The organism is Longimicrobium sp. (genome assembly GCF_036388275.1).
In the GTDB taxonomy this organism is placed as follows: domain Bacteria; phylum Gemmatimonadota; class Gemmatimonadetes; order Longimicrobiales; family Longimicrobiaceae; genus Longimicrobium.
Genome location: NZ_DASVSF010000089.1, coordinates 115,344 through 173,014, shown reverse-complemented (window position 1 = coordinate 173,014; position 57,671 = coordinate 115,344). Strand labels below are relative to the sequence as shown.

Below are 57,671 nucleotides of genomic sequence, written 5' to 3'. Positions count from 1 at the left end.
CGCGGCGGCATCCGGCGCCTGCTTCGCCCGCGCCGCGATCAACTGGTGGACGCAATCGTCCGGAACCCGCGCCGCCGTCTGGTTCCAGGCTTCCAGCACCTGCCGCCGCTCCGTCGCGTCGGACAGCTCCAGCCGCGAAACCGGTGTTACGGGCCCGGTGGCGGCCTGCTCCAGCACCCGCCGCAGCTGGTCGGCCATGCGCAGGATGGTGCCGCGCTCGAACAGGTCGGTGCTGTATTCCAGGTTGGCCTGAAAGCGGCTGCCGTCCACGCCGAAGCCCACCGACAGGTCGAACTTGGTGGTTCCGCCGTGCGTTCCCAGGCGTGCCATCCGCAGCCCGGGAAGCCCGGCGGGCGCGCCGTCGGCCTCGTCGAGCGCGAACATCACCTGGAACAGCGCGGAATGGCTCAGCGACCGCTCCGGCTTGAGCTCCTCCACCAGCCGCTCGAAGGGCACCTCCTGGTGCTCGTAGGCGCCCAGCGTGGTTTCGCGCACGCGCCGCAGCACCTCGCGAAAGGAGGGATCGCCCGTGAGGCCGGTGCGCAGCACCAGGGTGTTGACGAAGAAGCCGATCAGCCCCTCGGTTTCGCGGCGGGTGCGCCCCGCGATGGGAACGCCCACCACCACGTCGCTGGTCCCCGCGTAGCGCGAAAGCACCACCTTGCAGGCGGCCAGGAGCACCATGAAGAGCGTGGCCCCCTCGCCCTGGCCCAGCGCGCGCAGCCGCTCCAGCAACCCGTCGGGAAGGGTGACGAGCTCCAGCGCGCCGCGGTACGTCTGCACCGCGGGACGGGGGCGGTCCGTCGGCAGCTCCAGCAGGGCGGGCGCCCCGGCCATCCGCTCGCGCCAGTACGCCAGCTGGCGCTCCAGCGCATCGCCCCGAAGGTGCATCCGCTGCCACGCCGCGTAGTCGGCGTACTGCACCGGAAGCTCCGGAAGCGCCGGCTCCCCGCCCCCGGCGCACGCGCCGTACAGCGCCGCCAGCTCGCGCAGCAGCACACCGATGCTCCAGCCGTCGCTGATGACGTGGTGAATGCCCATCAGCAGCACGTGCTCACCCGCCTCCAGCCGAAGCAGCCGGGCGCGGAAGAGCGGCCCCGTGCCCAGGTCGAAGGGACGCGCCATCTCGTCCGCGGACCGGCGGCGGACCTCCGCTTCGCGGCCGGCCGCCTCCAGGCCGGCAAGGTCATCCACGGGAAGCGCGAAGCCGTCGTACGGGGCGATCACCTGTACGGGCGCGCCGTCCACCTGGGGAAGCGCCGTCCGCAGGACCTCGTGGCGGCGCACGATCTCTCCCAGCGCCCGCCGTAGGGCAGGCACGTGCAGTTCCCCCGACAGCCGCCGCGCGACGAGCACGTTGTACAGGGAGCTGCCGGGATCCATGCGGTCCAGGAACCAGAGCCGCTCCTGGGCGAAGGAGAGCGGCAGGGCTCGTCCTCGCTCCACCGGCACGATGGGCGGCAGCGGCGGCTGCCCCGCGCGCCGCATCTCCTCCACCCGTTCGCCCAGCTCCGCGACCGTGGGCCCCTCGAAGAGCGCCCGGAGCGGCACCTCGACGCCAAACACGTCGCGCACCCGCGACACCACGCGCGTGGCCAGCAGCGAGTGCCCGCCCAGCTCGAAGAAGTTCTCGTCCGCGCCGACGCGCTCCACCCGCAGCACCTCGGCCCAGACCCCCGCCAGCACTTCCTCGACGGGTGTGCGCGGCGCCAGGTACGCGGTTCCCTCCTCGATCGCGGCTCCCCCGGGCGCGGGGAGCGCGCCGCGGTCCAGCTTGCCGTTGGCGGTCAGGGGAATGCGTTCGATGGACACGAACGACGCGGGCACCATGTACTCGGGAAGCGCCTTCTTCAGGGCGTCGCGAAGCGCGGACGCCGCCGGCGGCCCGCCCGCGGGAACGACGTACGCCACCAGCGCCGCCTCGTCGCCTTCGCCGCGCACCACCACCAAGCACTCGCGGACGGCACCGCCTGCGCGGATGGCCGCCTCGACCTCGCCCGGCTCGATACGGAAACCGCGGAGCTTGACCTGCCGGTCGGTGCGCCCCAGGTACTCCAGCGTGCCATCCGCGCGCCACCGCACCCGGTCCCCCGTCCGGTAGAGCCGCGCCCCCGGCTCGCCGCCGAGGGGGTCGGGGACGAAGCGCTCCGCCGTCTGCGCCGCGCGTCCCTGGTAGCCACGCGCCACCCCCGCCCCGCCGATCAGCACCTCACCGGGAATGCCCACCGGCTGCGGCGTCCCGCGCACGTCGCATACGTACAGGCGCACGTTCCCCAGCGGGCGGCCGAGTGGGTGCCCATCGATGCCGCCACCCGCCGGAACGGGATGCGCGGACGCGAGGATCGTCCCCTCCGTCGGCCCGTAGAGGACGTGCGTCTCCGCGCCAGGGAACGCCGCCGCCATCTCCGCCAGCAGGTCAGCCGGAACCCGGTCTCCACCCACGAAGGCGCGGCGCAGGCGGGCGAGGCGGGGCGTCTCCCGCTCGACGCGGACGATCTCGCGCATCAGCGCGGGGACGGCGTGCAGGAGCGTGGCGTCCGCCGTCTCCTCCAGCAGCGCTTTGACATCCAGCACCCGCTCGCGTGGAACCAGCCGGACCGCGGCCCCGGAGGTGAGGGGAAGGAGCGCCTCGAAGAGCCAGATGTCGAAGGCGTGGCTCGCCAGCGCGGGCATCACGTCCCCCGCGCCGACTCCGAATGCCTCCCGCGTGGCCGCAAGCAGGTTCGCCAGCGAGCCGTGCTGCACCAGCACCCCCTTGGGACGCCCGGTGGAGCCGGAGGTGTGGATGACGTAGGCGAGGCTCTGAGCGGAGATCTCCCCCCCGGACGAATCCGCGTGCTCACCGGAGCTCTCGTCCGGGGAGACGTCTTCCATCCGGACGACGGCCGCCGCGTGCTCCGGGAGCGCGTCCGCCGCGCCGTCCGTCGCCACGATGACGGAGAGCGCCGTGTCGGCCACGATCCACGCCAGCCGCTCGGCCGGGTACGCGGGATCGAGCGGGACGTAGGCGCCGCCCGCCTTCCAAATCCCGAGGACGCCCGCCAGCAGCTCCGGCGTCCGTTCGACACAGAGCCCGACCGGCGTCTCGGGGCCCACCCCCAGCGTCCGCAGGCGGCGGGCGAGGGCGGACGCGCGCCGGTCCAGCGCGCCATAGCTCACGGCGTCGGCCGCGTGAAGGAGCGCGGCGGCGGCGGGCGTCCTCCGGGCGTGCTCGGCGAAAAGGAGGTGGACGGGGGGCGAAGGATAGTCGCGCGCCGTGTCGTTCCACCCCGCGAGCACCTGCGCGCGCTCCGCCTCGTCCGCCAGCTCCAGCTCCGAAATGCGGACGTCCGCGTTTTCCGCGACCTCCTCCAGCACGCGCCGGAAGTGCGCGAGCATCCGCGCGGCCGACGCAGGGTCGAAGAGGTCGGTCGCGTAGGAGAGGACGCCGCCCAGGGCCCCATCGGCGCCGTTCGCCAGCGCCAGCCCCAGGTCGAACTTGGCCGTGTCCCGCCCGGCGTCCATCGGCTCGGCCCGCACCCCCGGCAATGCGGGGGCGCGCTCCGCCTGTTCCGCCAGCGTGAACATCACCTGGAAGAGGGGAGAGTGGCTGGTGCTTCGGTCCGGCTGGAGCGCCTCCACCAGCCGTTCGAACGGCACGTCCTGGTGCTCGTACGCGCCAAGCGTCTCGTTGCGCACACGCCGAAGCACCTCGCGGAAGGACGGATCGCCCGAGAGGTCCGTCCGCAGCACCAGCGTGTTGACGAAGAAGCCGACCAGCTCCTCCACCTCGCGCCGCGTGCGCCCGACCACCGGGCTGCCCACCACCACGTCCTCGCTCCCGGCGTACCGGCCCAGGAGCACCTGGAACGCCGCAAGCAGCACCATGAACGGCGTCGCCCCCTCGCTCCGCCCCAACGTCCGCAGCCGCTCCGCCAGGATCGGGGAAAGTTCGAGCCGCTCGTGTGCCCCCCGGAACGACTGCACGCCGGGACGCGGCCGGTCGGTGGGGAGCGCCAGGAGCGGGGGCGCGCCCGCCAGCCGCTCGCGCCAGTAGGCGAGCTGCCCCGTGAGCACGTCGCCGCCCAGCTGCTTCCCCTCCCACACCGCGTAGTCCGCGTACTGCACCGCCAGCTCGGCCAGGGGCGATTCGCGCCCATCCCGGTACGCGGTGTAGAGCGCCGACAGCTCGCGGAAGAGCACGCCCGTGCTCCACCCATCGGTGACCACGTGGTGAAGGCAGAGGAGGAAGACGTGCTCCTCCGCCGACAGCCGGAGAAGCATCGCGCGGAAGAGCGGGCCCGCGGCGAGGTCGAACGGGCGCGCGGCTTCCTCCACCACGCGCCGGCGCGTCTCCGCCTGGCGCGCCTGCTCATTCAGCGCCGACAGGTCCTCCACCGGGAGCGCGAAGCCGCCGAACCGGGCGATCACCTGCACCGGGGCCCCGTCCCGCTCCGGGAAGACCGTCCGGAGCGACTCGTGGCGGCGAACGACCTCCCCCAGCGCCCGCTCCAGCGCCGGGACGTCCAGCGGGCCGGAGAGGCGGAACGCCGTGGGGTGGTTGTAGACCCCGCTCTCCGGCTGGAGCCGGTCCAGGAACCAGAGCCGTTTCTGGGCGAAGGAGAGCGGGAGCGCCCCGGCGCGCTCCACCGGCACCACAGGGGGGAGCGGCGGGCGCCCCTCGCGCCTGATCTCCTCCACCCGGCCGGCAAGCTCCGCGATGGTGGGCCCCTCGAAGAGCGCGCGAAGCGGCATCTCGACGCCGAACACCTCGCGCACCCGCGACACCACGCGCGTGGCCAGCAGCGAGTGCCCGCCCAGCTCGAAGAAGTTCTCGTCCGCGCCCACGCGCTCCGCCCGCAGCACCTCGGCCCAGATCCCCGCCAGCACCTCTTCGACGGGGGTGCGCGGCGCCAGGTACGCGGCACCCTCTTCTCCCCCTGCTCCACCGGGCGCGGGGAGCGCGCCGCGGTCCAGCTTGCCGTTGGCGGTCAGGGGAATGCGTTCGATGGACACGAACGCGGCCGGGACCATGTACTCGGGAAGCGCCTTCTTCAGCGCGTCGCGGAGGACGGATGCCGACGGCGGCTCGCCCGCGGGAACGACGTACGCCACCAGCGCCGCCTCGTCGCCCTCGCCCCGCACCACCACCGCCGCCGCCTCCACGCCCGGCTGGGCCAGCAGCACCGACTGGATCTCGCCCAGCTCGATGCGGTGCCCCCGGATCTTCACCTGCTGATCGATGCGCCCCAGGTACTCCAGGGTGCCGTCGGCCCGCCACCGCGCCAGGTCGCCCGAGCGGTACAGCCGCGACCCCGCCCCGCCCGCGAACGGGTCGGGGACGAAGCGCTGCGCCGTCAGCCCCGGCCGGCCCAGGTAGCCCCGCGCCAGCCCCGCCCCGCCCACGTGCAGCTCGCCCGGCACCCCCGTGGGCGCCGGGTTGCCCCTCGCGTCCAGCACGTACGCCCGCAGGTCGGGAATGGGCACGCCCACGCCGCTGCCCACCGCGTCGCGTCGCAGCTCCGCGCCGGTGACCGTGTGCCAGGTCACGTGCACGGTGGTTTCGGTGATCCCGTACATGTTCACCAGCCGGGGGCGCCGGGGACCATAGCGGTCCAGCCACCCGCGCAGCGACTCGTACGAGAGCGCCTCGCCGCCGAACACCACCGTGCGCAGCCGCTCCAGCGGCTGGGCCGACTCCTCGTCCGCGCGCGCCAGGGCGCGGAAGGCGGAGGGTGTCTGGCTGAGCACCGTCACCCGCTCCGTCGCCAGCAGCGCGCGGAACGCCACCGGGTCGCGGCTGACGTCGAACGGCACCACCACCAGCCGCCCGCCGTGCAGCAGCGCGCCCCAGATCTCCCAGACGGAAAAGTCGAAGGCGTACGAGTGGAAGAGCGTCCACGCGTCCCCGTCCCCGAACCCGAAGGACTCGGCCGTCGCATCGAACAGGCGCAGCACGTTTCCGTGCGTTACGCCCACGCCCTTGGGGCGGCCGGTGCTGCCGGAGGTGTAGATGACGTAGGCGAGGTTTTCGGGAGCAACGGTGACGCCCGGGTCGTCCGGGATCTCGTCCGCGGGGACGTCTTCGAGCGAGAGGACGTCGATTCCCTCCGCCAGGACGCGGTCGCGCAACGCGGCTTGGGCGAGGAGGACGCGGATCCCCGCGTCTTCCGCCATGAAGGCCAGCCGCTCGGCCGGGTACGCCGGGTCCAGCGGCACGTACGCGCCGCCCGCCTTGAGTATCGCCAGCACGCCGGCGACCAGGTCCAGCGAGCGCCCGGCGCACAGCCCCACCCGCGACTCCGGGCCCACCCCCAGCGCGCGAAGCCGGCGGGCGAGACGGTTGGCCCGCGCGTTCAGCTGCCCGTAGCTCAGCGAGTCGCCCCCGCAGGTGAGCGCCACCGCATTCGGAGCCGCCTGGGCCCGGCGCTCGAAGCGCTCGTGGAGGCTCCCCGAAACCGGCAACGACGCGCCTGACCCGCTCCACCTCGAGACCAGTTCTTCCCGCTCCGCGGCCCCGAGCATCGGCAGGGCGGACACGGGCGTCGCGGGATCGGACGCCGCGGCTTCGAGCAGCGCCGCCAGGTGCCCCGCCATCCGGACGATCGTCGCCCCGTGGAACAGGTCGCTCGCGTACTCCAGCATCCCCTCCATCCCCCCGTCGCGCCGGGTGAAGAAGAGGGAGAGATCGAACTTGGAGGTGGCCACTTCCACCGGCACCACCTCGGCCGCGAGCCCCGGCAACCGGGGGGCGTCTCCGGGAAGGACGGCGAAGAAGGCCTGGAAGACGGGGTTGTGGCCCAGGCTGCGCTCCGGCCGCAGCTCGTCGAGGAGCTTTTCGAAGGGCACCTCCTGGTGCTCGTACGCGCCCAGCGCCGCCTCGCGCACGCGCCGCAGCACCTCGCGAAAGCATGGCTCGCCTGAAAGATCGGTGCGCACCACCAGCGTGTTGGTGAAGAAGCCGATCAGCTCCTCCACCTCGCGGCCTCGCCGGCCGGCGCTGGAGCTTCCGACGACGATGTCGCCGGTGCCCGCGTAGCGGGACAGCAGAACCTGGAAGCCGGCCAGGAGCACCATGTAGGGCGTGGCGCCCTCGCTTCTCCCCAGCGCGTCCAGCCGCTCCGCGAGCCCGTCCGGGAGGGCGAACCGCTCGCGCGCGCCCCGGTACGTCTGCACCGCGGGACGCAGGCGGTCGGTGGGCAGCTCCAGCAGGGCGGGCGCCCCCGCCATCCGCTCGCGCCAGTACGCCAGCTGCCGCTCCAGCGCCTCGCCCCTCAGCTGCTCGCGCTGCCACACCGCGAAGTCACCGTACTGCACCGCGAGCGGGGGAAGCCCCGGATCCCGGCCCCGGGCGTACGCAGAGTACAGGGTGGACAGTTCGCGGAAGAGCACGTCCCGGCTCCACCCGTCGGTGACGATGTGGTGCATGCACAGCAGGAGCAGGTGCTCCCCAGCACGCAGCCGCAGCAGCGTGGCCCGGAAGAGCGGCCCGGACGACAGGTCGAACGGGCGGGCGGCGTCCGCGGCGGCGCGCCGCATCGCCTCCGCCTCGCCCGTCCCGGAAAGGTCGTCCACGGGCAGGGCGAAGCCGCCGAATGGCGCCACAACCTGGACCGGTTCCCCGTCCACCTCGACGAAGGTCGTCCTCAACGCATGGTGGCGCATTACAATCGCACCCAGCGCCCGCTCCAGCGCGGGAACGTCGAGTTCGCCTCGCAGCCGCACCCCCGTGGGAAGGTTGTAGGCAACGCTCCCCGGCTGCAGCCGGTCCAGGAACCAGAGCCGTTCCTGGGCAAAGGAGAGCGGCAGGTGTCGGCCATCGCCGGCCGGTACGACGGGCGGCGGCACCGGGCGCCCGTCGCGCCTCGCCTCCTCCACCCGCTCGGCCAGTTCGAGCACCGTGGGAGTTTCGAAGAGCGCACGGAGCGGCATCTCGACGCCGAACGCCTGCCGCATCCGCGACACCACCTGCATGGCCGCCAGCGAATGCCCCCCCAGGGCCGGGAAGGAGTCGTCGGCCCCCACGCGATCCACCTGCAGCACCTCGGCCCAGATCCCCGCCAGCACCTCCTGGACGGGTGTCCGCGGCGCCGCGCGGCCCTCGCCGGCGCGGGCGGGCGCAGGCAGGGCGCGGCGGTCCACCTTTCCGGTGGGGGACAGCGGCAGCCGCGCCAGGAGCACGAAGGCGTCGGGAACCATGTAGAACGGAAGCGCCTGGCGCAGGTGGGTCCGGAGCGCCGCCACCTCCGCGTCGGCCACCGCGTACGCCACGAGCCGCTTTCCGCCCGCGCCGTCGTCCAGTGCCACGACCGCGCATTCCCGCACGGCGGCGTGGCGCCCCAGCTCCGCCTCGATCTCGCCGGGCTCCACGCGGAACCCGCGGATCTTTACCTGGTCGTCCAGGCGGCCCAGGAGGTCCAGTCCGCCCCCGTCCAGCCGCCGCACCCGGTCGCCCGTGCGGTACACGCGCGCGCCGGGCTCCGCGCCGGAGAGGTCCGGCACGAAGCGCTCGGCCGTGAGCGCGGGCCGCCCCAGGTACCCGCGGGCCAGCGCCACGCCGCCCAGGCACAGCTCGCCGGGAACACCCTCGGGCACCGGGCGCAGCCGCGCGTCGAGCACCAGCACCCGCCGCCCGGCCAGCGCCGCCCCCACGGGAACGCGCGGCAAGGCCGCGTCCCCGGCGGCGGTCCGGTGCAGCGTCGCGGTGACCACGCCTTCGGTGGGCCCGTAGCCGTTCAGGAGCGGCGCGTGGCCCGGGGCGGCGTGCCACGCCGCCACCGAGGCCGGCCGCAGGGCCTCGCCCCCCACCAGCGCGAGCCGCACCCCTGCCCGTACGCGCGCCAGCGCCGCCTCGTCGGCCGCGAGGGTGTGCCAGTACGCCGTCGGGGGGTTCACTACCGTCACGCCCAGCCGCTCGACCGCCCCGGCGAACTCGGACGCCGTCCACACCTCCGCGCCGCGGAACCCGACGGAGGCCCCCACCATCAGAGGGGCGAGCATCTGCTCGATGGAGGGGTCGAAGGAGATGGCCGCGAAGGCCAGCACCCGGTCGCCCGGCACCAGGCCATACGCGGCGGCCGCGGCCGACAGGTGGGCGGCCGCGGCGCGGTGGCTGACCACCACGCCCTTGGGGCCGCCGGTGGAACCCGAGGTGTAGAGGATGTAGGCAGCCGCCTCGGGGTGCGTGGCGTCCGCCGGGGGGGCGTCGGGCTCGGCGGCCAGGCTGGGGTCGTCCACGCGCAGCACCGGCGGACCCCCGCCAGGGAGCCCTCCGGCCAGCGCGCCGTCCGCCAGCACCGCCGACACCGCCGCGTCGCGCAGCACGAAGGCGATCCGTTCCGCCGGAAGGCCGGGGTCCAGCGGCACGTAGGCACCGCCGGCCTTGAGCACGGCCAGGATGGACACGGCCAGCGCCGGGCTCCGTTCCAGGCACACCCCCACGCGCACCTCCGGGCCCACGCCCCGCCGCCGCAGCCGGTGCGCGAGCCGGTTGGCCTGGCGCTCGAGCTCGCGGTAGGCCAGCGGCGCGCCGTCGGCCACCAGGGCGATGGCGTCGGGGGTGCGATCCGCCTGTGCCTGCACGAGCCGATGCACGAGCCCGCCGTCCCGGGCCGCCGCGGCTGGCGCGGACTTCTCGATCGCGGCTGGCCCGCCCGGCGCGTCCAGCTCGCCCAGGCGCCGTTCGGGGTCCGCCGCGACTTCCTCCAGCAGCCGCGCAAAGTGCAGCAGCATGCGATCCGCCGCGGCCGCGTCGAAACGCCGTGCGTCGTACTCCAGCCGCGCGCGGAGCGGCGTTTCGCCGGTAACGGCAAGCGAAAGCGGAATGCCCGTCCTGCGAAGCACCCGGAAGCTGCGCCGCCCCGCCCCGTTCCCCGCGGCGCGGAGAGCGGCGTCGAACGGCTGCGGCTGAAAGTCGACCACGGTGTCGAAGAGGTTCGCACCCGGCGGAAGCCCGCCCCAGCGGGCCACGTCGGGCGCGGCGGCGTGCTCGTGCGCGGCCAGCGCCGCGCTCCGGTCGCCGATCTCCTCCAGCCAGTCGATCACCCGCGCGCCGGGCGGAAGCGGAACGCGGACGGCGACGGTGTTGATCAGGAGCCCCACCATCCCGTCCGCCCCCCGCACCTCGGCGGCGCGGCCGGACCTCACCACCCCGAACACCGCCTCGCCCGCGCCGGTGTAGCGCCCCAGGAGGAGCGCCCACGCACCCTGCACCAGCGTGTTCAGCCACACCCCGTTTTCGCGCTCGAACGCGCGCAGGAGGGTGGTGGCGTGGGCGGAAAGCCGGATCTCGCGCTCGCCCGAGGGCGCGCCCGCCGCCGCGCCGCCCCGCGCCAGGCCGCTCCCCGGGACGGGTGCCGGCACGCCGGCGCCGCGAAGCTGCCCGGCCCAGTACGCCTCGTCGGCCTCCGGATCGCGTCCGCGCAGCCAGGCGACGTGCTCCCGGAAGGGACGCCGTTCCGGCAGCTCCGCAGCCCGCCCCTCGGCCGACGCCTCGTACAGGGCGAAGACCTCGCGGAGCACGTGGGCCACCGACCGCCCGTCGAGGAGGATGTGGTGAAAGCTCCACACCAGCACGTGCTCGTCCCCCCGCAGCCCGAACAGCGCCAGGCGCATGGCCGGCGCGTGCGCCAGGTCGAAGCCGCGGGCACGGTCGTCTTCCAGGTACCGCTCCAGCCGCTCCTCCTGTCCCGCCGGGTCCAGCGCCGTACAGTCGTGGCACCCGAACTCCACCTGGGCGCTGGGGATGACCTCCTGCACCGCCTCCGGGACGTCCGTCCAGCGGAAGCGCGTCCGCAGCACGTCGTGCCGGCCCACCACCCGCTCCCACGCCTGCTGCAGCCACTCGGCGCACACCGGGTGCGCCAAGCGGCAGACCACCTGCTCCACGTCCACGCCCGAGGCGGGGTCGCGCAGGGCCTGCGCGAGCATGCCCCGCTGAAGGGGAGTCAGGGGATAGCGGTCCTGCACCGGGGCTTCGGGAAGGACGGCCGGGTCTGTGGCCATGGAGGTGTCGGGTGTGGAGACGGCGAGCGCCGGAAGCGGAGGGGTGGCGCCCGACGCTTGTTTTTCGATAACTAGTCGTATATCGTGAGCATGTCAAGGCGTGTTTCGCCCTGCTGCCCGCCGATTGCGCCATCGCGTACCCCGTTCCTGTGGGGCGGCGCCTCGCCTCCCGTACACTCGCCCTGGAATGCAAACGACGCCTCCCAGCACGATCCGGCCTGACCGGGCGCACGAAGACGCACCGGGCCGCCGCCCCGGCGCGTCCGGACCGCCGGGAGAAGGTGCGCCTGGGAAGCCTATCGAAGCCGCCAGTTTCCCGTCGGGAGAGCGCCTGCGCTTTCCGAATGGAATGACGGTAATTCCGCAGAGCCGGGTGGAGGCCGAGCACTTCTACGAAGACCTGTTCGAGAAGCGCATCTACCTGCGCCACGGGATTTCACTGCACCCCGGCGACTGCGTGTTCGACGTGGGCGGCAACATCGGAACCTTTGCCCTGTTCGCGCACTGGCACGCGCCGGGGACCCGCGTCTACACCTTCGAGCCCGCGCCCCCCCTCTTCCAGCGGCTGCGCGCCAACCTGGCGCTGAACGGCGCCCCGGCACGCGCCTTCAACTTCGGGATCGGCGAGGCCGAGCGGACGATGCGCTTCACCTTCTATCCCAACAGCTCCGGCATGTCGTCGTTCTACGCCGATCCGGCGGAGGAGAGGGACGTGCTGCGGCTGATGATGCAGCGCGAGCAGGAGAAGGGGACGGAGGGGATGGATGCGCTGATGACCTTTGGCGAGGAGCTGCTGGACGAACGCTTCCGGGCCGAGGAGATGGAGTGCCGGCTGCGTCCGCTCTCGGCCGTCATCCGCGAAGAGGGAGTGGAGCGGATCGACCTGCTGAAGGTGGACGTGCAGAAGGCCGAGCTGGACGTGCTGCGCGGGATCGACGACGAGCACTGGCCGCGCATCCGCCAGGTGGTGATGGAGGTGCACGACCTGGACGGCCGGCTGGACGAGGTGACGCGGCTGCTGGAGGGCCGGGGGTTTCGCGTGGCGGTGGAGCAGGACGAGGCCGTCGAAGGCTCCATCCTCTACAATCTCTTCGCCGTCAGCCGCGCCTTTCCCGAGCGCGGCGCGGCGGCGGACGGCGACGCGCCTGGGCCGTGGCGGCTCCTGCTCCTTTCCGCCTCGTCGGCGGAAGCCGTGGACGCCGCGGCCACCCGCCTGGCCGGGCACCTGGCGCGGCACCCGGAGCTGCCGCTGGCCGACGTGGCCTTCACCCTTCGGGTGGACGATCCCGCGCTCCTGCACCGCCGGGCCGTGCTGGTACGCCAGGGCGAGGATACGGACGCGCTTCTCCGGTCCCGCGATCCCGGGCGCACGGCCGACGGCGAAGCCGGTGCCGCCCCCTCCGTCGCCTTTCTCTTTCCCGGCGTGGGCGAGCAGTACCCCGGGATGGCGCGCGGCCTGTACGGCGCCCAGCCGGTGTTCCGGGCCGAGGTGGACCGCTGTGCCGCCCTCCTGCGCCCCCACCTGGGGATGGACCTGCGCGAGGCGCTGTTCGCGGGGGGCCGCGAAGCGCCGCCGCGGCCCTCGCCCGGCGGCCTGGACCTGAGGGCCATGCTGGGGGGGGCACCCGCTTCGCCCGAGGCCCAGCGGCTCAGCCGCACCGACGTGGCGCAGCCGGTGGCCTTCGTGGTGGGCTACGCGCTGGCCCGGCTCTGGGAATCGTGGGGCGTGCGCCCGGACGCGCTGATCGGCCACTCCCTGGGCGAGTACACGGCGGCGTGCGTGGCCGGGGTGATGGCCCTGGAAGACGCGCTGGAGCTGGTGGCCCTGCGCGCCCTGGCCATCCAGGCGCTCCCCGGCGGGGCCATGCTCGCCGTTTCCCTTTCCCCCGAAGCCGTCCAGCCGTTCCGCGGCGAGGACGTCGCGCTGGCGGCGGTCAACGCGCCGGAGCTCTGCGTCCTTTCGGGAACCGGGGAGGCGATCACCCGCGCGCAGGAGGCGCTTGCCCAGGCCGGGCACACGTCGCGCCGGCTGGCCACCACCCACGCCTTCCACTCGCCGCTGATGGCGCCCGCGGCCGAGCGGGTGGCGCGCCTCGCCGCGCGCATGCGGCTGGCGCCGCCGCGCATTCCCCTGCTGTCGAACCTGTCGGGCACCTGGTTGACGGACGCCGAGGCCACCGATCCGGGCTATTGGGCGCGGCACCTGGTGGGCACCGTCCACTTTGGCCGCGGCGCCGCCGCGCTTCTGGCGCACCCCGGCCGGGTGCTGGTGGAGATGGGGGCCGGCGGGTCGCTGGGTGCCTTCGTGCGCCAGCAGGCGGCGGCGAGCGGATCGCCCGTTCCCCCGGGCGTGGCCTCGCTTCCCCACCAGGCGGAGGATGTCCCCGACGCCGCGTTCGTGCTGGCGTCGGTGGGGCGGCTGTGGACGGTGGGCGTGCGGCCCGGCCCCGCCGCCTTCGGCGACGCCGGCACGGAGCGGCGGGTGCCGCTTCCCTCGGCCCTTCCCGAGGCGACCGAGAGCGCCGGACCGGAGGCGGTGGATGGCGCCGACGAGGGGAGCGAGGTGGAGCGGGTGCTGGCGGGGGTGTGGCACGAGCTGCTGGAGGTGCGGCCCAGCCGGCACGACGACTTCTTCCTGCTGGGCGGGCACTCGCTCCTGGCGGCGAAGCTCATCGCCCGCGTCCGTGACCGCTTCGGTGTCGACATGCGGCTGCGGACGCTGTTCCAGACGCGCACCGTCGCCGGCATGGCCACGTGGATCGAAGAGGCCGCGGCAGCGGGCTAGCCCGCCGGACAGAATCGAAGCCCCGGGCCCCCGCCCGACGCCGCGTTCCACCCCAGAAGCTCCGGCCATGCCCGAACCGACCGCCGCGGATCACGACATCCCGTTCGCCGCCTGGACCCGGCAGTCCCGGCAGTCCATCCTTCGCGAAATCCTCGCGCTGACCGCCGATCCCAACCTGCTTTCCTTTGCCCTGGGGATGCCGGCCGCGGAGCTGTTCCCCACCCCCGGCTACGCGCGGGCGGCGCAGCACGTGCTGGGCCACGATCCCCGCGCCCTCCAGTACGGCATGCCGCTGCGGCGCCTGCGCGAGCACGTGGTACAGCTGATGGCGCTTCGCGGCGTGGAATGCACCGAGAACGAGGTCTTCATCACCACCGGAGCCCAGCAGGCCATGAGCCTGCTGGGCCAGCTGCTGGTGACACCCGGCGGTACCGTGGTCACCGAGGAGCTGGCCTACGACGGGATGCTGGGCTCGCTGCGTCCCCTGCAGCCGCGCGTGCTCACCGTGCCCTCCGACCCGCAGACGGGGATGGACGTAGGGGCGCTGGAGGCGCTGCTGGCCGCTGGCGAGCGCCCGGCCCTGGTGTACACGATTCCCGAGGGGCACAACCCGCTGGGCGCCAGCATGCCCTCCGCGGCACGGCGGCGGCTGGCCGAGGTGGCGGGGTGTTACGGCGTCACGGTGATCGAGGACGACGCCTACGGGCTCATCGACTACGACGGCGACGCGCCCCCCGCGCTGCGGTCGTACGATGGCCGGCGGGTGCTGTACGTGGGCTCGTTCAGCAAGATCATGGCGCCCGGGATTCGGACGGGATGGGTGGTCGCCCCCGAGGCGGTGGTGCAGCGGCTCTCGATCCTCAAGCAGGGCAGCGACCTGGACGTCACCACCTTCGCCCAGCTCGCGCTTTCGGCGTTCCTGGACCGGGAGCCCTTCGCCGAGCACCTGGCCAGCCTGCGCGCGGCGTACGCCGTACGGCGCGACGCCATGCTCGAAGCGCTCGACGCCCACTTTCCCGCCGCCGCCCGCTGGAGCCGTCCACGCGCGGGGATGTTCGTGTGGGTGGAAACGCCGGAGGGAGTGGACACCACCGCCCTGCTGCGGCGCGCGGTGGCCGAGGCCGGGGTGGCCTTCGTTCCCGGGCAGGCGTTCTGCGCCGCGGGGGGCGTGCGGGGCCGCGGCGGGCTGCGGCTGAACTTTTCGCGCCCCTCGCCCGACCAGATCCACGACGGCATCCGGCGGCTCGGAAGGCTCCTGCAGCCCCGCCCCGCCGTCATTCCCCTGCCGGCGGGGTTCAGCCCGGCCGTGGGCGCGTCCGCCTCCGCGCCGCCCCGGCCTGTGCCCTCCCCCTCCACGCGCCCCCTCGGCCCCCGCTGAGGGATGCACGGAATCGAGGGGCAGCGTCGCTTCGCCCTGGTCCCTCGTCATCCCCTTCCGTTCTGTTCCCCAGGACGTAAGAACGACGGGGCTGATGTGACGCTCACCAAACGTTTTCCGCCGACCCGACTTCATGAGTAATCCGGAACAGGCATCTTCCCATCGATGTAACCTACGGTACGAAGAGAATTTACAGCGGGATTGAGGGGTTGAATCCCACCGGCTTTCGCAAAGCCGATTCACAACTTTCTGAGTCAATTTCACAGCTGCCAGCGCACGATTCGGCTCCCGGAGCGTCACGGCTGGGCACGGGAACAGAAAAGCCCCCACCGTAAGTTACGGTGAGGGCTAAACTTAGCTACGCGCCAGGCTGGACTCGAACCAGCGACCTACGGCTTAGAAGAGCATAGGCGCTGTCACACGGCGTCACCGGGGAACACGGAATCCCACGGCTTTACTACGTTTCCATCACCCAGCGTCACCACGCGTCACCCAGCAGCACGCGGTAACTGTAAAAGAATCTGCGAAAATTTCGTCGCCCGCGCAAGTGGTCACGGAGGCGGCGTGGGGTGGACGAACTCCGGTTCGCGGCCGATTCGCACCTCTTGACCCCGGCGGTCCCGGCAGGGTGAACTTTGGTGAACGGACGGCCTTCGGGCCGCGTTCGCCATGAGGGGATGGATCGGCGATTGCCTGCTAGCTAGGGGGAATACCCGTCACCCGCCTCGTTTGCTTGCGCCCTCTCGAGGGCACACGGAGATGATCCTGGATTTCCCCGAGAGGAAGCGAAGCGGATGCGGACGATCGTTCTGACGGCAGCGCTGGCGTGCGCGGCTCCGGAAACGGCCGCGGCCGGCGCCGAGGCGTCCTGCAGGAGCAGCTCCGACGCGATCACGCCGAGCGAGTAGACGTCCGAGCGCTCGGTGGCGGATGCCCCTTCCGCGCGCTCCGGCGCCGCGTTAGCGCTCGGTGTAGTGGTGCCGGAGCGTCGTCCGGCCGTCCTCGCGCAGGGTGTCCAGGATGCGGCTGACGTTGAAGTCCGCGAGCTTCGGAACGAAGTCCGCGTCGAAGAGCACGTCTCGGCTTGATGTCGCGGTGGATCACGCCGGAGAGGTGCGCGTGGCTGAGCGCCGAGGCGCAGGCGCGCAGGAGACGCACGATTGCGGGCTCGTCGGCGTACTTGGCGCGAACGCCGGGGTTCTCCAGCGACCCGCCCCATGCGTATTCCAGCACCAGCCACGAGCCCACGCTGTCCGTGGTCCCCTGGTCCAAGAGGCGGATGATGTTCTCGTGGCGGAGCCGCGAGAGCGCGGCCGTCTCACGCAGGAAGAACTCGCGCACCGTGGCCGGGGGCTCCCTGCCGCTTACGATCTTGACGGCTACGCGTGCGGCCGAGCTGCGCAGGTCCACGGCAAGACGGACGATCGACCCGGTTCCAACGCCGATCGGGTCCGAGGGCGCGTACCTGTCCGCGAGCAGCTGCGTGTTCATTAAAATGGCTGATTCGGGAACTCGCGCCCACCGCCGGGTGCTGAGCGGCGTAGCGCGAGGCTACAAGGAGGCTGGCCTGCCGACGCCGGGCTGCGTGGAGCTCCTGATGGCCCAGCGGATTTCGCGGCGGCGCCGCGAGGCCTTCCACGATCATGCCCGCTGGCGGGCCGGCACCTCGCCGGGACGAACCGTCCGGACCACCCGCGACTCGATGTCGGCCAGAAAGCGCTGGATCAACGGTGCGGCCCCGTCCGCGTACACCAGCGAGCGCTCGTACCTGTGGAACGGGCTTTCCTCCCGCCGCGCTGCGGAGAGCCAGTTGAAGGAACCTTCGCAGATCAGCCGGTCATCGACGGTCACCGTCTTGTTGTGAATCCGCCGCACCACCTTGACGGTCGCACCACTCGCCGCCAGCAGTTGCTTCCCTTCCGCCGCCGAGGGCCGGTCCTGGCCGCCCTCCTGGTTCAGCTCGGCGTCGATGTAGCACGTCACCTGTACGCCGCGGGTGACGGCGTCCGCGATCAGCCGCTCCAGCCCTTCCTCGCGGATCGCCCCGGCGCCCACCCAAGGGGAAGTGATGCGGATCGCCTCCGTTGCACCGGCGAAGAAGTCGCGGAGCGCCTCCCGGTGCTCGCCCAGACCGGCGAGCTTCCGCACGGGGCCCAGGTCCGCCGTGGGGCGGACTTCCACGTCCAGGAGCTCGTTGTCACGCGACCGGAACAGGTGGCGCGCGAGCAGGCCCGCCGGCGATGACCCGCGCGGGTCGAAGACACCCATGTCACCGAAGACCAGGAAGCTCTCCCTCGCGCGGGAGACGGCGACGTTCAGCAGCGAGCGGTTCTCCAGCATGTAGCGGCTCCCCCCGTCGGCCTGCGCGTACACGGACGAGAAGACCACCACGTCTCGCTCGTCCCCCTGCAGCGAGTGCACCGTGTCCACCGTGAGGCCCCTGATGCCCCGGACCTCCAGCGCCTTGCCGATCACGCGGGCCTGCGCCTTGAAGGGCGTCACCACCGCCACGACCTGCTCGAGCGGCGGCGGCTCCCGCTCATCCAGCCCCCGGGCGCGCGCGCCGAGCCGGCGCAGCGCGTCGGCGTGGCCGGCGATCCACTGCGCGACCGTCCACGCCTCGAGTTCGTTGGCGCGGCTGGTGCCGGTCCTGCGCGAGGTGCCGGGGACGTGGACGTACCCCATCCGGGGAAGGTCGGGCGGCTCCGCGTCGGCGGGGCGGACGGGGACCAGCCTCCCCCCGTAGCACAGTTCGTTGCAGTAGGCGATGATCGGGGGCGCACAGCGGTAGTGCTCCGTGAGCAGCATTCCACCGTAGGGCAGCCCGGGGATGCGGCGCGGGCTGCGGCGCTGCGCCACGCGCATCGCGCTGCCGGTGGCGGCGGTGATCCCGGCCTCCTGCACCCGGTCCGCGGCCGTCACTCCGGCCGCCAGCCCCGCGTGCCGCAGGTTGCCGATGTCCCCCCACCCGCTCACCCGCGGCACCGGCTGCAGCTGCTCGGTGTCGCCGACCACCAGCGCCCGGCGGGCAAGCGCGAAGGCGGCGCCGGCCAGCTCCGGCGACACCTGCCCCGCCTCGTCGATGATGAGCAGGTCGATTAAGGAGAGCAGCGGCCGCGCGCCGACGTTCTCCCCCGCCCAGTAGCTGAAGAACGAGGGCGCCTTGAAGAGCGTCGACACCATGCAGGGGGTAAGCTTGGCATAACGCCGCCAGCGCTTCTCCTGCTTTTCGAGCGTCTGGCCCGGCCGGTACCCCGACTCGATCTGCTCGCGCATCTCCTCCAGCCACCGCCCCTCCCAGTAGTGCGTCGCGAGCTGGAATGCCCGGACGCGCGTCAGCCGGTCCGCGACCTCCAGCGCGTCGTCCACTGTCGGACGGGGCCGCACCGGCTCGGGAAACGCGGCTGCCTCCGCCTCCCGTTCGGCAACCCAGCGCCGCCACGCAGCTCCCGCTACGCGGATCCGGTCCATCACGGCCTCCAGCATGCTGAGCCGCGCCTCCACCTGAGCGAGGTGCGCCTCGCGCGGGCCCGCGAAACTCTCCAACTCGGCGTACTCATCATCGACGGCGGTCTTCAGCGCGGCGTCGAGCGCTGCCAGCGCCGCTTCCGCTTCGGCCGCAACTTCGGGCAGCCGCTGGCCGATCCACGCGTCCACCTCCGGCGGGTCGCGCACCTCGGGCGGGGGAGAGGCGTCGGCCGATTGGAGGAACCGGCGGATCAGTTTGCGCCGGTGCTCGCGCACGGGCGGAAGCCACGACAGGAGGACGATCCACGCCGGCGTGCTCCGCTCGAAGGCCTCCCAGCCCTCCCGCAGGCCTTTCCACCGCGCTGCCCTCTCGTCCGCCCGCGACTGCACGTCGGCGGCGTCCCCGTCACGCCGGCGCCGCAGATCCGCGACCAGCTCCTCGGTCCAGGCCACGCGCGCGCGGAGGCCCTGCTCCAGGGTCGCCGCTTCCGTCCGCGCGGCCTCGGCGAGGGGGTCCAGGTCGACCGTGTCGAACAGGAGCTCCGCCTCCGCATTGGCGGCCGTCAGCTTCCGGGCCGCGTGCACACCCTCCCGCAGCGTCCCCCGGCACCCGGCCAGCTGGACGTGCAGGTGCGCCACCACGTCCCCCACACTCTTGAACTTCCTCCCGAACGCCTCCCCCGCCCTCTCCAGGTACGCGGCCGACGCGGACGCCACGTAGTCCGCGTTCTCCACCTGGGCGGGGAAGCCCTCCCCGCGCTCCGACGCCACCTGGAAGCGCTCGGCGCCGGCGTCCCTCTTGCTCTGCGCGGCGCAGAAGAGGCCGTAGCTGGCGACGCCGGGAAGCCAGCGCCCGGCGAGCGGGGACGCCTCCTGCTGCGCCTTCCCGAAGCTCTCGATGACGTTCGTGACCGCCTGGTTGTTGGTGGAGACCGCCACGATCACCGGGGGCTCGCCCTCCTCCAGCGCCGCCCGCACCCAGAGCGAGGCCACGACGCTCTGGAGGAGGGTCGTCTTTCCCGTCCCGGGGGGGCCGTTGATCGCCAGCACGTCGCCGTCGGCCAGCGTGAGCGCGTGGTGCAGCGCCTCCCGCTGCGACGGAGCGAGCGGATGGCGGTCGCTCATCTGGCCCAGGTGCAGCGTGTGCGCGTCCAGCCGCGCCAGGGCCTCCATCGGCGCTTCCTGCTCGCGCGGCTCCAGCGCGGCGACGCGCGCCAGCAGCGCCGGGGGCTCCTTCTGGCCGAGGAGGTGCTCGTAGGTGGCGAGGAGCGGCGCCACCATGACGTGCGACGGCACGTGCGGCACCACGAACCCGTTGCGCGTGGGCACGTACGTTCCCTTCACCGCCAGCCCCAGCTCGCCGGGATCGAAGCCGTCCTCCGAGAGCCGCCAACCGGCGTCGTCCGCCACCGCCGCGAGCATCCGCCAGGCGTGGTCCCAGTAGGCGCGCCACCCCGCGGCGGCGTCGGGCGGGTCGTTGGTCGAGAGGAACTGGTCGACGGCGGCGACGCGTCCGACCAGGACGGGAAGCGTGTCCTTTCCCGGCTCCAGCCGGTCGCGGGGGATCCAGGGCGCGCCCTCGCGGGGCGGCGAAAGGGTCCCATCCGCGGCCAGCTCCGCGGGGATGTACAGGGGGACCACGAAATCCTCCGTGGACAGCCGGCGTCCCTGGACCACGGCGCCGCGGGCGACGAGCGGGCAGACGAGGACGGGGCACGTCCCGCTGCCGGCCCGCCCGTCCTCCTCGTTGCCGCGGCGTCCGTCGCGGAAGATCTGCTGGACGCGGGCGGCGTCGGGAACCACGCCGTCGCGGAGCAGCTCGCGCGGGACCGCGTAGGGGCCGTCGTCGGCGCCAAGGTACGGCTTCAGGGCATCCCGCTTGACGTCCTGCCGCGCGCCGTCGGCCAGGCTGGCGCGCCAGTAGGAAACGATGCGGAGCGTTTCGGAAGCTGGAAGGGTCGGGAAAGCCGGGGAGAGCACGTCGAGACTCGGGACGAAAAAGTCGTGTGAGTGGCGACAAGGGAGCGGGAAACATATCAGGCGCGACGCTTACCGCCAATCTACGCGGAGGACGTGTGCCTGGCTGACCCGTTTCCGGTAGGAGGCGAGTCGCCGCCGCTGGGCTCCGCCCTGCCGAAGCAGGACCCGCGACCGCCCGCACCCCGAAGAAGAGGCGAACAAATCGAGCGGCCGCTTGTATGCTACGGACGCCACCGCGGCGACTTCGACCCGGCACCCCGCGATCATGCACGACGACCTCTCCGCGCCCGCTTCGCCCGCTACCGGTTCCGAGATCAACTCGCCGTTCGGCGCGGTCGCGCGTCTCCTCGGACTGCCGGAGCCCGGACTCGGCTTCTCCGTACCGCCGCGCCACCGAGGCGGGATCGAGGCCCGCTCCGGGCTCGCCTTCCAGGACGAAGACGCGCTCCGGCAAATTGGGCGGCTGCTTCGGCAGGACGGGCAGCGTGCCCTGAGCGTCCGTTTGGAAGGTGCCGGCGACACCGACGTGCTGGCCCTCCGCCAGGGTGGCGGCCTGGTCGAAGAGTACCGGCAGGTCAAGGGTCGCCGGGAGGGCCTGGCCAGGTGGTCGCTCGCGGAGCTGGGGAGAGAAGGCGTCTGGTCCGAGTTCATCCGCACGACCACGGCCTTCGTTCAACGTGCGGGGGCCGACCGCTCGCTGCTGCTGGTCTTCGTGACCGACGGGGAGCTCGACACGGCGCTCCAGGCGCTGCGCGACGACCCGGCCGCGTTCCGGAACGGCTCCGCGGCCACCTCGGCCGGGCGGGACGTGACCCGCGGAGCGCTGCTGATGCACTGCGCCCTGGGTCTGCTCTCCCCCCCCGTGGCCGCCCGCATCCAGACGGCTGCAGGGCGCGACCGGCTGCGGCAGCTGTGCGACGACGTCGCCCGGGTCCTCGACCACGCCTGGCTCCGGCGGGACGGGGTGGCGGACGCGGCCGCGGAGTGGCCGGCGGAGGCGGCGGACGCGGTCGCGAGCCTCGCCACGCGGCCGGACGGTCAAGATGGGTCACTGCTCTCCGTCGCGCTGCAGGACGCCGCGCGTCACCTCGACCTCCTGCTGGAGAGCCTCCGGTTCGAGTCGCGGGTGGGACGTTCCGGGGCGGGCGCGGGCGACGACGACGGCGACCTGCCTGCCGGGCAGGCGGAGATGGTGCTGGTGCTGATCGAGGCGGGGCGCCTGGACGCTGCCGCCGCCCGGGAAGCCCTCCGGAAGCTTCGGGTGGCCGTGGCCGACGGCTCGCTCGTGGGCGCCACGCTGGACGAGGGCGCGGTGCGGCGGATCACCGACCTCCCGGCCCCGCTCGAGCTTGAGTCCTTCCCGGACCCGGTCGGCGCGCGAATCAGGCGCGTCGGGACGGAGCCCGCCATCCTGCGCGGCCTCCGCACCCATCGCGCCGTGTGGATCTACGGCCCGCCGCGCGTCGGGAAGACGGAAGCGGTGCGCGCGGCGCTGGAGCGCGGCCGCCTCCAGGAGCGTACCGTCTGGCTACGCCTGTCCGGCGACGGCGCGGACATCGACCGCATCTGGCTCCACCTCGCTTTCTGGATCGGGGAGCGAACCGGAAACCGCGAGCTGTACCGGGCGCTGCGGAGCGGCGGCGTGCACGCGGTCGAGGTCCGGGGACAGATCGCGCGCGCGGGCGGCGTCCTGCGGGCGGTCGTCGTGGCCGACGACGTGAGCCGCATCCCCGCGACTGGACGTGATGCCCTGCTGGCGAGCCTGGAGGAGGCCCGCCTCGGCGGCGCCTGGGTCGTGGCGGTGGCCGAAGACCGGCCCTCCGCCCCGGCCGCCGGGTTCCCCGCGTCGGCGGAACCGGTCGCGATCGAGGGGTTCACCATGGCCGAGGCGCTGCAGTTCTGGCGAGCCCTCGAGAAAGTCCCGTCGAACGACGCCGCGATGGTGGCGGCGATGCAGATCCTCCACCGGACGGCCGGACATCCCGAGATCCTGCGGCTGATCGCCGGTGGACTCCCCGACACCCCGAGCGCGGCGGAACTGGACGCGGTCCGCGATGCCCTTCCCGCCGGAGAAGGGGCCAGCCTGCTCCGCGAGCTTGCCTGGAAGCTCTTTCGCGCGGGCTCCGCCGACGACTTCCAGCGCGGGCTGATCCCGCGTGTGGCGGTCGCCACCCATGAGGTCACCGAAGCGCAGGCGCGGGCGATCGCGGCCGTGGACCCACCCCTCCGCTGGTCGGCGTTCGGGTGGCTCGACCTGAACACGACCCTCCTGGAAGAGGTCCGCCGGGGGCGCTACCGGCTGCCGCCGATCTACCAGGCCGTCGCGCGGATGGCGGTCGCGGGCGACGACGCGCTCAACCGGGCGGTACACCGGGCGTGCGCCGAGACCGTGCTCGAGCACTTCTCCCGCGAGCGCACCATCGACTGGCCGGATCTCTACCAGGTCACGCTCGACTACCTGTTCGCGTTGGAGTGGAAGCAGGCGGCCCTCAACGCGCTGTGGCTGGCGAACTCCGCCCCGCCGATCCCCGCGGCGCAGGAATGCCTCCAGCTCGCGCTCCTCCCCTTCCGCGGGCCCGCGGCCATGACATGCGGCCTGGAGCCCGACCTGCACGTGGCCGTGCTCGGCGCGTCGGTCATGGCCGAGCGCCGGATGGGTGACGCGGCCGGCACGCGCGACGCGCTGGAGGCCATGCGCCGGGTCGCCGCGGCCGGGTCCGGAGAGGCCGGGTACCGCGCCCGCACCGTGGCTGCGCTGTTCACGGCCGTCGACGCGTCGCTCGGCGGCGACCACGACGCCGCCTTCGCCGCCGTCGACCCGGCATGGCGGGAAGCGGCCGAGCACGGCGACACCCTGCAGCTCCGGCTCCTGGGCGACATCCGCCTCTCCGCCGCCGCCTTCGGCGCGACCGGCGCCGGCGTCGTCCTGGAGCAGATCGAGCCCTCGAGCACGCGGGCGAAGCAATCGCATCCCTCGGGGACCTCGGACTCAACGAGTCCACCCCGGGACTGGTCCCGGTCATCTTCTCCCGCGTCAGCCGCGCGGTCCAGGACGACACCCGCCCGGCGCTCATTGAGGCGTATGAGCGATACCTGGGCGCATTTCGCGCGCGCGGCGTGCCGGAGGGGATCGCGGCGGTCGCCCCCAGCCTCTGCGCCCTTCTCTACGACGGGGGCCGCAAGGAGGACGCGGTCGCACTGGCGAGCCAGGTCGCGCGCGAGCTGGCCGAGACGCCCTTCGAGGGCGAGGGCATCCTGCTCCTCGCCGACTTCCACCGGCTGCGGGAGCAGTGGGCCCCGGCCGTGGACGCATACGGGCGGGCCATCCCGCTCCTGCGCGCCGCTGGTTCCCAGTGGCTGCGCGCCGCGCATACGGGTGCCGCGCTGGCCCTTCATCACCACGGCGACCAGCGCCTCGCCGCCTGCCACGCGTTCGCTGCGTGCCGCCTCTTCGCCGCCGAGGAGGACGCGAGCCCGCGCCTGCTTTACGAGGCCCTGGGACGGGCGGCGGTACTGGCATACCGGGCCGCCAAGTACCGGCTTTCGGCCACATGCCTGCCGCGGCTCCTGCGGCTGGCGGAGGATGCGGGCGACGCGAAGCGGAAGCGGCTCGTAGCCATGCTGGCGCGGCAGATCGCCGCGTCGGTTGGCGCGCCAGAGCCCCGTTTCGGCGCCGCGCCCGGCGCACTTTCCGCGCTACCCGCCGAGCTCCCTCCTCCTGACGCGGCGACCGCGCTGGGGGTATACTTCTTCGAACAGACCCTTGCCGATGTCGGATTGCTCGGCGAGCCCGAGAACGTGTCCAACCTCGCGCACCATCTCGTCTTTAACACGCTGGCCATGGTGGGACTGACCCGGCCGGCTCTTCGCGCGGGAAACAAGCCGTCTGGCCGGTCTCGCGCGTCACGAGGCCGAATATCTTCTGGACGTGTTCGTGGCCCGCTTCGGCGCCCTCTGCCCTGAATCACGTAAGGAGTGGACCGCCGAAACCGAGATCGCCCGTGCGGGTCTCGCGATGGCGAACGGCGATCGCCGGGCGGCGGACTGCGCACTCATGGCGGCTTTGAGTTCGGCGGAGGGAACCCGGATCGCGGAGCGGGTGAAGAATCGCGTTGCTCGGCTCCGCGCGTTCGGGAACGGCGGCGGATATGCGCAGGACGCGCTCGAAGCACTCCGGCTGCAGGCCGAGTACGCCGCGCGCTTGGCAAGAGCCGGCGACCGGGCGGAGAATGAGCGCACGGACTTCGGGCGGCGGCTCGTTGCATTCTGGACGGAGACCGTGGATTCGTCGGGCCCTCCGTTCGATGGGCTGGCGCAACTCTTCGCCCGGGATACGGAAGCTGGTGCGGCATTCGGGAGCGCCGCGGCGGATCTGCTCGGGGCCCTCGAGCTGATCGAAGCGCCATGGAACGTGGGTGCTGACCTGGCGGAACGGCTCCTGGAAGACGGGGGAGCCGGCCTGGATGCCGCGCGCCTGGAATGGGTGCTTTCACGGTACGTCGGAGCAGGACTCGAGCGCGCCGTGGCTGCAGGGCTCATGGGGAACGCGCAGTTTGCCCGGCGGGAGTTCGCCTGCATGGCGGAGAAGCTGCGGGCCCACCAGCCCGCCTTGGACGCGGCGGTACGCCGCCTGTTCCCGCGGGACGTGATCGACGGGCTGCTCCGGTTCGGCAAGGACCGAGGCCCGCCAGTCGTGTGAACACACTCCTTGGATCGCCGTCGCTCGACGCGTGCGCGCTTTCAACAGGCCGAACGCGAATCCCCCCCGCCGCGTCGCTGGGGCTTCGAGGATGTTGGTCGGACACGTTCCCCAGCCGTCCAACGCGGCTGGGCGGGCGATGAGGCCGGAAGCGGCGATCAGGGTCGGCAGGAACGGCAGTCGGGCGTCACGTCCATCGCGCGAGGGAATTCACCGCGTCGGCATACGGAAAAGTCGGCGGGTGCGCACGGCGCCCCAACGACCACCCCACGGAGACGGGTGTGCATCCAACCTGCGATCGAGCTGTGTTCCCGCGGGCGCTGCGCAACGGCGGTGGGGTTCTCCCCGTTGGCGAGCCCTGGGGCCACCGCGTGGAGCACGAGTGCACGCTTCGAGCGATTCGCCGGAGTCGATGCCGCCCCAATAGTGGCCGATGCTCGCTTCGCCACGCGGTCGCAGTAAACAAAGTTTCACGAGCAGATGAACAACGATGGTGAAGAACGTAGAAGCGCTGGTCGCCGGGGACGCCAAGGAGTTCGACGGCCGACCGTGGGAGGTGGAGGCGGCAGAACCGCAGCACGGGATGATGCAGGTGCTGTGGAAATCGGCGAGGAGCGCCGGTGGGAGGAATACCTGGAGGGAACCCCGATCGTCGTCACTCCGGCCTCTGCGCTCACGAGAGTCCGGCTGGTCAAGAATGCGTCGGCGCTGGCAATCGGCGACCGGCGCGTCGGAGACGCGGAGCCCCCGTTCGAGGTCGCGGCGATCGAGCACCTGGGCGACAGGGTGCTTGTGGATTGGTCCAACGGCACATCAACCAGGGTACGTGAATATCTCGGATCGGCCGGGGTGCTGGTCGAGGCCATCCTGCCGGGGAGGGGTCCAGGGGACGAGCGGCCCTGTTACGCCCTGGGCCGCTGACCACGGCGCATCGGCGGCCGCACTCGCCCGCCGGGGCATCGCGGCTCGGCGCATCGCCTATCCCCCGCTCGCCCTCCGTGCCCGCCGCACGAGTGGCTGGACCGCCTCCGCGAGCGTGCGAGCCGTTCACCCCCTCTCGCACGCTCGCCGGCAGCACCCATGGAGGATGCCGGATGCCTACAGCCCGGTCCGAAAGGACTTTCCGACGAATACGGAGAACGCCCAGTTCTCCTGGTCCGAAGCCATGTGCGCCGCGGCACCCCCGATCAGCCCGTCGTCGCCGGGGACGAAGTACACGGGGACGTCCAGGCTCCACACGTCGCGGCCGAAGCCATAGGTCACGCGGGGATTCCACGCGAGATTCCGCCGGAAGAAGCCGCGCGTCTGGACCGAGGCCACGCTCCCCTCCTGGCGAGCCGGCTCGCCGAGCGGACCCGTGCGGCAGCGGAGCGCGGCGCCAGCCACCGGTACACACACCTCGGCCTCCGGGGCGGCTTGGAAGGCAACCTCGTACCGGTACTCCACGCCCCAGAGCTGGCTGCCGAAGAAGCGGCCCACGGCCGCGCCGAAGGACCGCGCGTTCGTGCTCCGCGAAGCAGGCGTGTACGTCACCGGGTCGAGGTAGCTCGACTGGCCCGGCGAGGCGGAGAACGATACTTCGTACAGGAGCGGCCGGTCGGTCGCCACCTGCATCACGTACTCGTCCTCCAGGGCGGGATCCACCTTGGTGAAGTCGGTCAGCCTGAACCGAGTGCAGTCATAGCCGATCCGCGGCCCCCGGCCCCGGGCGACCGTGCGCTCGCACCAGGCGCGCTCTTCGGCTGCGGTGCTCGTCCACCGCCACCGGAGCCCGGTAAGCGAGAACGACAGCGTGGCTCCGTCGTTCAGCCCGTCCGGGCCGCCCAGTTCCGTGCGGCCCGCACCCGCGATGGGGGAAGTGACTTCCAGCGTCGCGTACAGGCGTCCGAACACGGGGCTCTGAGGCAGCCGCAGCCCTCCTTCCACCTGCACCTCGGCGTCGGTGCTGGAACCCTTGAGGAACATCTCCGGAAGGCCGCTCCGGAAGGCTGCGGCGGCGGCCGGGGTCACGAGGCGGGTCTGCGCGACCGCGGCCGGGTCCGGTCCCGGAGGGGCGGCCGCGGGGGCCGGCTCCTGCGCCGCGAGTCCGGTCCCGAGGCTCAGCAGGACGCCGAGCAGGGCGTAGCGCGCGTGTACGCTCATTGGCATGGGGATATCTCGTCGGTTAGAGGTCGATTCGGAACGGTTCCTGGCCGGCGGCGCGGCCCTTGGGCGTGGTGCGCTCCCGGGGATCGGGGGCCCATACGGCCTCCGGGGGAGAGGTGATCTCGATCGTGTACTCGGTGTCGGGCTGGCCGCCCTCGGCGCGCCAGCGGAGGACGTAGCTGCCTGCCGGCAGAGTGGTTTCCGCCTGGCCGCCGACCAGGGGCAGTTCCACCCGGCGCTCCGTCTCCTCGGACTCCACGGCGACCGACGTCACGGTCGTCCCCGGAACCTCGAACACCACGGTCAGAGTCTTCACGATTGCCTCCTAGGCGTAACAGGGTGACATTCTGTGGGTCAGCGGACAGGGAAGAGGCGCTCGGCCTGCCGCCCGAGGTGAAGGAGCACGGCGGCTTCCGGCGATGCTCCCGCATCCCTCGCGAGCGCGCCCGGGGTGTCGGCTTGCGCGGCGGCATCCCGTACCGAGGCCGCGAGCTCCTGCCCGTTGCGAGCCGCGTCCTGGGCCTGCTCCGCCCGCTTTTCCTCCGCGGCGGCCCGCCGCGACTCGCTCGCCGCGCGCTTCTCGGCCTGCTCGGCACGGCCCCGGTTTACTTCCCGTCCGAAGAAGAAGCCCGCCGCCGCGAAGGCGATGCTCTCGACGCCGGCGAACAGGTAGGTGAGGCGCAGCCACTCCTGCTCCGTCGCGCCATCCGCGACGTCCTGCCGGAGCGCCAGCACGAACGCCGCATACGCGGCCAGCGCGAGGACGCCCACGAGGTACGGCAGGTACATCGGAAGCAATGGCTGCCGGTCCGCATCGGAATCCGGCCCGGGCGTCACGCCCGGCAGGGCTGCGGGGCCCGGGGCCGCGGGTGCCGCGGGTGCCGCGAGCGGGACCGCTCCGCCGGCCGGCGGCCCTGGTTCTCGGTCCATGTCTCTCTCCTCGGGGAAGGACGGAGTCGTTCCGCCGGGGGGAGTCCCCGGCGGGCGCGGCGGTCCGCGGGACGGCAGGCTTGCGTCCCTTCTCGCCGCGTATGTAACTATCGGATGCGGCCCTCAACCTTCCTGCCCGAAAACTCTCAACCGGCTGTTCCAGCGTGGTATCATGTTCCGATTCAATGTTTTGGGGGGCGCTGCACTGGAAGGTCCGGACGGACCCGTGGGCGGGCGCGCCGCGCACAAGCGGCGCCTCGCCCTGCTTGCTGTCCTGGCCGCGGCGCGCGGCCGGATGGTGGCGCGGGAGCGACTGATCGCTCTGCTCTGGCCCGACACATCCGGGCAGGCGGGCCGCCACAGCCTTTCGGAATCCCTCTCGGTCCTCCGGCGGGAGATCGACGACGAACTCTTTGTCTCCGCCTCGGACGAACTCGGGCTCAATGTGAGCAGGGTCGAGTGCGACGTCGCTCTTTTCGAGGACGCGCTGGATGCCGGCAACCGGGAAGAGGCTGCCGCGCTCTACCGCGGGCCGTTCCTGGACGGCTTCTACGTTTCCGACGCGCCCGACTTCGACCGGTGGGCCGACGCGGAGCGCGACCGGCTGGGGCGGGCGTACGCGCGGGCCCTGGACTCACTCGCGGACGAGGCGCGGAAGAGGGGAGACAGCGCCGCAGCGATCGAGTGGCTGCGCCGGCTGGCGGCGCACGATCCGTACAGCTCCCGGGTGGCGCTCCACCTCCTGAAATCGCTGGAGCAGGCTGGAGAGCGGGAAGCGGCACTCCGCCACGCGGCGGTTCACGCCGCCTTTCTGCGCGAGGAGCTCGGGACCGAGCCGTCACCGGAGCTGCAGGCCCTCGTCGAGCGGCTGCGGCACCCACCAGCCGCCTCCGCATCCCCGCCGCTGGACGGCGAGGCCGCCGGAAACGACCGCGACGGCGGCGCCGAGTTGAGAAGCGTTACCATCGCGAAGGGGAGCCGCGGACAGGGGGAATCCGGGCAACCGGCCGTTCAGGACGCGGCTGACGCGCGGAGCGCCCCCGCCGGGTGCGGAGAGCGACCCACCGGGACTCCGGCTGCCCGTCGGACGGCGGCCGTTCTTTTCGCGGACATCGTGGGATTTACCGCACTCGGCAATGCCGACGCGGAGGCGGCGGCGCGCGTGCTCTCCATTCTGCAGGAAGCGGCGCGTGAGGAGGTCCGCCGCGGGAACGGCCACGTGGTGGAATTCATCGGGGACGGCGTGCTCGCCGAGTTCGCGGAGCCCGTGGCGTGCGCCCGGGCGGCCGGGCGGCTGACCCGGAGGTTCGAGCATCGGACCGGCGCGGCCGGGGCAAGGTCCACCCTCCGCGCCGGCATTCACGTGGGCGAGGTCGCCACGACGGATGACGGCAGCCTCTATGGCGAAGCTGTCAGCCTTGCGCCCCAGCTCCAGGAGCGGGCGGAGCCTGGACACGTCCTTGTTTCGGCCGAGTTGCTCTCCGCGGTCCGGCGCGTGCCCGATTTCCGCTTCGCCAGCCGCGGAACCACGGTCCTGCCGGGACGAGTCTCGCCGGTTGCAACGTTCGACCTGCACCTGGCCCGGCGATCCGGCCGGGTACCGCCCGCGCGGGCGGACCGGCCCGGCGTACCCGTGCGCCGGACGTGGGCGGTCCTGGCCATCGCGATCGCAGCCGCCCTCGTGTCCGGGTCGATCGGCCTCCTTCGGGCGCGGAGCGGCCCTCCAGAGGCGCAGCGCCTCCCGGCGAACCGGGTCGCCGTCTTCTATTTCCAGGACCAGTCGCCCGGGAGGGAGCTGGAGCATGTTGCGCGCGGACTCACCGACCAGCTCATCCACGAGCTGAGCCAGGTCGGCGTGCTGGACGTCGTCCCGCCAAGCGGGGTCCGGCGGTTCAGGGAGAGCCGCCTGCCCATGGACAGCGTGGCCGCGGAGCTCGGGGCGGGAACCCTGCTCGAGGGGAGCCTTCACCGCTCCGGGGATCGCATTCGCCTGTACCTGCACTTCGTGGACGTTTCGTCCGGCGAGCGCCTGCGGAGCGCGGTCCTGAACGCGACGATGGACGATCCGTTCGTCCTGGAGGAGAGGCTCGCGCGCGAGGCCTCACGCTTTCTGCGCTGGCGCCTCGGGCGGTCCCTGGAGGTCCGCGTGCACAGCACCGGGACCCGCAGCGCCCGCGCCCGGGACCTGCTGCTCAGGGCCGAACAGCTGCGCGAGGAAGCCGACTCCCTCCTGAAGGGAAGGGACCCGGTTCAGGTAGCACTCGGAAAGCGGCAGCTGGCCTACGCGGACTCCTTGCTGGTCAAGGCGGAGCAGGCCGACCCCGGCTGGAGTGCTCCCGCCGCGCTCCGTGGATCCGTAATGCTGAGGCTCGCATCCGCATCGGCGCTCCCCGAAGAGCGTCGGCTGCTCGCCGAGGCACGCGCCCGCGTCGACCGTGCGCTGCGGCTTCGGCCCGGTGACGCAGGCGCGCTGGAGACGAGGGGAACCATCTTCTGGACGCAGAGCCTCTTCCACCAGCGAGCCGACTCCGCGGAAGCCCTCGTGGACGCCGCGGTAGCGGATCTGCGGGCGGCGGTGGATACCGATCCCCTTCGAGCGGGCGCTTGGAGCACCCTCAGCCAGGTACTGCGGTTCCAGGGCGACCACGAAGGGGCCTACTTCGCGGCGCACCGCGCATTCCGAGCGGATGCGTATCTTCTGAGGGCGGATGAGGTGCGATATCGGCTGTTCCGCAGCGCGGTCGCGTTCGGACGCTTCGACCTGGCTGAAGAGCAGTGTGCGGCTGGCGCGAACGAGTTCCCGGGCGACTGGCGGTTCGTGGAGTGCCGGCTCGTGATCATGGCCCGAACCGATACCGGCGCGGTGGAGGTCGCCCGGGCGGAGCGCCTGCTCGCGGACGTGAACGCGGCGCACCCTCCCCCTGTGGCACGGGCAGCGGGTAGCGACTACCTCCCCGTCTACCGGCAGATGCTCTTCGCCGCCGTACTCGCCAGGGCCGGAGCGCATGAGCGCGCCCGCTCCACACTGGAGCGGGCGCGGGCGGAGGTCGCGGCCCATGTCGAGCTGCGGGCATCATTCGCGTATGACGAGGCTCACGTACGCCTGTTTCTCGGAGATCGCCCGGGCGCGGTCCGCGCACTCGCCGAGCTCGTCAGAATCCAGCCGTTCATGCGGCGCTTCGTCGCGAACGACCATTTGTTCCGGACGCTCGAACGCGAGCCCGCGTTCCAGTCGAGCTTCACACCGGGAGGAAGTCCACCGGGTTTTCGGATGAGTTCCCGGCGCTCCGGACGATGAGGTGCAGCCCCAGGCCTTCGCTTCCCGTCAGCCTGATCACCTGCGGAGTGCTGTCCGCGCTCACCATTTCGCTGCTCGGGATATGGATGCCGCCGAAGGTACGGCTCTCCACGAACTCCTTCCGCACATCCATCGCCTCCTCCAGTGACGCGATCCCCGTGTAGTAGGGCACGACGAACTTGTCCAGGGCGGAGAGTGTCCAGAAGATGCAGTCGCATTCCGTCCCCGCGAGCCGCACCTGCTCGTCGTTGCTCAAGGTGATGAGCACCTCCTTCACCGTTGCGCGCGGTGCGTAGTTCGGATCCCGCTCGGTGTGGAACGGTCCGAAGATGCGGAACTTGCTCCACTCCGTCCCGGAGCCGCGCCGGTCCCACGCCTCTCGCGCGGAGCGGAACGGCCCGAACACCTTGTGCCCCCGGGGTGGGTTCGGCCCGCGCGCGAGGCTGGCAATGAACCAGACCGGCTCACCGGTCCGGTAACCGTCCGCCGCTTCCGTCAGTCGCGAGAGCAGCGCCGCAGAGACCTGTTCCGGCGAGTCTGGCGTCCAGATGTACTGCTTCCACGGATCCGGCGCCGTGCTCGAGCCGAGCGTTGCGTCTGTCATCCTGTGCCTCCGTCGTCCAGGGCGAAAGGTCGCAGCCAGTGGAGAACCCGCGGGCTGCCCAAGATGGCGACGCGCCCGAACGGGATCCCGCCAATGGGCGGCATCTGCCGGTCATCAGACAGATGAGCTGTCCCCGGCACGGATCGCGCGGCCACCATCCAGCGGAAGAATAGGGCGGGACCCTCAACCATTGTCGAAGAAAACCATCAACCAGCGCCTGAATCTCGGGATGTGAGCCGTACGGACCTACGCTCCGCCGGCTCCGGAACTGGCATTCGGAGTGGGTCGCGAGCGATCCCGAGAGGCGCCTCGGCGGCCGAGTCGAGCAGCTCGTCGACCTGGTCCAGCCCGAGGGACCGGGATCGCGCCCGCGCGGGTATCCTCCGGGCGCTGGAATCCGTGCGGGTGATCGCCGTCCGTCGGGCTGAGAGAACGCCGACCTACGTCAGCCCCGATCAGGCCCCAGGAACCCGGGGGCAGCCCGGCGGTCCCCGGCTACACCCGATGCCGGTGTGGCGCCATCGTGCCTTGGGGGAGCTACCTTCGGCACCAGGAAAAGCACGGGGGCGCAGCGTAGGGCGTCCGACGGTGCCGGTTCGGAGGCAACCGTGCTTCCATTTGCGTTCGTGAGTGGCCTGAGTCGTCCAGTAGGACCGACAGCGACACCCACAGCCGCCGCGGGCTGGGCGCCGCCCGCTGCCCGCGGCGGAACAGGAGCTCCCAGCACTCGACGCTGGTTGATGTTCCTCGCGTGTTTGCTGAACCGTCCAGTCCATCCGTATCTACGGCGTGGGCACAAAAACCCAACCGTTCTGCAAACGAACCGCGCCTCCGGCGAGCAGCGCCCGCGCAACGGGCCCGGTCCAGACGAGTGGTAGAACATCGCCCCCGATCTCGCGGGATCACGCGTGCCTATCCCTGCCGCCCGCGAAGCCATTCGCGGGTTCCCGCCTCCACGGGAGTTCCAAGCCCGTCTGCCACGGCCGTGAGAAGGCGCTGGAGCCGCCAGCGCGAGGGCTCACCAGACACGTCGGCCAGGGAACGCTCGAGATGAGCCGGCGCCCGGAACCTGAAACGGGACCGCGCCAGCGCCGCATCCCAGTACGCCTGAAAGAACGGCACGGCGCATTCGTCGTAAACACCACGGTGCTCGCCGAACACCTGGGTGAGGTACCTCGCGAACCGGAGGTGCCACGCCAGCGCCATCTCCGGGCTCACCCCCGCCTGCACCGTCGCCCCGATGTACCCGACGCAGCGCAGGGCGTTGTTCATCAGTGGGCTCGGGAAGATGCCGCTTTCGCCCGCCTGCGCGATGGCGTTCGCCGCCGCTCCGTCCCGGAACGCCCGGAGGAACAGCTCGCCGGCCGCGCGCCACAACTGCGGGACCTCGGCGTTCTCCGCGATGTGCTCACACGCGGCCGCCGCGGCCTCCGCGAGCGCGCCTGCATGCTCCGGATCGCGCAGGTGCACGCCGCCTATCCGGAGGGCGGCCCCGATGAGCACCAGGCCGGCCAGGTAGGCTTCTGCCTCCAGCCGCGCCGCCCGCGCGCGCTCCTCCGCCGATCCCGCCTGCTCTTCGAGCCGGGCGACCCAGAGCGGCGCAGCTTCCCGGGCGAGCGCGACCGCATCATCGAATCGGTCCTCCAGCAAGGCACCGGCGAAGAGACACGCAAGGCATTCCCCGAGCGCCAACGCCGCGCCCGCATCGCGCGCGATCACCGCACCCCTGCGAGCCCACTCCTGGGCGGCCCTGTACTCGCCGACCGCCTCCCCGAGCATTGCGAGGTTTGCCAGGGTCAGCGCGACCCTGGTTTCGCTGTACAATGCCGCCGCGGCGACCCCGTAGTTCAGGAACACCCCCCGCGCGGGAGGAGCGTAGGGCTCGCCGGAGCGGAGCTGCCCCGGAAGCTCTTCCGTGCTCGCGACGATCGCGCAGTAGTAGAGATGGTGACCGAAGACCGCCGTGAGCGCGCGCCACTCGTCGCCTTTCTCGGGTGCCGCCAGGTGCCGCTCCAGCGCCTCGGTCCAGGCGTAGAAGCTCGCGCGGCGATTTCCGGCCAGCCATTCGGCAATCGCCAACTCGCCGAGCGTCCGCACCGTGGCGAGCGGGTCAACCCGTCCGGTACCCAGCGCTTCCTCGGCGGCCTCCCGGGAGAGAGCGGCGGCGCGCGCGGGATCGTCTTCTCCGACCAGCTGTGCGAGTCGGAGCGTGGCGCGCGCCGACTCATAGGGAAAGACGCGCGTACCGGCCGCGCGCGCCTCTTCGAGACGCGCGGCAGCTTCCGCCCGGCGGCCCGCAAGCCTCAGGGAGATCCCGAGGCCGTCCAGCAGGAGGAAACGGATCTCCGCATCCTCCCCCGCTTCTGCGAGCGCGGCTTCACCCTCCCGGGTGGCGCCCGGCGCGTCGGAGAGCTCCTCGGCCAGGACGATCATCCGCGAGCGCACGGCCCCCGCCCACAGGAGCCCGCATCCCACCGCGCGGGCGCGCGCCGCCATTTCGGCCGTCCGTTCCGCCACCGCGCGCCAGTCCCGCTGGTCCTCGGTCTTCCGGTGCTCAAGCATCAGGAACCGGTTGGCCACGAAGAACAGGCTCTGTCTCGCGACCTTGGTACGCACCGCCTCCTCCCGCAGGTCGGGCGGGAGCGCCTCGAGCATCGCGAACCACTCGCGCATCCCCTCGGCCGAGTCGATCGCCTCGGCGGCCCCCCACACCAGCGTCCCCAAATCGGAGGGTACGGGCATCTCCATTCCGGGCGGCAGGCTCTCCCGGGCGCGCGGGAACCAGCCGAGGGCCTCGATCATGTACCGCCCCGACCGGCGCACGTCGCCTTTCGCGAAGGCCGCGGCGGCGACCACGAGTGCACCGAACACCTGCAGCGCATCGGCCGGCTCCGCCTGGGCCAGCAGGTTCTGGAGATCCTGCTCCAGGTAGGCGATGTCCCGCCCACGACGGTGTCGAACCGCGATCTGTGACGCGCGCACATTTAGCCGCAGCGCGAGCGGCATCTGCTCGGGCAGGGCCACGTCGATCCAGACGGACAGCAAACCGCTGTCCGGAAGATCAGCATTCGAGGCGTTCAGGGCGGCAAGCGCGCGCAGCAGAAGCAAGGCCGCGCTGACGTGGTCATCTCCACTGATGAAGTGGACCAGCGCCTGCACGGCCTGGCGCGAATCGATCTGGGGGCGACCTACCAGGCGCCACGCCAAGGCGAGATGACAGGCACGGGCGGTATCCCGCCGGAGGTCAGCGGTGCCGAGGGCGCGCACCAGCGGAGATACGGCGTAGCGGTCGTGCGTCTCGCGCTGAACCCAGAGCCCCTGCAGGCGGGTGAGCCGCTCCCTCGGTCTTGCGACAGCCGGCTCCTGCTCGGCGAGAAGCAGCACCTCCTCAAGCCCGAAGGCACCGAAGAGGGTGTTCAGGCGGTACAGCATCTCGCGCGAGTCGGCGTCCTCGATGGTGCCGATCAGCCGTTCCATCGTCTGGTCGTTGACGTCCACAGCGTACTCGGTGCGCAGCAGCCGGCCGAGGTCCTCTTCCGAGAGCACCCAGCCGTGCTCCGCGAGGTAGACGGCCACCCCCTGCAGCAGCGTCGGATGGCCGTGCGCGAGCGTGTTGAGTACCTCCACGGCGCGCGGCTCCAGCGCGCCGCCGTGCGCGCGAAACACCTCTCCGGCTTCCGTGTCCGTGAAAGCCGGCGCCTCCTGGACGTGCACGGCTCCCGGCGGCATGCGGGCGAGAAGCCCGGGCGGCGGGGGGAAGGCGCTGGTCGAGACGACCCGGCCGCCGCGCTCCGCCGCCGCCGCGACTAGGTGGGCCAGCCGGCTGGCGAGCTCGTCCCCGTCTGCCAGGCGCGGAACGTCGTCCAGCACCAGCCAGCGGTCCGGCCCCAGCCGCTCGAAGAGGGCCCGGTACCGTCCACGCAGCTGCCCAGGCACGGGACGGGGATCCAGGGCCTCCACCGCAGCGTCCAGAAGCATGGCGGCCTGCTCCGTGGTGAGGTCGCGCAGCCGCACCCAGACGGTCTCCACTCCCATGGCTTGGGCGAGGAGGAGGACGAGTTCGCTCTTTCCCAGACCGGAGGTGCCGTGAAGGGCGACCCACGCGTGCCGCTCGACATCGGGTTGCAGGGCAGCGACGGTCTCGGCGCGCGTGGCGAGCCGGGCCACGTGCGGCGGCGGCTCGAGCGTGGGCACCGACACGCGGTACTCGACGGCGGCGGTGATCCCCCTCCGGCGGGTCAGCTCCTCTACGTCGGCCCGGGTCTCGGCGACCATGAAGTCGAGCCGGTCCACGCGGTCTTCGAGCACGGCGACCCGCGCCTCCACGGCCGAAAGGAGCGGGACGAGTTCCGCCAGCAGCCGGCGGTCGTGTTCCGCCAGGGCGGGGGCGCGCAGCTGCTCCGCCAGCGCCTCCACGGTCAGGCGCTTCACGCCGGGCAGCGACAGGAGCTTGAAGACGTAGAGGAAGAGCCGCTGGTAGAGCGCTTCCGCCGTCCGATCGTCATCCGCGTGCCCCCGCTCGATCAATAGGCCGCGGATCTCGGGGCCGAGGGAGTCCGCGTCGGGGGCGCCCGTCGCCCACTCCACCGCGTCCACGAAGGCCCGGAGTTCTTCCGTGCTGCAGGTGCGCACCCACTCCTGGTACGGGGTCCATACGTCCTCGCGGACGCCGTCCGGCCGAACGTCGGTCTTCAGCAGCGCGCGGATCGCTTCCACGAGCGCACCCTCGCCGTCCGCCCAGGCGCCCGCGCGCAGCCGCTGCCAGGCGGTGATCCCCGCCACGCCCCCGGGGACGGGGGTGTCCGCCTCGCGCGCGATCCCCGTGTTCGTCGTAAACCGCAGGAGGAGGGACAGCTCCCGGTTGGCTACCTGGTGCTGGCAAAAGTGAGCCAGGGAAGCCCGGACCGACGGCGACCGCAGGGACAGGTTCGCTTCCCGGTGCCTGATCTGCTCGAGGACGCGGTCGCGCTCGTCGGGAGCCATGCGCAGGCTGTTCGCAACGAGATCGATGTCCTCGCCGCGCTCCAACTCGAGCACCTGGCCGGGACGGAGTCCGAACCAGCGCTTGATCGTAGTCTCCGCCTGGTAGACGAACCCGCGGATCGTGCCCCAGGCGTCCTGGTCGCGCGGCGGAACGAATTCAGGCATCGGTGCTGCTCTGCATCACGGCGGACACGGGCTGGATCGGCCTATGGCGCAGGATCCGGGGTGGACCTTTCGAAGGCCGGGCGACGGGCGCGAAGACCATGCCGCCGCGGGACGCGGCGCACGAGGACGACCGGGGCCCACGGCGCGGCAGCCGCGGGCCCGTTTCTTCGTCAGCTCCGGCCCCTCACCTGTACGAACGACCGCTCCCCGCACGCGCCCGGCCCGGTTGAACTCGCTGGCTCCTTGTCGCGCCGGCAGTCGGGGCACATCAACGCGTCTTCGCCACCAGCGGATCGCCGTAGACGGTCATCGCCAGGCACCGCTTGGGGTTCCAGCCGAATTCCGCCCGCGCCGCGGTGTTCGCCGCGAAGCACGCATCGATCACGGGCGTACCCCGTTCCCACTCGGCAAGGAAGCCCGGCAGCCAGACCCCCGGAACGCTTACCTCGAGCGGCCACGTCGGCGCGACCACCGCCCGACACCCGCTGGTGAGAAGGCGCTTCGCCATGCCCAGCACGGCGCTGGAGCCCGGGTGTTTGTCGATGCGCCCACCGGAGCACACGAACAGCACCACGGTGCCCACGCCCCCCAGGCTGCCGGCAAGTGCGGCAGGGGTGATCTTCACGTCCGAGTCATCGGCCACTACCCGAAAAAACCGCTTCTCCTCGGTCACGCCACCATGCGCGGCGACGATCGCCAGGTCGGCGCCCGCGGCGCCCACCGGGAGCGAGGTAGCGCTCGACAGAGCGAGTCCCGTGCTGCGCCAGCGTGGCTTCGAGCTCTCCGGCGACGACGTTCAGGGGGTCGAGGGGGTCCTCGGAACCTTCCAGGGGGATCCACGCGAGCCGTCGCCCGTCGCCCGTGAAGGGGTTCCTCCGCGCGGACTCGAGCCAGGTAAGCGACGGCGCCGCGGCCAGGCGCCGGGTCCACCCCGCGAACTCGTCCTGAACGTGAAGGAGGTTGGGCGGGAAGCGCTGCAGGTCGGTGCTCGCCACGATCACCGCGCGCTCGGGCATCTCGGTGACTCCGATTCGCCCGGTGCTGGTGAAAAACTCGTTGCTGTCGCGGACGGCGGCGTACTCGTACGGGTACTTCGCGGACCATTCCGACAGGCGGTCGGCTGAGAAGGTGTCCTCCTCCTCCGCCACGGGCCGCTGGAGCTCCCCGTCCATGGCCGTCACACGGATCAGGCGGTCCTTCGCAAGTCCCATCGCCAGGACAGCGAGGTCAGCGCGGGCGATCACCCCCGCCGCCCGGGCGGGCCCGTCGGCGGAGCCGATCAGCCGCTCGCCCGCGGGCCCCTCCTCGCTGTCGCCGGCAAGCGGGCTGGCGCGGTCGGCGAGCACTTCGATGGCGTATGCGGCCGCGACCGCGTCCACCGCCCCCTCGCCCGCCAGGAGGCGCTCGGCCAGCGGGAGGAGCTGCCGTATGTCGTACCCGACGTCTTCGCTGTACCGGGCCCGCTCGATTCCGCGGGCGATCTCCACGAAGCTCCGGAGGTCCGGCGCCGAGGCGGCCTCCAGTTCGATCAACCCCCTGAGCCGCCCGTCCAGCCCCTGGAGGGCCTGTTCCAGCAGCGGCCGGGCATCAGCCGGTGCCTCCACCCCCTGTTCAGCGCACAGGCGCAGCGCCGAGGCGAGGAGCGACGTGGCCGGAGCGGACTCGTCCCTGGATTCGAGCACCCGGCGCAGGTTGTCGTGCGCGCGCCCTGTGATGGCGCGAAGGCGCTCCGCGTCACGTACATCTTCGAAGAGGTACTCCCACACCTCCACCTGGAGCGCCCCCGTTTCGAGGCGGGAGCCGAACCGGACTTCCAGGCCGAGGTGCTGGAGGGCCAGGCGGCCCGTGTCGAGGAACGGACGTGCGAACTGCAGGAGCCCGGTTTCGCGAAGGAGCCGGTACGCCAGCTGGCTCTCGTGCCACACGTCCTCCCACGTCGTCTCGTCATGGGCGGCGAACGCACAGAAGATTCCAAGCATCGCCTCCTGGATGTGCCCGGTGCGCGCGTAGATCTCGGCGAACGCGGTCCACGCCAGCCGCGCCCGGAACGGATCGTCGCCAGCGAGGGCCAGCACCTGTTCCGCCCAGTCGCGGGCGTACTGGTGGGAGCCGTTCTGCGCGAGCCGCATGCCCACCTGCCGGATGACGAGCAGGTCCTCATCGGGCGTGCTCGTCACGGGCGCGGTCGCCGCGACCATCGCCACCGCAGCGTTGAGCGGCCTCCTGTCCGTGCCGCCGAACTCCTCGGCGAACTGCTCAGCCGCCCCCCTGACGGCGGCGAATGCCTGGTCGGCAGGGATGCCCAGGAGGTCAGCGGGGATGGGCTGGGAGCCGATCATCATAGGGGATCTCGCCTTGAGCCACTGGTACCCGCGATGGAGGAAGCCCGAAACCGCCTCCTCCGCGAGTGACGGGTCCAGCGGGACGCGACGCCTTGTCTCCCCCATCCGCACGGGCCGTCCGGCGACCGTACCGAGTACAAGCGCGAGCAGGCCGATCCCCCGGAGGCCGAAAACTTCCGGCCCGATGATTTGCAGCAGACGGAAGCGGAGGGATGCGTCGGTCGGCCGGGCCGAAAGGGGCTCGATCACCCTCTCGAGCGCATAGGCGATCGCTTCATCAATGATCGGAACTCCCCGGAGCGCGCTCCGCTCCAGCACTTCGAGCACGGCGAACGCGTCGGCGCGGTCGATCAGGTGCGGCGCAGGTTCCAGAAGCAGGAGCGCGAGCGCCTCTTCTCCACTCCCCTCTTCGGCGAGTCTCGCGGCCGCCAGCCGCCGCGCGTCGCCGGCCCGCGCCGGGAGCCGCTCCGACACGGCGTCGATGAGCGTCCGGGCGTCAACCGGGGTGTCCTCTTCGAGGTCCGACAGCATCGTCCAGAAGGCGGCCCGTTCGACGATCTCGGCTTCCTGATCGCCTTCCAGCATCTGCGCCGCTTCGCGATAGCGGTGCTGCGCCGCCAGCCTCGCGGCGCGGTGTCGGCGGAGCACGGGCGAGTCCGGGTTCGCGGCCTCGAGCGCGGCCTGTGCCCGCCTGACCAGTTCCGCGTGGCGGAGTCGGCCGGCAACCTGGAGCGCCAGTTCGAGCGCTGCCGGCCGGTGCAGCCGCTCGAGCGAGCCGGACAGCAACTCGGTCGCTACGTCGTCAGCGTCCGACTCTTCCGCGAGGACGGCGACCTGAAGCGCCTGCTCGGCTTCCAGATCGGGCAGCAGGTCGCGGTTGGCTTCCAGCCCGGCGCGCACCGCGGGCCGGTTGCCGGCGTCGCCGTACAACTGCAGCCGGAGCAGCGACTTGTCGCGCTCCGACAACGTGGGCTCCGCATTGAGCTCAACGAGAGCCGTGTCCAGGTCCGCTTCGGCTGCAAGCGTCCGCCACCGCTGGATCGCTTCCCTGGGGAGAGATCGTGCCTGCGTCTCTTCGAACGAGATCACGGCCGTGTTCTCGACCGTGAGAAGAAGATCGGATAGCGCCTTGCGCTCTGGAAGCGCCTCCTCGACATCCAGCACCACATAGCACCCGACCGCCGCGGCCTGCTCGCGCAGTTCCCCCATCAGTGCATGGAGGTGAGGTGCCCATTCGTCTCCCGGCATTGGGTCGGCCGGAGTATCGCGCTCCACCTGGGAGGAGCGGTAGACGGAGGCCCGCCCCACGACCAGCACCGCCTCCCCGCCCGCCTCCCCGATCAGCCGGGAAACGCCATCCACGTCGTACGACTCCGGAATGACGATCCGCACCCGCTCCAACAGACCGTCGAGCTGCGTAGGCGTGGGCGGTGCGCCCCGCGAACGCTCCCAGACCGTGCCGAGCCGCGTCCTCACGCTAGCGAGGAGGGCGCCCTCCTCGGCCGGGTCCGGCCAAACGAGCCAAATCTGGCTGGAGGCCGGAGCCTGCCCATCGTTCGCGGCGCGAAACACCGCTGCATAGTCACACATCCGGGCGAGAGCCCCGTCCCCGGGCACCAGGAAGAGGTCGATACCGCCCCACACCAGTGGAGTTTTCCGATAGTACCCAATGAGGGCATTGAGGAACGTTTCGCTGCGATCCATGAACGTCGCTATATGATGGGGGCTCAGAAGAACTGATCGGTCGGCTCCATGAGCCGTGTCGGCGACCAATCAGCGGTCGGCGCTCCCGCTCAGGGCAGTCGTCAGCCGCTCTTTTCGCGATGCCGACCTCGCTCACGGTCGAGAGAAATAGCACCGCGCAGCAGAAACGTACGGCGGCGGCTGAGGGAGCGTTTCAGCCCCGGAGGTGAATGGTGAACGGGAGAACGAGGGCCCACGGCATCCGCCGCGGGCCCTCTTCGTGTTTTTCCGGCTCCCCGCCCCGCGCCGGCGGGCGCGGGCAAGGGAAGAACCGAGAAGGGCGAAATCTCTGTCCTTCTCTCGAACTTCCCCACGGAGGTAGCGATGCCAGCTTCCGCGCCCGCCGCGCAAAGCCCCGGGTCCCCCGCGACGACGCCCCGGATCCGGTCCCTCCAGCTCGGCGAGCTGGAGCGGGTGGCGGCGAAGTACGGGTTCGACCCGATCCCCAACGAACTGCCGCAGGAGCCAGAGCCCGAGCCCGCCGAGGCCGTCCTCCGGCGCCACCTCGCCCACCTGCGGCTCACGGGGAGCGTCCTGGACCCGCTCCATCGGCCCCGGCCGCGGCTCGCCGAGCTGGTCGCGCTGGACCGCGTCCCGCTGCAGGTCGAGATGCTGGACCGCTACCCGCCGCTGCAGCACTGCATCCTCTGCACACAGACGAAGGGCGAGACCTACACCATCTGCGCTGGATGCTACACCACGCAGATGCGCTTCATCGAGCGGATGCTGCTGGAGATCCGGCCGGACATCGACGAAGACTCGCTCAGGCGGCATCAGGCGCTGGACCACGCCGACTACGTGCGTGCCATCCGACGCACGCCGCGGCTGGAACCGAAGCGCCGCGCCCGCCCGGAGCCGGGTATCGAGGCGGTGCGGCGCACCGCGCGGCGCGCGGTGGTGGCGGCCGAGCGGGCGGCACGCCTGGACGCGCTTCGCGCCATGGCGGCGGAAGAGGGGCTCCCTCCCGCCGAGCGCCGCCGGCGGACGGTGCATCTGCGCGCCGCCGAAGCGGCCGCCGAGCGTGCCGCCCGCCTCGACGCGCTCCGCGCATGGGCGGCGGAAACGGGACTCACGCCCGCCGAGCGCCGGCAGCGGCTGGAGCACGTCCGCACGCTGGAGGACGCCGAGACGTGGCACCCGCGGGCCTGGCTGCGCGCCCTCGCGGCGAGCCCGCTCGAGGACACCTGGCTCGCCCTGCTGGCGGGCGGCCACGCCGCCGAGGAAGAGCGGGAGCCGGACGACGACTACCCCGTCGAGTGGCAGGACGAGGACTGGCTCGCCGCACCGGACCGCGTCGACTTCCTGGAGGAGACCGCCTCGCCGCTCATCCCCCGCCCCAACACGGCGGCCGGAGGACCGGAGCACCTGGCTGCGCTGGAGAGGAACGCCCTCTTCGACGCCTTCGAGGCCGCGCGCCGACGCGCCGCGTTCGAGGAGGACCCGGCCCCGTACGTGGAGTGGCTCGCCGGCGCGCTGAAGGCGCGCGGCGGGATCCCCGCGCGGCCGCGCACGCGCGCGCCGCAGGAGTTGGACGCGGAGGAGTGCGAGCGCTGGGACCGGTGGGTCGACCACCTCCTGGGCGGCGATCCCGCGCCCGTCCCGGAGGCGTCCCGGAGGGGGTGGACCTCTTCGACGCTGCGTGCTGCGCCCGCTGGGGCGAGGAGGCCACGACGGACCCCGCGGACCGGCGCGTGCCCGTCCAGCTCTGCCGGCTGGACCGCGGCCTCCCCTCCGGGCGGCTCCGCTGGCCGCGCTTCATCCGCGAGGAGATCGAGGCCGAGTTCGAGCCGTGGGGGCGCTGGGTGGAGATTCCCGACGAGGACGGCGGCGCCTTCCGCGCCTGGACGGGCGACGACACCCCGCCCAGGCGCCGGCGGCTCACCCGTGCGGCCGTCCGTGAGATCCTGCAACGCCGGCTGGACGGGTGGGCCCGGCAGGGCACGCGCCCCGGCGCCACCGTGCGTTCGCGCCGGCTGCACGCGGTGCGGCCGAAGGGGTCGGTCGGTGCGTGGGAGCGGGAGATCCGCGCCGAGCGCCGGCGTCGCCGCTTCGAGCACCTGGCCCACGCCAACGCCGGGATGCACCCGACCCACCTGGAGCAGGCCCGCAGCCAGAGCATCTGACCCTCACCCCGAGTGCCCCGTCCCCCACCGGGGGGCGGGGCGGAGGCACATCCATGCGTCCCGTCCCCGGTCCCGGCGAGCTCCGGGACACCCTCCGCGCGGCGCTCGCCGCCGAGCGCGCGCAGGACCGCACCCTGAACCGGGAGCGCTCGCTCGACCGCCCGGTCCCCGTCCGCGTTGCGTCGCCGCAGGCGGGGAGAACCACCGTCCTCACCCTGGAGCGCCCGGTGCGGCTCGCCCGCGGTGCCGAGATCGCCCTGGCCGGGCCCGCCGGAACGCGCCCGGCGACGGTCCTCGCCGCCGACGGCGCGAGCGTCCACGTGGACGGCGTCCACGCCGACGTCCGACAGGTCCTGGGGCGCACCCTCCATCTCTCCGAGCGGCTGGAGTCCGCGCTGGAGGCGGCGATCTCCGCCCGCGCGGGGCTGGTGGCCACCGCGGCGGGGTGGGTTCCCGCCCGGCCGGGGCGCGGCCACGCCCCCGGCGAGGCGCTGCAGGAGGGGCTGGAGGAGGACCAGGCCGACGCGCTGGAGCGCTCGCTGGGCAGCGACCTCCTCCTCGTCCTGAGGCCGCCCGGAACGGGGAAGACCCAGACCCTGGCGCGCACCGTCCTCGCGCTCCTCCTCTCGGGGGAGCGCGTCCTGCTCCTGGCACCGACGCACGCGGCGGTGGACACCGCGCTGGCGCGGATCGCCGGCGCAGCGCGCGAGCGGGACGTCCCCGCCGCGGCCCTGCTGCGCCAGGGGAGCCACGGTCCGCTGTGGAAGGGCGACGGGCTGGACGGCGCGCACCGCGCGGGCCTGGACGCGGCCGTGGAGGCGCTGGAGGCCCGCGCGGCCCGCCTGGAGCGCGGGCGGTGGGAATGGGCGTGGGGGGTCGCCGGGGCGCTCGGCGCCGGCTGGGACGCGGCCGCCCGCCTGCGGCGCCTGGAGGCGCGGGCGCAAGGCGTCCTCCGCGAGGACGGCGCCCGCGTGGACGCGCTCTCGCTGCTGCGCGACGCGCGCGCTCTCGGCCGGACGGTGGCGGCCGCGTCCCGCCCGCCACGGCTGGTCGGCGCCACCCTGGCGGAGGCGCTTGTGCGGCCGCCCGCCGGCCCCTGGGACGCGGTGATCGTGGACGAGGCCGCGATGGCGCACGTCCCTACGCCCTCTGGGCGGCCTCGCTCGCCCGGCGCCGGCTCCTCCTCTGGGGCGACCCGCACCAGCTCGGGCCGGTGTGCCCCGTGCGCGATCCCGCCGCCCGCGGAGTGCTCGGCAGGAGCCTCTTCCACCACCTGGGGTGCGACCGGGCCGCCGTGGAGGACCCCCGGCGCCCGGTGCTGCGGGTGCAGCACCGGATGGCCCCGCCGATCCGCCGCCTCGTGTCCGACGCCTTCTACGACGGGATCCTCCAGGACGGCGCGGCCGTCCTGGGCCGCCCCGGCACGGTGGAGGTGCTGGACAGCGCGGGGCTCGCCGAGGCACGCGTGGTGGGCGGCAGCCGCACGAACGAGGTCCACGCGCGCATGGCGGCCGGGCGGGTGGAGCGGCTCCGCCGTCAGGGCGTGGGCTCCATCGCCGTCCTCACCCCCTACCGCGCCCAGGTGGACCGGCTGCGCGCGGCCATCGCGGAGCGCGTCTCCGACATGGAACGCTCGGGCGGCCTGATCGGCACCGTGCACAGCGCGCAGGGGAGTGAGCACGACGCGGTGATCGTCGACCTGGTCGCCACCCGGCACGATCCCGGCCGCTTCCTGGACGAGCGCGGCAACCCCGAGGCCGCCTCGCTCCTGTGCGTCGCGCTGTCGCGGGCGCGCACCTCGCTCACCCTGCTGGCGGACCCACAGGCGCTCCCGCACGGCGGCGTCGCGCGGCGCGCGCTCATGGCCGCGAAGCGGGCGAACGCGGCCTGAGCGACCGTCCCCGCCCTTCCCGCACGGGGTAGAACAGGGCAGCGAAGATCTCCCCTTTCGCAGGGAAACCCCTGTCTCCGCCGCCCGGCTTCCATGTCCGACGCCGCCTCGTCAGAGCCACTCGGCAGTCCCGACGGGACCGATTGGGACGACTCGTACCCGCCCGCGCCGCTCACCCTGGCGAAAGCGGACTGGCGGGAGGAGCGTGCATTCCGGCTCCTGATCCTGGAGCAGGACGATCCGCCGGACGGCGCGCGCTTCCGCGTCCTGGAGTGGTACGAGCACGACCTCGCGCTGCACGAGGATGTATCCATTCGGTACAGCGGCACCGACCTTCGGACCGCCGCTCGCGTGTTCGGCGAGGAGTTCGAGCGGCTGAGCGCGGCCCCAGCCATCGGGGCGAGCCCGGTCCATGACATCGACTTCGACTTCACGTTGCTTGCGCCCCACGAGCTGATGCGGCCTGTCGAAGAGCGTACGCTCGTGAGCCTGGACCGCGGCGGGCTGGACGAGCTCCTGGCGCGGCTGCCGGAGGCGGGTCCCCGCTTCGCGCCGCCCATCGAGCCCACCTGGCCCACCCGGCGCTCCGAGCCCCCGGCGCTCTCGCCGCAGGCCGCCGCGGTGCTGCAGCCGATGCGGGAGCAGGTGCGCGCCGCGAGCGCCTACCGCACCCGAATCCTGGCGGCGCATCCCGCGCCGGTCACGCAGTTCGACGTGCCCCCGAGCCCGGAGGCCGCGCGTGCCGCCGAGCGGATGGAGGCGCGCCTGGCCGCGCTGGAGGGCCGCCCGCCCGAGCGCGGCGCGGCGCCTCCGGAGGCGCCGCCCGCCGAGCCGCTCTCCGCCGCGCCCCGCGAGGTGCAGCCCGCGGTGCTGGAGCGGATGGAGAGCGTCGTCCACGCGCACGCCCTCGATGCGTACCAGGCGGAGGCGGCGGTCCGCGCCGGGGTCCGCCTGATCGCCCCGGGCGCCGAGCAGGGCGTGGTGGCCGCCGTGCGCGCCCCCGGGGTGGACTCCGGCGAGCCGGCGGCGAGCGCCGCGCGGGCCGCGCTCGGCGAGCGGGGCCTGCGTGCCGAGCGGGATCGGGTCGCGGCGCTCGCCACGACCGCGTGGGAGGCCCGGAGCCGCCTGGACCGCCTCAACCAGCGCGCCGCCGAGGTGCTGGAGATGCGCCGCGACCGTCCCGGCGCCGCTCTCCCGCCCGAGGCGCGCGTCGACGCGCACGAGGTGCTGCGCGAGGTGGAGCGCCGCCGGGACGAGCTCGCGCGCGCCGACCTGGAGCGGCGCGCCTTCACCGACCCCGCCGTGCTCCCCGCCGGCGAGCCGCGGATGCAGCCGGGGGGAAAGTACCAGGACAACCGCTCGGTCGAGTGCCTGCGCTGCGGGACCACGGCGGGGCGCGAGGACGGCCGCAGCCGCCTCCACACCGACGGGACGCCGAAGCTCGACGCCGACCGGCGCCCGGAGCGCTTCGCGCCCCGTGACGGCGAGCTATGCACGCCCTGCTGGCTGAACGGCGCGCCGATGTCGGTCCCGGAGCTCAAGCTGGCGCAGCGGCAGGCGCGGCTGCTGGAGGCCGTGCAGGTGGGCTTCCGGCCCGGAAGGGCCGGGTGGGACGAGCGCGCGCGGGAGTGGACCGCGCGGGAGCGAGCCCGGCGCGGCATGACGGAGATCCTGGACGAGCGCCTGGACGCGCCCTCGCCGTGGGTGGTGCAGCCCAGCCCGGCGGAGGTCGGCGACCGCCGGATGGAAGCGCTGATCGAGCGCGAGGCGCTCCGCGAGGAGGCGCTGGAGAAGGGGCAGTGGGACCTGCCCGAGGGGCGCGAGGCCGCCTGGTGGGACCTCAAGTTTGCCGGGATGGAGGACGGCGGGCCCGTGGCGCGGCCGGAGCCGTCGCCGGAATCAAACCTCCGGTGAAATCAGAGATCCTTTCGGTGCCAGCGCCATTTGGAGACGAGAAACAGGTTCCCCGCACCGGTGGCCGCGGCGGGTCCGCCGGTTCCCCCGAATAGCGCCTCCTCGAAGAAATGCTGCTGCCAGCGCGCATCACCCTCTACCCGCTTGTGAATGCCCGGGGAGTCGCAATACTGCTTCCAGTACTCCATGCGCTGCGCGGGGGTGAGGTTGGCCTCACCCAGCGACGGCCAGGGGATGTACGGTCGCACCATGTAGCTGAACGAGACGGTGTCGGTCGCGCTCGGCTCGCCCAGCACCTCTTCGGCGGGGATCCCGCCGAGGACGGCGAGGGTGCGCGCCGCGTCTTCGCGGCCGGGGGTGACCGGCAGCGCCAGGACCTGGATCGTTGCCGGCAGCACGCACCGTCGGGCGATCTCGTCGGCCAGGTCGCGACCTTCCCGCTGTAGCACTCCCGCCCACTGCCGAACGCCCGTCGCTTCGTGCTCGCGCGGAAGAAGGAGAAGCTTCACGACGGTCTCCGGAAGCCCGCGCGCAAGGCTTTCGGCCAGCGTGAAGAACGGGCTGTCGCGGTGGGGAAGCGACAGCCGCTCGTACGACGGCTCCATCCCCAGTTCCATTGCACGCGCGCTGCGCAGCGCCTGCTCCACTACGTCGAGCGCTTGGGGAAGAAAGTGGGTGACCCTGGTCGCCATTGCCGCACCCTTTTCGCTTATGGCCGCGCCACGTGCGCGAAGCCGGCATAGTAGTGCTTGTGCACCGCGTCGAAGAAAAACGGCCGCTCCAACCGCACCACCAGCGTTTCCGAACCGGGCCTGGCCTCGTATCCCAGGCGCTGGGAAAGGGAGATGCGACTTACCTCGCGGTCGATGAACCGGAAGGCCGGCGCATCGATGGAGCTCTGGTAGTAGACCACGGGCCGGTACTCCAGCCCCAGCGGCTCGGAGATTCCGCGCACCAAGTCGTGAAAGCGGGGGGCAAAGCCCGCCCGGGAAAGGCGATCCTGCAGATCGGCGAGCAGCGAGTCGCCCAGCCCCGTTCGAATCCGTTCCAGCTGCTCGAGCGGGAACGCTTCCGTAAGGTACTGGATGGCCAGCACCACCCGGTCCAGCTCCCCCAGCCGCTCGGGAGGAAGCAGCTGCATACGCAGGCGGCCCGCAATATCAGCGTTCGTGCCGTCCAGCCCGCGCAGCACCTCCGCATCCACCAGGAGCGGACGCTCCGCGCGCCCGTCCGGACCGCCCCGCATCGTGGACAGGAGCCGGCTGTACGCGCCCGCGTGGTTCACCACGAAGTGCAGCAGCGCCCGGTAGCTCTGGTCCCACTCGGCGCGCGCCGCGTCCGAAAGGCCGGCAACCCTGTCGTTGACGGCGGGAACCAGCAGGGCGCGCCAGAGCTGCTCCGCCCACCGGGCAAGCACGTCCACGTTCACTAGCACCTCCTGCACCCGGGTCTGACCGTCCCCCGGAAGCGACTGGATCTGGTTCACCACGCGGTTTACCCGGGGCTGCACGGCGTCCGCGCCAGCCTGGCGGTGGTCCTCGGCCAGCGCGGCGTCGGCGGGGTTCACCAGCAGGCTCCACGTATGGTCCGTCACCCGGCTGCGAAGGCTCAGCAGGTCGCGCAGAAGGCCCGGGTGGCCGTGCAGCTCGCGGAGCAACTGCGCGGAGCGCTCCGCCTCGGGAGAGGTCAGGTCCGGAAGGATCTGCTCGATGCGCGTCTGGTACGGCGCCCACTCCGTGCGCACCCGCTCCGCCGCCTCCTTTTGCGCCGCATCCAGGATGAGGCCCTTCCAATCGTCCACCGCCGAACGGGCCCGAGTCTCCACCGCCTGATGGATCTGGGACGGCAGTCCGCGCAGCTCGGTCAGGATCCGCTGTTCGGTGCGCGTCAGAACCTCCTCGACGAAGCCCGCCAGGTGCTCCGCGATGAGCCGCACCTCGGCCGCCGTCCGGGCCACCGTGGCCGCCCCCTCGACGAGCGAGTTCTCCCGCGCCTCCAGCCTCTCTTCTCTCGCGTTCAGGGCCTCGTGCCGCACGTTGAGGTTCTGCTCGGCCGTGTGACGCACCGACGCCGCCGCCGTCCGGTCGAGCAGGCGATCGAGGCTGGAAACCCACTCGGGGATCCGCCTACTCTCCTCCGCCTTCTTCAGCTCCCGTTCGAGCAGCTTGTCGATGTGCTCCGGCGCCAGGCCAGTCGTCGTACCGCCGCCCTCCTTTCGCCGCTCCGGGTACCGCTCGTTCCGCGTGTCGTCCGCGCCTTTCGTTGCGGCTGCTGGGAGCGTGACTTCCGGAGGATTCGTGTCCTCCACATGCGGGAGAGCTTCACTGGCGCCCACCGCCGGCTGGCGTACCAGCCACCATCCCAGCAGCAGAGCGGCCTCGGGCTTCTCAATTCCCCTGGGTTGTGCAGGAAGCCCGTCACCGCCGGCGACCCGCACCTCGTCGGCGAGCCGGCTCAGGTCTGGGTGCCTGGCACGGCCTTCCTCACTCTTCTGCTCCGACCAGAAGCCCAGCAGCACCGCCAGCCACGGCGCGCGGCGCAGCTCTTCGTGCAGCGGCCCCGGCTGCGCGTCATCGCCCGCGTCGCCGCCCTCCGCTCCGGACCGGCGGACGGGGCCGAACGCGCCGCGCGCCTCCCGGCCGAGCCGCACCCAGACGGCCGGAGACGTGCGGACGTCGTCCGGCAGCTTCTCCAGCTGGTACAGGTATGTCCGGACCGCGGCGGGTACCATCTCGCTGGTCAGGACCGCGCGCAGCACCCCGTCCTCCGCCGCGTGTCCGCCCGCAAGCTCCGCCCCCAGCGCCAGGTGCGCGGCCCACCGCGTGGCACCCTCCGCATCGGCGTCTCTCCACGGGGGGCGAGCGGCGCGCAGGGCCGCTGTGCCCGCGGCCCTGACCACCTCGTCGCGCGCCTCCGTCCACTGCTGCTTCTTTCCGGATGAAGAGGGCTGAGACGCGGCAAGGTAACGCCCGCCCAGTACCAGGAACGCCGGAGAGGCGCCCCACAGGTCCCGCTTCACCGCCGTTGCCGGCCTGTCGAATCGCAGGAGCTGGTCGAAGTGAGTGACAACCTTTCCGTTGCTGTGGAGCGCGGCGCCGGGCTTCTCGCGGCGCGGCAGCCGCAGCGCCTGCAAGCCACGCCGGGCGGGGAGCCCGGTCGGATCGGCAAGTGCCCACCCGAAGGCAACCACGTCCAGCGGCGCGCGTTGCGAGCGCTCGGTGAGTGCGGGGGCGGTGGAACGGACGGCCTCAATGACGAGCGCGCGGTACAACCGCGAGCGCAGGTCGTCGTCCTTCGTGTCTCGGTGCCTCGAATGCAGGTACGCCGCCCCCAGCAGCGACACGAGCACGATCAACCCGGCGACGATCAACTCTGCCAGGGACCAGCCTGGCGGCCGCGAGGGAACCACGCGGACGGTCAGGGTGTCGGTTCCCAGCACCAGCCGGCGCGCCGTGGCGAGCGAATCGGCGAGCGCGGCGGCGATGATCCAGGACAACGAGTCGTCACGCGCGCGGCTTTCGATGCGGGGAGCAGCGGAGAGAACCAGCACGCCGCCGTATCCCCACGCCGCGGTGATCCCCGTCCGCGTCCGCCAGAGGCGGTCGCCGACGCTTCCGCAGCTTCCCACGCCGGCGAGCAGGCTGGCGCAGGACGCGCGTACCGCCGCCGCCAGCGGGCCCGCGCGGTTGCCCATCGAGTCCGAGACCGTGTAGACGCCGCGCCGCAGAGCACGGTCCCACGAGCATACGGCGCGGAACACCTCCGCCGCGCAAAGGTCGGTGCCTCCCACACCGGGCTGCGGGAGATCCGCCGCCTTCAACACGATCTCCTGCGCGAACGGCCCGGGGCCGGTGCTCCTCCTGCGCACCCCGGGCACCCAATTGGGCCACGGACCGTTCGACACGTCCGCCGCCCCGACCTGGACCCCGGTAAGGGTGAGGAAGAACCCGGCGGTGTCTGCGCGAAAGAGCCGCAGTGTATCCGCCGGGCCGGGGGTGCACGGTCTGCCGTCCGCCACCAGCCAGCGGCTGTAGCGCGGTACGGCGACTTCCTCACCGGGCGTAACCTCGACCGGGAAAGCGGTCGGCGACGCCGCCGCCGTCGCACGCAACGTCGGCAGACGCACCCGGCCCGTGTCGCCCCCGAGCGGCGCGAGCGGCGGCGCGGAGTAGACGGTGCAGCGGCCGAACCTGCCGAGATCGTTGACGCCCCGCAGCTGCGTTCCCGGCAGCCGCTGGCCTCCTCGCCGCAGCGTTGCCTCGGCGGCGTCCAGCAGCGTCAGCCACTCCGCGGCGCCCTCGCCCTGCAGAAGCCAGAGCTCGCCCTGCGGACCCACGGCCACGGCGGGAAAGCGGACGGCCTGCGCCTGCCGCGGCGCGGGCGCCGCGCCGGCGAACGGCGTGAGCCTGGCCTGGGAACCCTGCTCGAACAGCTGCGCCGAGAGGGGGTCCGCCTGGGGCCAGCTCCACCCGAACCAGACGCTGTCGGGGGCCCCGGGGGACGGCACCACGAAGTAGGCGGTGCCGGGGGCCGTGGCCAGCCGCGGGACCCGCGCCTGGGCCACGGCGTTCCCCGCGGGCAGCGCCAGCAGCGCCGCCAGCACCCACGCTCGAAGGCTCATGCGCTCTTCCTCATGATGAACCACTCCTCAAACCAGTTCTCCTGCAGCCGGTGCACGGGATGGATCCAGTCGCCGGCGCCGTCCGGCTCGGGGGCAATGGAGTGTGCGTCGAAGCGTTCTCCCGAGACTTCTCCGATGGCCTTCTGCAGAAAGAAGTTGTAGGCGATCCATGCGGTGTAGGGAGGAGCCGTGGGAATGCGCAGCAGCGGCATGGACGACCAGGCCAGGAGCAGGTCCACGTCCCTGGCGCCGTCGAAGAACCCGCGCTGCACCAGCGACTGCAGCACATCGTAGCTGAGCGTGCGCTTGCGCACGGTCCGCCGTCGCGTGTCGTTCTGGGGGTTGTGAAAGGCCACCACCCCCCATCCGTCCACCAGGGGATGACCGGACTCCAGCAGCACCCGGTCCGGCGGGTCCAGCCACGGGGCCTCGACGTAGATCTCCGCCCCCGCCTGCAGGGGACGCCGGTAGGTGACAAAGTCCCGCGCGGCGAACGTGGCCACCCCCTCCACCACCGCCAGCTTGCGCGGGTCGGCCCCGTGGCTGCCCAGCGGCCGCGGCGGCTCGATCGGCGCGCCCTTGGCGATCCGCCCCTCGAGTGCGGCGCCCACGGCCTCACGGAAGCCGGCGAGCAAGCTGGCCCGCCCGCTCACCACCACCTGCGTGACGTCCGCCAGCACGGCGGGGTGCAGGCTGTCCAGCAGCCCGTGCACGGCCAGTCCCAGGTACCGGTTATACCCCGCCTTGAGCGCTTCGGCCAGCGGGTGTCCGTCGGGCGAGGTGTCGGAATACCCGCGCTCGTCCACCAGCGCCTTGGCCAGGGCCTGATGGCGGTCGCCGTCCGGGGGCGCGGAGGTGGCGGACCAGAACCGCAGCTTGTACCCCGGGGCGGCGCGCAGCCGCTCCAGACGCCCGCGCTGGCGCTGGCCGAGGCCCGACCCGCCCTGCTCGGCGATCAGCGCGTCCAGGTCTATGCCGCCCACGGGAATACCGGCGTGCGCCACCACCCGGAGCCCCTCGCCCTCAATGCGTACCACGGTGGCGTCGGTGGTGCCCGCGCCCGCGTCCAGGATGAGCGCCGATCCCGAAAGCACGGGCTCCCGGGTCAGGCGCCGTCGTCCGAACTCGGCGTACGCCACGGCCTCCGCCTCCAGGACAGTCGTGACCCGGGGAGAGGGGCGCCGCCCCGTGGCCGCGGCCGCTCCAAAGAACACGCCCCGTTGAAGGACCTTTACCCCCTGCGGCGGAAAGTTGTTGGGCACCGCCAGGTAGATTTCGAATCCGTCGCGCAGGCGCTGGCGAAGCGTCTGCCCCTTCGTGTCGCGCGCGGCGCGCAGGGCCTGCGCCGCCACCGCCGCCACGTCGAGCAGGGCCTCCTGCTCCCACCCCTGCACGTTCTTTCGCGCCAGGAGCTCGATACGCCGCTTGAGGCAGGGAAAGTAGTCCCAGCGCTCGCGCGCGCCCGGGTCCTCCTCAATCACCATCTCCAGGCGGTAGTTGCCTTCCAGCGACGATGAGCGAAGTCCCTCACGCCGGCCGAAGTGCGACGGCCGCAGGGGCTCCCGCTCCGGGCCCAGGATCAGCACGTCGGGAAGGTCACGCGCGACCACGGCGGCGGCGATGGCGCTGGTGCCGAAGTCCACCGCCAGGGCGACAGGAACGCTCCACTCCCCGGTGTCTTCCTGCCGGGGAGTGGGCCAGGGAGGATACACCACCTGGGCCTCGTCCAGGTCCCCGCTGGTGAACAGCTTCTTCAATCCGCTGCGGAGGTTGCGGATGTCCGCCACGGCGATCGGCGTGCTCATGCCGTCAGGCTCCTCTCCGGCTGTGGTTGAAAGGTCCAGCGCACCACCCCGCCCCGCTCCACGCGCACCCGCAGCACGGCGCCGCGCTCCTCCCCCGGGCGCGGACGGGGGGGAGGGGCGGCCTGGCGGACCTCGGGAACGCCCTGGCCTTCGGACGCCGCGCCCTTGCCGCCGATGGCCCGCCACAGCCGCTCGGCGTCGTATCCGGGCACCCCCGGCACCGCGTTCAGGGGCGGATGCGACGAGTAGACCAGCCAGGCGCGGGCCCATCCCTCCCAGTTCACCGGCTCGGCCGGCACCCCGGCCTCGGGGACGGGCTCACCAGCGCGGAGGAGCAGCCGGGCGCGAAAGCCTTCCGTGTTCTGGGTGATCAGGATCAGGTGGTCGCGCAGGATGTCGCGGCTGGTCTGGATGCGGGTCTGCTCGAAGGCGAGCAGCGCCAGCGCCCCCTCGGCGACGGCGCCCTTGAGCCGCTCCGCCTGCGCCCGCACGCGGTTGGCACCCCGACCCTCGCCTGCGCCCAGCCAATGCAGCCAGGCACGCTCGGCACCGGCCGGCACCAGCCCGCGGGTCGTGAGCGCCTCCGCCAGGTGCTGCTTCCACCCGGCGCCCAGCGAGCCCCGCCCGCTGAGCACCACCTGGTCAAAGCCGGGCGGCGCCCACGCTGGCTGCAGGCTCAGCCTGCCCAGCAGCGCGTCCAGGGGGGTGTCGATGGCCGCGCGGAAGTACTCCCGGGCGGTGTCGTCCGCCAGGAACCGGGCGACCTCGGGGTCGGGATCGGCGTGCAGCGCCTCCGGATCGGTAAAGCGGGTTTCCTTGATCCCCCGCAGCTTGCGGGCGCCTCCCCCCACCACGCCCAGGAACGCCCCCACCGCTTCGTCGAAGCGGTTCCCGGCCGCGCGAGAGACGGCAAGCCCCTCCACCGCGATCTCAGCCAGCGTGTCGCCCGCGAACGTGCACCGGACGGCGGCGTAGTCCACCGTCCCGGCACCCACGTCTACTACCAGGGTACGTGCCGGGCGGCTTCCCTTTCCCCGCCGCAGAAAACCGTACACCACCGCCTCGGCCTCACGCAGGGGAAAGACCTCGACGGCGCTCCTCCACCCGGCAAAGCGCTCCATGAGCGCGCTCTGCTCGGCGTGGGTAAAGGAATCGGGGACGGTCACCAGCAGCAGGTAGCGCAGCGGAGCCGGGAGCGGCCGGGAATACGGCCGCCAGATCCCGTCCACCCACCGTGCCAGCCGCACGTTTCCGCCCTCCCGCTCCACCAGCTCGCCCAGCCGGCCGATCACCTCGCCGGCGGCGATCCAGGCCGCCTGGTCGCCCGGGTTGTCCATCAGCGCCTGCTTGAGCGAATCGAACCCGTGGCCATCGGTGGCCAGGCGGCCCCGGTCCCCCGCCTTGACCACGTGCCCCTCGGCGTCCACGCCCACCTCGCTGTCCAGCTCCCCCGGCCACTCCTCGGGATTGGAGTCTGGGTCCGCCGGGATCAGCGGATCGGGGATGCAGACCGCCGCCACACGCTCCGGGCCTTCCATGTCGCCCAGGAACGCCATGCGGGTCGCGCTGGTGCCGAAATCGACCGCCACCCCGTGAATCTGCTCGCCGGGGTACACGCGGACGCTCTCTCGCGCGCTCTCGAGGGGACGCGCCTCGAGCTCCACGTTCTCTCGCACCTCGCTCCAGAAGCCGCGGACCTCCACCTCCAGCCGCCCCGTGCGGGCGGCCACGTCGAGCAGTTCCGCGGGAAAGACCTCCAGCGGCAGGTCTAGCTCGGCCCGGTCCAGAAGGAGCGAGAGCTCCGCGGCGGCTTGGCCCGCGTGGCGGATGGCGGCGCGCACGGGCACCGCGACGTCACGCCCCCCGGCCAGCGCCCCGGCCCGCGCCCGCGCCTTCAGCTCCAGCCGCACGGGATACGGACGCGCGGTGACGCCGGGCTCGGCCGGGTGCAGCAGGCGCAGCGTCCCCAGCTCCAGCGGGACGTCCGCCGACCATTCGCGCGGGTCGATACGCAGTCCCCGGTATAGGTACCCCTGGTCCAGCCGCACCAGCACCCGCGGCGGGCGACGGACGGGAACGTGCCCCAGCCGAAGGGTGCAGGGGAGGTAGAAGGAACCCGGAAGCACCCGGATGCCGCCCGCCGCCACCCCGCCCACCTCCACCTCGATCCCCGCGCGCAGGGGCACGCCCACCGGGGCGCGGTCCACGTCCACCACGCTGTCCGGTGCGTACAGCGCCAGGGGCGCCGCGCCGGCCCCCCGCTGCACCGGCACCTGCACCCGCAGGGGCGACGCCTGGCGCCCCGCCGCGCCTGCCGTGGGCGTGCGCACCTCCACCACGCGAGCCGCCTCGGCGTCCGGGCGCAGGGGGACCTCCGCCTGCAACCCCGTCCCCCACACAGGGACGGTGACCCGGCCCCCGCGGCGGCGCCCGGAACGGCGCTGCAGCGCCAGCCGCACGGCCGTCGGCGCGCCGCCGCCGGTGGCCAGCGGGAGGGGGGCGCCCGGCGCGAACGGGGCGCCGTCCGCGCCCAGCAGCACCGGGGCCAGGACCGTAGGCGACAGGAAGTGCCACCCCCACCAGCCCAGCACCCCGAGCGCCGCGACCGCGCAGGCGGCCAGGATCAGGTACTCCGTGAGCCCGAGCAGCGACTGGGCCCAGCTGCGGCGCAGTTCCAGCACCGTCAGGACGGGGGGCGCGGCGAGCGCGGCGGTATCGGGGCGGGGGCCCACCAGGGCGGCGACCTCCATCTTCCAGTCCACGGGAACGCGGCGGCGGAACGCCTGGCGCCGCAGCTTGGCGCCGAACGCCTGGGAGGGAAGGCAGCGGGCGGCGTGCGCGTGCACCTGGTCCGCGGCCCGGGCGTCCAGCGACGCCGTCTCCCCCCGCAGCACCCATGCGTCGGGCGCCAGCACCATGGTGTCGGGAGATTCGCCCGGGCGCGTGCAGAGAAGCCTGGCCTGCAGGCGCAGCAGGTCGCCCTGCGCCACCGGCCGCGGGGGTGCCAGCACCACCCGCAGCGACCCGGACGGGAGCAGGCCGGAAGTGGACTCGAAGAAGCCGGGGCGGGGATCGTAGCGTGGATCTACCGCCCGCCACGTGCTGTCGCTCCGCGCCTGCAGCGCCAGGGGGAGCGAGGCGGGCGGGTTCATCATCCGCTCCAGCGAAGCGCTGGTGACCTTCCACAGCGCTACCCCGCCTTCCGCGCCCGGACGGCCGCCGCGGCCCAGGAGGCGAAAGGTCATGGAGCGCGCGGCGCGGGCGTGGTGGCCCTCCACCGCCCGCCCCGCGGGCGAGTCGCCGAAATCGCGGACGATCTCCGCGGCCAGCGAGTTCACCTCGTTCACGCGCCCGCCCACCTGCACCCAGATCCAGTAGACCGACGCCGGGAGCTCGCCCCGGTCCCGGGCGAAGGCGGCGGAGGCGGCGGCGTACTGCTCCGGAAAGGTGAGCAGCGGGCGAGAGAACGCGCGTGCCTCCGTTCCGGGCCCTCCTCCCCCGCGCTCGGTGGCGCAGTCGGGGGGGGCGCTGGCGAGCCGGCAGGTGATGGCGGCGCGGATCTCCGCGTCCACCCTCTCCCGGTCCCCCGCCCCCGAAGCGTGGAGGAGGCGGAAGGCGGGCGCGGGCTCGCCGGGCGCGCCGGGAAGGGTGAGCATCTGCCGGAGCACCTGCCCCACCCGCTCGCCGGAGCTTTCCCGCGTAAGGGGCGCGCGGCCGGGAAACTCTTCGGTCGCCCCGTCGGCAAAGAGCGCGACCGCATCTCCCGGGAGCACCAGGGGGCCGGTGCCTGGCCCGGCAGCGCCGTCGGCGAACA

At 72.7% G+C, this 57,671-nt stretch carries 23 protein-coding genes and 2 pseudogenes (2 of these 25 cut by a window edge); 10 read left to right on the top strand and 15 right to left on the bottom strand.

The annotated features are described in order from the left end of the window. Window positions 1–10,983 carry the 5' portion of an amino acid adenylation domain-containing protein gene (locus tag VF632_RS18840; RefSeq protein WP_331024482.1) on the bottom strand. 1,797 nt of this gene lie to the left of the window's left edge, so the window shows 10,983 of its 12,780 coding nt (coding positions 1–10,983); the start codon lies at window positions 10,981–10,983; its stop codon lies beyond the left edge, outside the window. A 349-nt stretch (window positions 10,984–11,332) separates the two neighbouring features. On the opposite strand from VF632_RS18840, the gene VF632_RS18835 reads away from it, so the two are divergent. Further along, complete coding sequence (locus VF632_RS18835; protein WP_331024481.1) at window positions 11,333–13,768, top strand: FkbM family methyltransferase; 2,436 nt, start codon at window positions 11,333–11,335, stop codon at window positions 13,766–13,768. 67 nt (window positions 13,769–13,835) lie between these two features. Beyond that, complete coding sequence (locus VF632_RS18830) at window positions 13,836–15,146, top strand: PLP-dependent aminotransferase family protein (protein ID WP_331024480.1); 1,311 nt, start codon at window positions 13,836–13,838, stop codon at window positions 15,144–15,146. 1,089 nt (window positions 15,147–16,235) lie between these two features. Here the strand turns inward: VF632_RS18830 and VF632_RS28280 are convergent. Next, window positions 16,236–16,637 (bottom strand): annotated as a pseudogene (locus VF632_RS28280) (protein kinase domain-containing protein); the annotation flags it as partial. 150 nt (window positions 16,638–16,787) lie between these two features. Continuing rightward, the gene (locus tag VF632_RS18825; protein WP_331024479.1) at window positions 16,788–20,594 is read right to left on the bottom strand and encodes an AAA domain-containing protein; all 3,807 of its coding nucleotides are present in this window, start codon (window positions 20,592–20,594) and stop codon (window positions 16,788–16,790) included. A gap of 265 nt (window positions 20,595–20,859) precedes the next feature. Between VF632_RS18825 and VF632_RS18820 the strand changes: the two genes are divergently transcribed. The 3 genes from VF632_RS18820 (at window position 20,860) to VF632_RS18810 (ending at window position 26,214) form a co-directional block, all read left to right on the top strand. After that, window positions 20,860–24,210 carry a hypothetical protein gene (locus tag VF632_RS18820; protein ID WP_331024478.1) on the top strand — a complete coding sequence of 1,117 codons (3,351 nt, stop codon included), beginning with the start codon at window positions 20,860–20,862 and terminating at the stop codon, window positions 24,208–24,210. Window positions 24,211–24,528: 318 nt separating this feature from the next. Continuing rightward, window positions 24,529–25,293: a hypothetical protein gene (locus tag VF632_RS18815; protein WP_331024477.1), complete on the top strand. Its 765-nt coding sequence runs from the start codon at window positions 24,529–24,531 to the stop codon at window positions 25,291–25,293. Between the two features lie 597 nt (window positions 25,294–25,890). Then, entirely contained in the window at window positions 25,891–26,214 is a 324-nt protein-coding gene (locus VF632_RS18810; RefSeq protein ID WP_331024476.1) for a hypothetical protein, read from the top strand. A 177-nt stretch (window positions 26,215–26,391) separates the two neighbouring features. Here the strand turns inward: VF632_RS18810 and VF632_RS18805 are convergent, their stop codons facing one another. From VF632_RS18805 to VF632_RS18795, 3 genes are read right to left on the bottom strand one after another with little or no spacing between them, the layout of a single operon-like run. Beyond that, the gene (locus VF632_RS18805) at window positions 26,392–27,441 is read right to left on the bottom strand and encodes a hypothetical protein (RefSeq protein WP_331024475.1); all 1,050 of its coding nucleotides are present in this window, start codon (window positions 27,439–27,441) and stop codon (window positions 26,392–26,394) included. Window positions 27,442–27,457: 16 nt separating this feature from the next. Then, window positions 27,458–27,754 carry a hypothetical protein gene (locus VF632_RS18800; RefSeq protein ID WP_331024474.1) on the bottom strand — a complete coding sequence of 99 codons (297 nt, stop codon included), beginning with the start codon at window positions 27,752–27,754 and terminating at the stop codon, window positions 27,458–27,460. 38 nt (window positions 27,755–27,792) lie between these two features. Further along, window positions 27,793–28,368, bottom strand: coding sequence for a hypothetical protein (locus VF632_RS18795; RefSeq protein ID WP_331024473.1), 576 nt, complete (start codon window positions 28,366–28,368; stop codon window positions 27,793–27,795). 226 nt (window positions 28,369–28,594) lie between these two features. On the opposite strand from VF632_RS18795, the gene VF632_RS18790 reads away from it, so the two are divergent. Continuing rightward, window positions 28,595–31,666 (top strand): BTAD domain-containing putative transcriptional regulator, encoded by a 3,072-nt coding sequence (locus VF632_RS18790; RefSeq protein ID WP_331024472.1) that lies wholly within the window; start codon window positions 28,595–28,597, stop codon window positions 31,664–31,666. Here the strand turns inward: VF632_RS18790 and VF632_RS18785 are convergent. The 5 genes from VF632_RS18785 to VF632_RS18765 all read right to left on the bottom strand — a co-directional run bounded on the left by VF632_RS18785 (window position 31,608) and on the right by VF632_RS18765 (window position 42,607). Beyond that, window positions 31,608–32,270 carry a hypothetical protein gene (locus VF632_RS18785; protein WP_331024471.1) on the bottom strand — a complete coding sequence of 221 codons (663 nt, stop codon included), beginning with the start codon at window positions 32,268–32,270 and terminating at the stop codon, window positions 31,608–31,610. The genes VF632_RS18790 and VF632_RS18785 overlap by 59 nt on opposite strands. 912 nt (window positions 32,271–33,182) lie before the next feature. Next, on the bottom strand, window positions 33,183–37,418 hold the full coding sequence (locus tag VF632_RS18780) for a hypothetical protein (RefSeq protein WP_331024470.1): 4,236 nt from the start codon (window positions 37,416–37,418) through the stop codon (window positions 33,183–33,185). A gap of 268 nt (window positions 37,419–37,686) precedes the next feature. Continuing rightward, window positions 37,687–38,091, bottom strand: coding sequence for a hypothetical protein (locus tag VF632_RS18775; protein ID WP_331024469.1), 405 nt, complete (start codon window positions 38,089–38,091; stop codon window positions 37,687–37,689). Further along, complete coding sequence (locus VF632_RS18770) at window positions 38,051–41,464, bottom strand: hypothetical protein (RefSeq protein WP_331024468.1); 3,414 nt, start codon at window positions 41,462–41,464, stop codon at window positions 38,051–38,053. Before VF632_RS18770 ends, VF632_RS18775 begins: the two co-directional genes overlap by 41 nt. Before the next feature lie 132 nt (window positions 41,465–41,596). After that, window positions 41,597–42,607, bottom strand: coding sequence for a hypothetical protein (locus VF632_RS18765; protein ID WP_331024467.1), 1,011 nt, complete (start codon window positions 42,605–42,607; stop codon window positions 41,597–41,599). Window positions 42,608–43,122: 515 nt separating this feature from the next. Between VF632_RS18765 and VF632_RS18760 the strand changes: the two genes are divergently transcribed. The 4 genes and pseudogenes from VF632_RS18760 to VF632_RS18745 all read left to right on the top strand — a co-directional run bounded on the left by VF632_RS18760 (window position 43,123) and on the right by VF632_RS18745 (window position 47,431). Continuing rightward, window positions 43,123–43,626 carry a hypothetical protein gene (locus VF632_RS18760; protein WP_331024466.1) on the top strand — a complete coding sequence of 168 codons (504 nt, stop codon included), beginning with the start codon at window positions 43,123–43,125 and terminating at the stop codon, window positions 43,624–43,626. Between the two features lie 53 nt (window positions 43,627–43,679). Beyond that, window positions 43,680–44,354, top strand: a pseudogene (locus VF632_RS18755) (AAA domain-containing protein); the annotation flags it as partial. Between the two features lie 134 nt (window positions 44,355–44,488). Further along, window positions 44,489–45,517, top strand: coding sequence for a DEAD/DEAH box helicase (locus tag VF632_RS18750; RefSeq protein ID WP_331024489.1), 1,029 nt, complete (start codon window positions 44,489–44,491; stop codon window positions 45,515–45,517). 93 nt (window positions 45,518–45,610) lie between these two features. Beyond that, window positions 45,611–47,431 (top strand): hypothetical protein, encoded by a 1,821-nt coding sequence (locus tag VF632_RS18745; RefSeq protein ID WP_331024465.1) that lies wholly within the window; start codon window positions 45,611–45,613, stop codon window positions 47,429–47,431. Window positions 47,432–47,433: 2 nt separating this feature from the next. Here the strand turns inward: VF632_RS18745 and VF632_RS18740 are convergent, their stop codons facing one another. The 4 genes in view from VF632_RS18740 to VF632_RS18725 are tightly spaced (at most 17 nt apart) and all read right to left on the bottom strand, a layout consistent with a single transcriptional unit that may run on beyond the window. Beyond that, window positions 47,434–48,123 carry a hypothetical protein gene (locus tag VF632_RS18740; RefSeq protein ID WP_331024464.1) on the bottom strand — a complete coding sequence of 230 codons (690 nt, stop codon included), beginning with the start codon at window positions 48,121–48,123 and terminating at the stop codon, window positions 47,434–47,436. A 17-nt stretch (window positions 48,124–48,140) separates the two neighbouring features. After that, window positions 48,141–52,052 carry a hypothetical protein gene (locus VF632_RS18735; protein WP_331024463.1) on the bottom strand — a complete coding sequence of 1,304 codons (3,912 nt, stop codon included), beginning with the start codon at window positions 52,050–52,052 and terminating at the stop codon, window positions 48,141–48,143. Next, on the bottom strand, window positions 52,049–53,857 hold the full coding sequence (locus tag VF632_RS18730; protein WP_331024462.1) for a hypothetical protein: 1,809 nt from the start codon (window positions 53,855–53,857) through the stop codon (window positions 52,049–52,051). Before VF632_RS18730 ends, VF632_RS18735 begins: the two co-directional genes overlap by 4 nt. Further along, window positions 53,854–57,671, bottom strand: partial view of a hypothetical protein gene (locus tag VF632_RS18725; RefSeq protein ID WP_331024461.1) — the 3' portion only. The gene runs 190 nt beyond the window's last position; 3,818 of the gene's 4,008 nt are visible here — the last part of the coding sequence; its start codon lies off the right edge, out of view; the stop codon is at window positions 53,854–53,856. Before VF632_RS18725 ends, VF632_RS18730 begins: the two co-directional genes overlap by 4 nt.

Coding starts and splice junctions, on each gene's coding strand:
- VF632_RS18835 (WP_331024481.1), top strand. CDS start 11,333: ATGACGGTAATTCCGCAGAGCCGGGTGGAGGCCGAGCACTTCTACGAA.
- VF632_RS18830 (WP_331024480.1), top strand. CDS start 13,836: ATGCCCGAACCGACCGCCGCGGATCACGACATCCCGTTCGCCGCCTGG.
- VF632_RS18820 (WP_331024478.1), top strand. CDS start 20,860: ATGCACGACGACCTCTCCGCGCCCGCTTCGCCCGCTACCGGTTCCGAG.
- VF632_RS18805 (WP_331024475.1), bottom strand. CDS start 27,441: ATGCCAATGAGCGTACACGCGCGCTACGCCCTGCTCGGCGTCCTGCTG.
- VF632_RS18795 (WP_331024473.1), bottom strand. CDS start 28,368: ATGGACCGAGAACCAGGGCCGCCGGCCGGCGGAGCGGTCCCGCTCGCG.
- VF632_RS18785 (WP_331024471.1), bottom strand. CDS start 32,270: ATGACAGACGCAACGCTCGGCTCGAGCACGGCGCCGGATCCGTGGAAG.
- VF632_RS18780 (WP_331024470.1), bottom strand. CDS start 37,418: ATGCCTGAATTCGTTCCGCCGCGCGACCAGGACGCCTGGGGCACGATC.
- VF632_RS18770 (WP_331024468.1), bottom strand. CDS start 41,464: ATGGATCGCAGCGAAACGTTCCTCAATGCCCTCATTGGGTACTATCGG.
- VF632_RS18750 (WP_331024489.1), top strand. CDS start 44,489: ATGGGCGTGGGGGGTCGCCGGGGCGCTCGGCGCCGGCTGGGACGCGGC.
- VF632_RS18745 (WP_331024465.1), top strand. CDS start 45,611: ATGTCCGACGCCGCCTCGTCAGAGCCACTCGGCAGTCCCGACGGGACC.
- VF632_RS18740 (WP_331024464.1), bottom strand. CDS start 48,123: ATGGCGACCAGGGTCACCCACTTTCTTCCCCAAGCGCTCGACGTAGTG.
- VF632_RS18735 (WP_331024463.1), bottom strand. CDS start 52,052: ATGAGCCTTCGAGCGTGGGTGCTGGCGGCGCTGCTGGCGCTGCCCGCG.
- VF632_RS18730 (WP_331024462.1), bottom strand. CDS start 53,857: ATGAGCACGCCGATCGCCGTGGCGGACATCCGCAACCTCCGCAGCGGA.